The sequence below is a fragment of the Phaeobacter sp. 11ANDIMAR09 genome (assembly GCF_001294455.1).
Classification (GTDB): Bacteria; Pseudomonadota; Alphaproteobacteria; order Rhodobacterales; family Rhodobacteraceae; genus Pseudophaeobacter.
This window is the reverse complement of sequence record NZ_LIKT01000018.1, coordinates 55,108-100,221: the sequence shown is the minus strand read 5'-3', so window position 1 is coordinate 100,221 and position 45,114 is coordinate 55,108. Positions and strand designations below refer to the sequence as shown.

General features: G+C 60.8%; 60 protein-coding genes and 1 tRNA gene (1 of these 61 only partly in view). 33 read left to right on the top strand and 28 right to left on the bottom strand.

The window, feature by feature from the left end:
* Window positions 1-168: 168 nt before the first annotated feature.
* From AN476_RS15320 to AN476_RS15305, 4 genes are all read right to left on the bottom strand, one after another.
* The gene (locus AN476_RS15320; RefSeq protein ID WP_253279911.1) at window positions 169-801 is read right to left on the bottom strand and encodes an IS30 family transposase; all 633 of its coding nucleotides are present in this window, start codon (window positions 799-801) and stop codon (window positions 169-171) included.
* A gap of 259 nt (window positions 802-1,060) precedes the next feature.
* The gene (locus tag AN476_RS15315) at window positions 1,061-1,771 is read right to left on the bottom strand and encodes a glutathione S-transferase family protein (RefSeq protein ID WP_054462472.1); all 711 of its coding nucleotides are present in this window, start codon (window positions 1,769-1,771) and stop codon (window positions 1,061-1,063) included.
* A gap of 69 nt (window positions 1,772-1,840) precedes the next feature.
* Complete coding sequence (gene sigZ / locus AN476_RS15310) at window positions 1,841-2,383, bottom strand: RNA polymerase sigma factor SigZ (RefSeq protein ID WP_054462471.1); 543 nt, start codon at window positions 2,381-2,383, stop codon at window positions 1,841-1,843.
* Window positions 2,384-2,544: 161 nt separating this feature from the next.
* Window positions 2,545-3,477, bottom strand: a complete 933-nt coding sequence (locus tag AN476_RS15305; protein ID WP_054462478.1) for a DMT family transporter — start codon at window positions 3,475-3,477, stop codon at window positions 2,545-2,547.
* 78 nt (window positions 3,478-3,555) lie between these two features.
* Between AN476_RS15305 and AN476_RS15300 the strand changes: the two genes are divergently transcribed.
* Window positions 3,556-5,184 (top strand): AMP-binding protein, encoded by a 1,629-nt coding sequence (locus tag AN476_RS15300; RefSeq protein WP_054462470.1) that lies wholly within the window; start codon window positions 3,556-3,558, stop codon window positions 5,182-5,184.
* A 154-nt stretch (window positions 5,185-5,338) separates the two neighbouring features.
* The gene (locus AN476_RS15295; RefSeq protein WP_054462469.1) at window positions 5,339-6,349 is read left to right on the top strand and encodes a hypothetical protein; all 1,011 of its coding nucleotides are present in this window, start codon (window positions 5,339-5,341) and stop codon (window positions 6,347-6,349) included.
* Window positions 6,350-6,600: 251 nt separating this feature from the next.
* Here the strand turns inward: AN476_RS15295 and AN476_RS15290 are convergent, their stop codons facing one another.
* The 6 genes from AN476_RS15290 to AN476_RS15265 form a co-directional block, all read right to left on the bottom strand.
* Window positions 6,601-7,998 (bottom strand): SPOR domain-containing protein, encoded by a 1,398-nt coding sequence (locus tag AN476_RS15290; RefSeq protein WP_054462468.1) that lies wholly within the window; start codon window positions 7,996-7,998, stop codon window positions 6,601-6,603.
* A gap of 139 nt (window positions 7,999-8,137) precedes the next feature.
* Window positions 8,138-8,770, bottom strand: coding sequence for a uracil phosphoribosyltransferase (gene upp / locus AN476_RS15285; protein WP_054462467.1), 633 nt, complete (start codon window positions 8,768-8,770; stop codon window positions 8,138-8,140).
* Between the two features lie 91 nt (window positions 8,771-8,861).
* Complete coding sequence (locus AN476_RS15280; RefSeq protein ID WP_054462466.1) at window positions 8,862-10,073, bottom strand: phosphopentomutase; 1,212 nt, start codon at window positions 10,071-10,073, stop codon at window positions 8,862-8,864.
* The gene (locus tag AN476_RS15275; RefSeq protein ID WP_054462465.1) at window positions 10,073-11,377 is read right to left on the bottom strand and encodes a thymidine phosphorylase; all 1,305 of its coding nucleotides are present in this window, start codon (window positions 11,375-11,377) and stop codon (window positions 10,073-10,075) included. The genes AN476_RS15280 and AN476_RS15275 overlap by 1 nt, the downstream gene beginning before the upstream one ends.
* A gap of 5 nt (window positions 11,378-11,382) precedes the next feature.
* Complete coding sequence (locus AN476_RS15270) at window positions 11,383-11,775, bottom strand: cytidine deaminase (protein ID WP_054462464.1); 393 nt, start codon at window positions 11,773-11,775, stop codon at window positions 11,383-11,385.
* A gap of 114 nt (window positions 11,776-11,889) precedes the next feature.
* Entirely contained in the window at window positions 11,890-12,981 is a 1,092-nt protein-coding gene (locus tag AN476_RS15265) for a cupin domain-containing protein (protein WP_054462463.1), read from the bottom strand.
* A gap of 183 nt (window positions 12,982-13,164) precedes the next feature.
* On the opposite strand from AN476_RS15265, the gene AN476_RS15260 reads away from it, so the two are divergent.
* From AN476_RS15260 to AN476_RS15250, 3 genes are all read left to right on the top strand, one after another.
* Window positions 13,165-15,438: an NADP-dependent malic enzyme gene (locus AN476_RS15260; RefSeq protein WP_054462462.1), complete on the top strand. Its 2,274-nt coding sequence runs from the start codon at window positions 13,165-13,167 to the stop codon at window positions 15,436-15,438.
* 150 nt (window positions 15,439-15,588) lie between these two features.
* On the top strand, window positions 15,589-16,308 hold the full coding sequence (locus AN476_RS15255) for a sirohydrochlorin chelatase (protein WP_157063777.1): 720 nt from the start codon (window positions 15,589-15,591) through the stop codon (window positions 16,306-16,308).
* Window positions 16,309-16,481: 173 nt separating this feature from the next.
* Window positions 16,482-16,555: transfer RNA gene (locus AN476_RS15250), tRNA-Cys, on the top strand.
* A gap of 116 nt (window positions 16,556-16,671) precedes the next feature.
* Here AN476_RS15250 and AN476_RS15245 read toward each other — a convergent pair.
* From AN476_RS15245 to AN476_RS15165, 17 genes are all read right to left on the bottom strand, one after another.
* Window positions 16,672-17,667, bottom strand: a complete 996-nt coding sequence (locus AN476_RS15245) for a tyrosine-type recombinase/integrase (RefSeq protein ID WP_054462460.1) — start codon at window positions 17,665-17,667, stop codon at window positions 16,672-16,674.
* A complete protein-coding gene (locus tag AN476_RS15240) occupies window positions 17,645-17,830 on the bottom strand; it encodes a hypothetical protein (RefSeq protein WP_054462459.1) in 186 nt (61 codons plus the stop codon). The genes AN476_RS15245 and AN476_RS15240 overlap by 23 nt, the downstream gene beginning before the upstream one ends.
* Before the next feature lie 4 nt (window positions 17,831-17,834).
* Entirely contained in the window at window positions 17,835-18,959 is a 1,125-nt protein-coding gene (locus tag AN476_RS15235; protein WP_054462458.1) for a hypothetical protein, read from the bottom strand.
* On the bottom strand, window positions 18,952-19,299 hold the full coding sequence (locus tag AN476_RS15230; RefSeq protein ID WP_054462457.1) for a DUF4031 domain-containing protein: 348 nt from the start codon (window positions 19,297-19,299) through the stop codon (window positions 18,952-18,954). The genes AN476_RS15235 and AN476_RS15230 overlap by 8 nt, the downstream gene beginning before the upstream one ends.
* Window positions 19,299-19,667 (bottom strand): hypothetical protein, encoded by a 369-nt coding sequence (locus AN476_RS15225; RefSeq protein WP_054462456.1) that lies wholly within the window; start codon window positions 19,665-19,667, stop codon window positions 19,299-19,301. Before AN476_RS15225 ends, AN476_RS15230 begins: the two co-directional genes overlap by 1 nt.
* A complete protein-coding gene (locus AN476_RS15220; protein WP_054462455.1) occupies window positions 19,664-19,954 on the bottom strand; it encodes a hypothetical protein in 291 nt (96 codons plus the stop codon). Before AN476_RS15220 ends, AN476_RS15225 begins: the two co-directional genes overlap by 4 nt.
* Entirely contained in the window at window positions 19,951-20,214 is a 264-nt protein-coding gene (locus AN476_RS15215) for a hypothetical protein (RefSeq protein WP_054462454.1), read from the bottom strand. The genes AN476_RS15220 and AN476_RS15215 overlap by 4 nt, the downstream gene beginning before the upstream one ends.
* A 63-nt stretch (window positions 20,215-20,277) precedes the next feature.
* Entirely contained in the window at window positions 20,278-21,270 is a 993-nt protein-coding gene (locus AN476_RS15210) for a DUF2303 family protein (RefSeq protein ID WP_054462453.1), read from the bottom strand.
* A 30-nt stretch (window positions 21,271-21,300) separates the two neighbouring features.
* On the bottom strand, window positions 21,301-21,729 hold the full coding sequence (locus AN476_RS15205) for a hypothetical protein (protein WP_054462452.1): 429 nt from the start codon (window positions 21,727-21,729) through the stop codon (window positions 21,301-21,303).
* Between the two features lie 32 nt (window positions 21,730-21,761).
* Complete coding sequence (locus tag AN476_RS15200; protein WP_054462477.1) at window positions 21,762-22,307, bottom strand: NYN domain-containing protein; 546 nt, start codon at window positions 22,305-22,307, stop codon at window positions 21,762-21,764.
* A 25-nt stretch (window positions 22,308-22,332) separates the two neighbouring features.
* Window positions 22,333-22,620: a hypothetical protein gene (locus tag AN476_RS15195; protein WP_054462451.1), complete on the bottom strand. Its 288-nt coding sequence runs from the start codon at window positions 22,618-22,620 to the stop codon at window positions 22,333-22,335.
* 14 nt (window positions 22,621-22,634) lie between these two features.
* Complete coding sequence (locus AN476_RS15190; protein WP_054462450.1) at window positions 22,635-23,048, bottom strand: hypothetical protein; 414 nt, start codon at window positions 23,046-23,048, stop codon at window positions 22,635-22,637.
* A complete protein-coding gene (locus AN476_RS15185) occupies window positions 23,048-23,356 on the bottom strand; it encodes a hypothetical protein (protein WP_157063776.1) in 309 nt (102 codons plus the stop codon). The genes AN476_RS15190 and AN476_RS15185 overlap by 1 nt, the downstream gene beginning before the upstream one ends.
* Window positions 23,353-23,559 (bottom strand): hypothetical protein, encoded by a 207-nt coding sequence (locus tag AN476_RS15180; protein ID WP_054462448.1) that lies wholly within the window; start codon window positions 23,557-23,559, stop codon window positions 23,353-23,355. Before AN476_RS15180 ends, AN476_RS15185 begins: the two co-directional genes overlap by 4 nt.
* On the bottom strand, window positions 23,559-23,936 hold the full coding sequence (locus AN476_RS15175; RefSeq protein WP_054462447.1) for a hypothetical protein: 378 nt from the start codon (window positions 23,934-23,936) through the stop codon (window positions 23,559-23,561). Before AN476_RS15175 ends, AN476_RS15180 begins: the two co-directional genes overlap by 1 nt.
* Window positions 23,937-24,016: 80 nt before the next feature.
* Entirely contained in the window at window positions 24,017-24,397 is a 381-nt protein-coding gene (locus AN476_RS15170; protein WP_157063775.1) for a hypothetical protein, read from the bottom strand.
* Between the two features lie 300 nt (window positions 24,398-24,697).
* Window positions 24,698-25,069 carry a helix-turn-helix domain-containing protein gene (locus tag AN476_RS15165; RefSeq protein WP_054462445.1) on the bottom strand — a complete coding sequence of 124 codons (372 nt, stop codon included), beginning with the start codon at window positions 25,067-25,069 and terminating at the stop codon, window positions 24,698-24,700.
* A 97-nt stretch (window positions 25,070-25,166) separates the two neighbouring features.
* On the opposite strand from AN476_RS15165, the gene AN476_RS15160 reads away from it, so the two are divergent.
* Window positions 25,167-25,397 (top strand): helix-turn-helix transcriptional regulator, encoded by a 231-nt coding sequence (locus AN476_RS15160; RefSeq protein WP_253279910.1) that lies wholly within the window; start codon window positions 25,167-25,169, stop codon window positions 25,395-25,397.
* 247 nt (window positions 25,398-25,644) lie between these two features.
* Here the strand turns inward: AN476_RS15160 and AN476_RS15155 are convergent, their stop codons facing one another.
* The gene (locus AN476_RS15155; RefSeq protein WP_054462443.1) at window positions 25,645-25,914 is read right to left on the bottom strand and encodes a hypothetical protein; all 270 of its coding nucleotides are present in this window, start codon (window positions 25,912-25,914) and stop codon (window positions 25,645-25,647) included.
* A gap of 63 nt (window positions 25,915-25,977) precedes the next feature.
* On the opposite strand from AN476_RS15155, the gene AN476_RS15150 reads away from it, so the two are divergent.
* The 27 genes from AN476_RS15150 to AN476_RS15015 form a co-directional block, all read left to right on the top strand.
* Window positions 25,978-26,427 (top strand): hypothetical protein, encoded by a 450-nt coding sequence (locus AN476_RS15150; protein ID WP_054462442.1) that lies wholly within the window; start codon window positions 25,978-25,980, stop codon window positions 26,425-26,427.
* Window positions 26,428-26,779: 352 nt separating this feature from the next.
* On the top strand, window positions 26,780-27,289 hold the full coding sequence (locus tag AN476_RS15140; protein WP_054462440.1) for a DUF1937 family protein: 510 nt from the start codon (window positions 26,780-26,782) through the stop codon (window positions 27,287-27,289).
* Window positions 27,286-28,347: a site-specific DNA-methyltransferase gene (locus AN476_RS23495; protein WP_054462439.1), complete on the top strand. Its 1,062-nt coding sequence runs from the start codon at window positions 27,286-27,288 to the stop codon at window positions 28,345-28,347. The genes AN476_RS15140 and AN476_RS23495 overlap by 4 nt, the downstream gene beginning before the upstream one ends.
* Window positions 28,340-28,993: an NUMOD1 domain-containing DNA-binding protein gene (locus tag AN476_RS15130; RefSeq protein WP_157063774.1), complete on the top strand. Its 654-nt coding sequence runs from the start codon at window positions 28,340-28,342 to the stop codon at window positions 28,991-28,993. Before AN476_RS23495 ends, AN476_RS15130 begins: the two co-directional genes overlap by 8 nt.
* Window positions 28,993-29,403, top strand: a complete 411-nt coding sequence (locus AN476_RS15125) for a hypothetical protein (protein ID WP_054462437.1) — start codon at window positions 28,993-28,995, stop codon at window positions 29,401-29,403. Before AN476_RS15130 ends, AN476_RS15125 begins: the two co-directional genes overlap by 1 nt.
* Window positions 29,400-29,792 (top strand): hypothetical protein, encoded by a 393-nt coding sequence (locus AN476_RS15120; RefSeq protein WP_054462436.1) that lies wholly within the window; start codon window positions 29,400-29,402, stop codon window positions 29,790-29,792. Before AN476_RS15125 ends, AN476_RS15120 begins: the two co-directional genes overlap by 4 nt.
* Window positions 29,785-30,435 carry a hypothetical protein gene (locus AN476_RS15115; RefSeq protein WP_054462435.1) on the top strand — a complete coding sequence of 217 codons (651 nt, stop codon included), beginning with the start codon at window positions 29,785-29,787 and terminating at the stop codon, window positions 30,433-30,435. Before AN476_RS15120 ends, AN476_RS15115 begins: the two co-directional genes overlap by 8 nt.
* Before the next feature lie 238 nt (window positions 30,436-30,673).
* Window positions 30,674-31,264, top strand: a complete 591-nt coding sequence (locus AN476_RS15110) for a hypothetical protein (RefSeq protein WP_054462434.1) — start codon at window positions 30,674-30,676, stop codon at window positions 31,262-31,264.
* Window positions 31,258-31,929, top strand: coding sequence for a transcription termination/antitermination protein NusG (locus AN476_RS15105; RefSeq protein WP_054462433.1), 672 nt, complete (start codon window positions 31,258-31,260; stop codon window positions 31,927-31,929). Before AN476_RS15110 ends, AN476_RS15105 begins: the two co-directional genes overlap by 7 nt.
* Before the next feature lie 453 nt (window positions 31,930-32,382).
* On the top strand, window positions 32,383-33,009 hold the full coding sequence (locus AN476_RS15100) for a phage tail protein (RefSeq protein ID WP_253279909.1): 627 nt from the start codon (window positions 32,383-32,385) through the stop codon (window positions 33,007-33,009).
* Window positions 33,010-33,224: 215 nt separating this feature from the next.
* The gene (locus tag AN476_RS15095) at window positions 33,225-33,944 is read left to right on the top strand and encodes a hypothetical protein (RefSeq protein WP_054462432.1); all 720 of its coding nucleotides are present in this window, start codon (window positions 33,225-33,227) and stop codon (window positions 33,942-33,944) included.
* Window positions 33,944-35,914: a phage terminase large subunit family protein gene (locus AN476_RS15090; protein ID WP_054462431.1), complete on the top strand. Its 1,971-nt coding sequence runs from the start codon at window positions 33,944-33,946 to the stop codon at window positions 35,912-35,914. Before AN476_RS15095 ends, AN476_RS15090 begins: the two co-directional genes overlap by 1 nt.
* Window positions 35,911-37,491, top strand: coding sequence for a phage portal protein (locus AN476_RS15085; protein ID WP_054462430.1), 1,581 nt, complete (start codon window positions 35,911-35,913; stop codon window positions 37,489-37,491). Before AN476_RS15090 ends, AN476_RS15085 begins: the two co-directional genes overlap by 4 nt.
* Window positions 37,488-37,748, top strand: a complete 261-nt coding sequence (locus tag AN476_RS15080; protein ID WP_083464354.1) for a hypothetical protein — start codon at window positions 37,488-37,490, stop codon at window positions 37,746-37,748. The genes AN476_RS15085 and AN476_RS15080 overlap by 4 nt, the downstream gene beginning before the upstream one ends.
* Window positions 37,749-37,765: 17 nt before the next feature.
* Window positions 37,766-38,839, top strand: a complete 1,074-nt coding sequence (locus AN476_RS15075) for a head maturation protease, ClpP-related (protein WP_054462428.1) — start codon at window positions 37,766-37,768, stop codon at window positions 38,837-38,839.
* Window positions 38,840-38,842: 3 nt separating this feature from the next.
* The gene (locus tag AN476_RS15070; RefSeq protein ID WP_054462427.1) at window positions 38,843-39,223 is read left to right on the top strand and encodes a head decoration protein; all 381 of its coding nucleotides are present in this window, start codon (window positions 38,843-38,845) and stop codon (window positions 39,221-39,223) included.
* A gap of 13 nt (window positions 39,224-39,236) precedes the next feature.
* Complete coding sequence (locus AN476_RS15065) at window positions 39,237-40,235, top strand: major capsid protein (RefSeq protein ID WP_054462426.1); 999 nt, start codon at window positions 39,237-39,239, stop codon at window positions 40,233-40,235.
* Window positions 40,236-40,348: 113 nt separating this feature from the next.
* Complete coding sequence (locus AN476_RS15060) at window positions 40,349-40,735, top strand: hypothetical protein (RefSeq protein ID WP_054462425.1); 387 nt, start codon at window positions 40,349-40,351, stop codon at window positions 40,733-40,735.
* Window positions 40,735-41,106, top strand: a complete 372-nt coding sequence (locus AN476_RS15055; protein ID WP_054462424.1) for a hypothetical protein — start codon at window positions 40,735-40,737, stop codon at window positions 41,104-41,106. The genes AN476_RS15060 and AN476_RS15055 overlap by 1 nt, the downstream gene beginning before the upstream one ends.
* On the top strand, window positions 41,106-41,882 hold the full coding sequence (locus AN476_RS15050; protein WP_054462423.1) for a hypothetical protein: 777 nt from the start codon (window positions 41,106-41,108) through the stop codon (window positions 41,880-41,882). The genes AN476_RS15055 and AN476_RS15050 overlap by 1 nt, the downstream gene beginning before the upstream one ends.
* Entirely contained in the window at window positions 41,882-42,355 is a 474-nt protein-coding gene (locus tag AN476_RS15045) for a phage baseplate assembly protein V (protein ID WP_054462422.1), read from the top strand. The genes AN476_RS15050 and AN476_RS15045 overlap by 1 nt, the downstream gene beginning before the upstream one ends.
* A complete protein-coding gene (locus AN476_RS22475) occupies window positions 42,355-42,645 on the top strand; it encodes a PAAR domain-containing protein (protein ID WP_083464353.1) in 291 nt (96 codons plus the stop codon). Before AN476_RS15045 ends, AN476_RS22475 begins: the two co-directional genes overlap by 1 nt.
* Before the next feature lie 23 nt (window positions 42,646-42,668).
* Window positions 42,669-42,896 carry a hypothetical protein gene (locus tag AN476_RS15035; RefSeq protein WP_054462420.1) on the top strand — a complete coding sequence of 76 codons (228 nt, stop codon included), beginning with the start codon at window positions 42,669-42,671 and terminating at the stop codon, window positions 42,894-42,896.
* A gap of 6 nt (window positions 42,897-42,902) precedes the next feature.
* Window positions 42,903-43,292 (top strand): GPW/gp25 family protein, encoded by a 390-nt coding sequence (locus AN476_RS15030; RefSeq protein WP_054462419.1) that lies wholly within the window; start codon window positions 42,903-42,905, stop codon window positions 43,290-43,292.
* Window positions 43,289-44,245 (top strand): baseplate J/gp47 family protein, encoded by a 957-nt coding sequence (locus AN476_RS15025; protein WP_054462418.1) that lies wholly within the window; start codon window positions 43,289-43,291, stop codon window positions 44,243-44,245. Before AN476_RS15030 ends, AN476_RS15025 begins: the two co-directional genes overlap by 4 nt.
* Window positions 44,238-44,999: a phage tail protein I gene (locus AN476_RS15020; RefSeq protein WP_054462417.1), complete on the top strand. Its 762-nt coding sequence runs from the start codon at window positions 44,238-44,240 to the stop codon at window positions 44,997-44,999. The genes AN476_RS15025 and AN476_RS15020 overlap by 8 nt, the downstream gene beginning before the upstream one ends.
* Window positions 44,999-45,114: the 5' end (the start) of a phage tail protein gene (locus AN476_RS15015; RefSeq protein WP_054462416.1), read on the top strand. The gene runs 406 nt beyond the window's last position; the window shows 116 of its 522 coding nt (coding positions 1-116); it begins with the start codon at window positions 44,999-45,001; its stop codon lies beyond the right edge, outside the window. The genes AN476_RS15020 and AN476_RS15015 overlap by 1 nt, the downstream gene beginning before the upstream one ends.

Sequence of the window (45,114 nt, the reverse complement as noted above, 5' to 3'; positions counted from 1 at the left end):
TAGAGAACGGTACAGCTCCTTGGGCAGTTTACGGGATTGTTTGATAAGCGCTTGAATGACGCTGTGGCTATCTTTGTTGCTGACCTTTGCCAGCATCACAAAGCGAGTGTTGCGCTCGACCAGTGTGGCGATGAAGCTGTTGCTTGAACCTGCGATCAGATCACCTTCTCAGTGCCCTGGTACAGCGCGATCTTCTACCTCCACGGGCCGCTCACGGATCGAAACAGCATCGTTGAACGTCCCCAAACCACTCCGCTTTAACGTGGCATGACGTGACCGCCTGATGGACCGTGCGGCACGTAAATACGCCTGTAGTTCCTTCTTTAGAACGCCCCGCGTCTGAATGAAAAGGCTCCGGTAAATCGTCTCATGCGAGATGCGTTTGTCTTCCTCATCAGGGTGTTCGCGCATCAACCAACCTGCGATTTGTTGCGGGGACCACTTGCGATGCAGCTTGGTCGATATCATGCGGCAAAGATAGTCGTTGCCTGCCAACTTGCAGGGCTTTGGACGGTGCGCTCGATCCCAGGCCTTCGCGTCGGACCTAGCTGCACGGTAATGTTTGGAGCCGCCATTGCGGCGAACTTCACGGCTGATAGTTGAGGGTGCCCGGTGAAGGCTGCATGCAATGGACCTCAGCGACTGCTTAGCTACAAGGCCCCGTGATATCTCTTCCCGCTCACCGAGTGTCAGCGCCAACCGAGACCGCGCCCGGGCTATTGGCCTGATGCCACCAGTGCGCTCAAGTAATGGATAAATGGACGAAGATCCGCGATCAAACACACGTCCAATCGAGCTCATCGACTCTCCGCGCTGCCACCGATCCCAGATCTCTGCCTTCTGCTTTTCTGAGAAAAATTTCCGCTTCCGATAGGCCATGACTTACACTCCATCTTTCCAAAAAGACTAAAGTGTTGCGTCGACCCGTTGAAACCGCCGGACGAAGCTGCCGTTCGTTCCCAACTTGCCAATGCCCATTTTGCGGACGATCAGTCGTTACTGACGGCAATTGGTCGGTTGACCTACCCAACAGAATTGCCGGGTAGGTCGTCAAGTTTGATCACCCGCAACAGCCGGCACCTGAGGCCTTAGCGACTTCGATTGGTGCCTCATTGAAATTGGCACCCCGTCCCAGGAACGTCCTCTCTGCCAGATAGAAATTGGAGAACGCTTCGTTGAAATCTGCCGGGACAGATTTTTCGGCGATACCGGTCTTGGCCACCGCCGACTGCCATGCCTTCACTTTTGGATAATTGGCGAGGAAGTCATAGCCCGAATGCTGCTCGACAATCAGCGCGCGATGCAGCAACGGCAACCATGCGATATCCACGTTGCCCATCGTTTCGCCATTAAAGAACGGTCCCTCACCGAGTTTTTTTTCCGCCTTTTCGAAAGACTTGTTCAGTTTTTCACTTCGTTCAGCGAGCGTTTCCTTGTTGGCGCTTTGCATCGTCGAGCACTGAACAAGATAATGCTTCGTGGCTTGATAGCTCCAAGCGCGATCGATTGCCCGTTGTTCTGGCGTTACTTCCGCCACCAGTGGGGCGGTTACGTCGTCGATGTATTCCACGATCGCGTCAGATTCAAAAAGCGCTGTACCGCTCTCAGTGATAAGCAACGGCACCTGACCTGTTGGTGAGATATCCAAAAACCATTGCGGTTTGTCACTCAGGTTAATGTATTCGATGTCGTAGGGGATGCCCTTTGCCGAAAGCAGAGCTGTGACGCGCTGAACAAATGGGCAGATTTTGAAACTTACGATTTTGATCATTGAACTATCCTTCGTTTTTGTTGGTTCAACCTGTAAGACGGGTGCCCAAACAAAAAGACGGAAAAAAATTCAACATTTGTCGCAAGCATTTGATTTAGATTTATATTCAGATAGGTTGCCACGAGCATCCACTGTGAACTTGCAGCAGTTTTCAAAGACAGACCGCAAAGCCGCCCGCCCCGTTTTGACACGTGTTTTCAGTGTGGAATATGGGACCCCATGCGTCGCAGCATAGTCCTTTTGCGATTGTCCTTCGATATCAATCGCCCTCAGCAATTCCGCCGTTTCGCTTGGCAAAACATTGATAAATGGCTCGACGCATCGCTCAAGCTCATTGCGCATTTCAGGCGCGACCTCCGAGTACCAAAGATCATCAGGATGTATGTCCTTGGCGCGGCCATTCTTCCGATAGAAATCGATGATTGTTCGGTGCGTTGTTTGAAACAGCCAAGACTTTACTTTCGACGGGTCATCCAGAGAGGTTATTCCCAGGAATGTCTTGATGGATATTTCCTGAAGCAAGTCTTCGACATCTTCTGGATTTGAGACCTTAGAATGCAAAAACGACTTGACGCGAGCGCGATATTCAACCCAGACCTTTTCTACGTTCATATGGAGCTCTCCTAATCCATGTCTACTACGTCTTGAGTCGCGTAGACTCTTTGTCGCACTTCGATAGCCGAACTTCGTTCGCGATGCAGCATCAGTCATATTGGGCTCTAACAGGACATTCGCTGCGTCTTCTCAGCCGAAGGCCTCGCCAATGCAGACTCTCACGCCCCTTTGGATGAGCGCAGCGCCAAGGTGGAGCCTGCCAGAACGATCAGGGCAATCCCCATCATCTGCGCGAAGTTTAGCACCTGGCCATAGACCAGCCAGGCAATGGCCGGACCGACCAACAGCACCGAGTATTCAAACACTGCCACAAAGGAGGCCTCGCCCAGCTGATAGGCCTTGGTGATCAGAAACACACCCCCGACGGCGGCAAAGCCCTGCAAAAGGATCAAATGCGACATCTCCCACAGCGGCCAGACCCAGCCGCGGGTGACAAAACCGTCAGCCCCCTGCTCCACCGGCAGCGGCCAGATCTCGACACCAACCAGCAGTAGGCCTCCGATCAATCCCTGCGCCAACAGATAGATGAACAGCATCGAGACCGTGCTTTCCTCTTTGCACAGGGTGCCCGTCACGATGGAGCCCAAGGCATAAAAGAACCCGCCTGCGACTGGCAGCAGGATCATCCAGTCAAAGGCCGTGACATCCGGTTGCAACACAAAGAGCACGCCGACAAAGCCACCAATCACCGCCGCGATCCGCACCATGCCAATGCGCAGCCGCATAAACAGCACCGAGACCACAACAATGATGATCGGTGAGGTGAACAGCCCCGCCAGCGCTTGGGCAATGGGCATCAGCGCCACTGCCGAGAAGTAGAAGACCATCGAGGTGGCCACCAGCATCGCCCGCAGGGTTACTGCGCCAAAGCGACGCGGCATCATGCTACCAAAACCCATCTTCGACATCGCCCACAGGATCGGCAGCGCCACCAGGGTGCGCAGCACATAGAACTGCCCCAGCCCCAAGGTCTCGGCCATCAAGGGCACTGCGTTGTCGGTGACACCAATGATGGCCATGGCTGCCAGCATCGCCTGTGCTGCCGAAGTTTGATTGCCCACGTGGGACGGGAGGGATGCAATTTGTTTCATAACTCTTTCATTGCCCGCAACTTTCATCATTATCTGTTCTCAAACCGACATACCGACAGAATCATGGGAGGAAAGCTGATGGGATGGATGGCTGACGAGGCGGGCCTGGAGAAAACCGCAGCAAACTATGTGCCGCTGACACCGCTGTCGCATCTGCGCCGCGCCGCACATGTCTTTGGCGATGTTCCGGCGGTGATCTATGGCACCCACCGCAAGACCTATGCCGCCTATTATGACCGTTGCACCCGTCTGGCCTCGGCGCTGGCGGGCATGGGGGTGAAACCCGGCGATGTGGTCGCAACCCTCATTCCCAATCTGCCCGCCCAGGCAGAGGCGCATTTTGGCGTGCCGGCCTGTGGCGCGGTACTCAACACCATCAACACTCGGCTGGATACCGACACGGTTGCCTATATCTTTGATCATGGCGGCGCCAAGGTGGTGCTGGTGGATACCGAATTCCTGCCCCTGGCCGAAGCCGCCGTTGCACGGATGGACGGCAAAGCGCCGCTGCTGATCGAAGTACCGGACCCGCAGGCCGGGTTCGAGGCCACCGGACGCCATCCGACCTATGAGGACGTGCTGGGCAATGCCGAACATGATTTTGAATGGATTCTGCCGCAGGACGAATGGGAAAGCCTGGCGCTGAACTATACCTCCGGCACCACTGGCCGCCCCAAGGGCGTGGTCTATCACCATCGCGGTGCATACCTGATGACCATGGGCACGGTGATCTCCTGGCGCATGGTGATGAACCCGGTCTATCTGGCCATCGTGCCGCTGTTTCACTGCAACGGCTGGAACCACACCTGGATGATGCCGGTGCTGGGCGGCACTCTGGTCTGCTGCCGCAATGTGACACCAAAGGCGATCTATGACGCCATTGGCGACCATGGCGTCACCCATTTTGGCGGCGCCCCCATCGTGCTGAACCTGCTGGTCAACGCCAAGGAGGAAGAACGCCGCTCCTTTGACCACACGGTTGAGGTCTTCACCGCTGGCGCCCCTCCTGCCCCCGCAACGCTGCAAAAGATCGAAACGCTGGGTTTTCATGTCACCCAGGTTTACGGGCTGACCGAAACCTATGGCCATGTCACCGAATGCCTGTGGAAGGGCGACAAATGGAACGACCTGGATCATCAGGGCCGCGCCGCCATCAAGGCCCGCCAAGGCGTTGCCTTTCCGATGATGGACCATATTACCGTGCTCGATGACGAGATGAAGCAGATCCCCAAGAACGGCTCGGATCAGGGTGAGATCGTCATGCGCGGCAACTCGGTGATGAAGGGCTATCTGAAAAATCCGGAAGCCACCGCCGAGGCCTTTGAGGGCGGCTATTTCCATTCAGGCGATATCGCGGTGCAGCATCCAGATGGCTATATCCAGATCGCCGACCGGGCCAAGGATATCATCATCTCGGGCGGCGAAAATATCTCTTCGGTCGAGGTCGAGGGCGTGCTGATGGGCCATCCGGCGGTGAACCTGGCGGCCGTTGTGGCCAAGCCGGATGAGAAATGGGGCGAAGTGCCCTGTGCCTTTGTGGAATTGAAGGAGGGCGAAGAGGTCGATGAGGCAGGACTGATCGCCTTTGCCCGCGAGACCATCGCTGGGTTCAAGGCGCCCAAGCGGGTGATTTTCCAGGAGCTTCCCAAGACCTCCACTGGGAAAATCCAGAAGTTCGAGCTGCGCGAGATCGCCAAAAAGCTCTAACCCGCGACCTGCCCCTCTCTGGCGCCAGGATTTCGGCGCCAGAGAAAGGAAAAACACCAACAGCTGTGCCATTTAACAATCAAAGCCATTTGCCGCCCATGCCAGCCCCATGCTAGGCTTGCTGCAACGAAAATAGGCAAGACAGGCAGGCAGAATGACCGTTTTGAGGGAATTCGAACGACTTGAGGCCGCTGGCCTTTGGCGCGCGAGCCCGGACGCCCAGCGGCGGGACGTGATCATTTCGGTGGGCGATGCCACTCTCACCATCACCGATTTGCAGGACAGGGTTCTGGCCCATTGGTCTCTGGCCGCGGTAGAGCGCGCCAATCCCGGTATCTTTCCCGCCCTGTTCCACCCCGATGGGGACCCCGGCGAACAGCTGGAAATCCCCGAAGATGAAGAGACCATGCTGGCGGCAATTGAAAAGGTCCGCCATGCCATCGAGCGGGCCCGCCCTCACCCAGGCCGCCTGCGGGTGATGAGCATTCTTGGCAGCCTGTCGCTGGTTGCCCTGCTGATCCTGTTCGGATTGCCGGGCTTGATGCAGAGCCACGCTGTCAAAGTGGTGCCCGAGATCAAGACCAAAGCCATCGGTCAGGCCCTTCTGGGGCGGATTGAGCGGGTGTCTGGACAGGCCTGTGCCACGCCCGAGGCCATGCCGATCCTTGCCAAACTGGCGCGGCGCACCGATGTGCGGCAATTGGTGATCATGCGCTCTGGCGTTGCCAGCAGCCTGCATCTGCCCGGCGGCATTGTCCTGCTCAATCGCAGCCTGGTCGAAGACCATGAGGATCCGGCCGTCGCCGCTGGCGCGGTCCTAGCTGAACGCGCCCGCGCGGAGCTGCGTGACCCCCTGGCAGAGTTGTTGGACGCTGGGGGTGTTCTGGCCTCTTTCCGGTTGCTCACCACAGGTGAGCTGACCCGCGAGACTTTGGATCGCTATTCCGAAACCGTGCTCGCCGCACCGCGGCCCGCGCTGCCAGATGATATCTTGCTGGGTGAATTTGCCCGCGCCGCTATTCCCTCGACCCCCTATGCCTATGCCTTGGATGTGACCGGGGAGACCACAATCGGCCTGATCGAGGCAGACCCGATGGCAGGGCGCGTGCTGGAACCGGTGCTGAATGACCGCGATTGGGTCCAGTTGCAGGATATCTGCGGCTAGAGGAGGGCCCCGGCCCTGCCCTTAGGCCCCCCACGCCTGCCCAAACGCCAAGCGCCACGCCACATCGGTTCACCGCAAAACCTGCACTCTCAAAGCCTGAAATGCAGCTGTGCTATGAGCTTAACTCGTTGTATTTAAACGCCCCATTGTTCTGGCCAGATCTGCGGAGCGAGAAGGGTTGGCCTGCAATGCCAAAAGCCGCCTGACAGAGCGGCGGCCTTTGTCGAAAGCAACCATGCGTGAGCATTCTCTTAGCGGCTGATCCGCGCGCCGCGATGCCCTGCGGCCCGAACCTTGTTCAGAGCCTGCTCAGCCGCGCCCTGACTGCCAAAGGGACCGGCCAGAACCACCCTGTGCGGCACGCCACCACGCGAAACAGATCCCAGACGCACCGGAACACCGGTTGCTGCAAGCGCCCGCGCTGCCCGCTGTGCCTCTGCGCCATCGGCATAGGTCGCCGCACGAATGTAGCGCGCCTGCGAGGCCACCGGTGTCTCCAATCTGGCACCGGGCTCCGAGCGGCTGGACAGACGCAGCTCCAGCCCGCTTTGGGTCTCACCCTCGAACCGGTCATGGCGCGTGCTCTGCACGATCACTGTTTGGCGATCCAATGGCAGATCGCGCAGGCTGCGGGGCGCGCCACTGTTCCAGATTGCATCCATCTGCGCATCCCCCCGTGCGGTGCGAACACCGCGCATTGGGTTCATGCGATCATCGGCGCGATCCACTGCGACATAGCCCGCAGGAACCTGGGATTGGCTGGTCAGGATCGCCGGACGGAGATCCCGTTCGGCCCGGCGAAGGTTCAGACGATCATCGGTCCAGACCGGTTTGTAACCTGCCGGGGTGGCCAGATCCTGGCTGTGACGTTGCTGTTGATAGACATGGACGGGCAACACCCGCGTATTGGGGGTGAGCTGCAGCGAAGACTGCGGGCCAATGCCACTGCCGGAGCCGTAGCTCACAGGGGATTTTGTCTGGGGACCACAGCGCACACCGCTATGATTGCTATATTGCTGGCTGATCGCCGAAGCTCCGGCGCAGCCAGCCTGAGCCTGCCCGGTTTGCACCGGCACCGCCGCAGGGGGCTTGGGCGCAGGCTTCGCCGGAGCCGCCTGGATACGCACTGGCGCTGCCACAGGCTGGCGTGGCTTTGGCGTCGGCGTGACCCGGGCAGTGGTGGTTTGCGGCGTGCGCTGCACCCGTGAGGTGGTCACCACGGAAGGCGCAGCGGTCGCGGCTGCAGCGCGACGGGGTTTGGGCGCGGGCGTGGTGGCCTGGACAACTGGAGCACGGACAGCTGGGACCCGGCTCGCAGGCGTTGAACTTCCGTTCAACGTAATCTGCTCCGGTGCGGCGCTTTGCGTTGGGCGGGCGGTGGTTCCAGCAACGGCAGTGGGCTTGTACCCACAGAGCTGTTTGCGATTGCGGGCCACCCGCGGCACCCAGTTCACATTGCCATCAATGCCGGCGCGAATATAGACACAGCCACGACTGTCGACATATTGCTTGCCACCAAAGGAGGCCGGGGGAAACTCTGCTGGCGGACTGGCAGACCGCAGGCTTTGGGCCTGAAGCGCCGATGTCTGTACCGTAACAGCAGCGGAAGTCGCTATGATGGCGAGCGCGACAATTCTTGTTAGTTTCATACCTATGCCCCACAATATATGGGGGTAAGGATGCCTTAAATTGCCAAATGAGTAAAGCCGCCTGTGGCAACAATATGGCGGCAATCGGGCAAATAGTTGCGCGATTGCCGGTTTTGGTCAAGCGGCCAGAAAGGCAGGCCTATTTGGTGCCAAACATGCGGTCGCCCGCATCGCCGAGCCCCGGCATGATATAGCCTTTGTCGTTCAGCTCGCGATCCAGGGAGGCCGTCACGATAGGCACATCCGGATGGGCTTCCTTCATGCGGGCAACGCCTTCGGGGGCGGCCAGCAGGCAGAGGAAGCGAATATTGGTGGCGCCCGCTTCTTTCAGCAGATCAATTGCCGCCGCCGAGGAATTGCCGGTGGCCAGCATCGGATCCACCGCAATCACCATACGATCGCCGAGCTCTTTTGGGGCTTTGAAGTAGTACTGCACGGGCTGCAGGGTTTCTTCATCCCGGTAGAGACCCACAAAGCCCACACGAGCAGAAGGCACCAGATCCAGCACCCCGTCCAGCATGCCGTTACCGGCCCGCAGGATCGAAACCAGCGCCAGCTTCTTACCGGCCAGAATGGGCGAGTCCATGGTTTCCATCGGTGTCTCGATGGTTTTTTGCGTCACCGGCAATTCGCGGGTGATTTCATAGGCCAGCAGCTGGGTGATTTCGTGCAGCAGGCGTCGGAACTCGGAGGTCGAGGTGCCCTTATCGCGCATCAGCGTGAGCTTGTGTTGTACCAGTGGGTGATCAACAACGGTCAGATGTTCGCTCATTTGGGCTCTCTCCTACTATGAATTCCAACATGCTTGGCGGCGGGTTTATGCCCGCTGCCCCTGTCAGGGCAAGCGGGTTTTGATCTTTCGGTCAAAGAAAGCTGCGCCCCAGCCCCTGCGCCGGTACCCCAAGATGCGCCGCAACCGAGGCTGCGACATCCACAAACCCACGCTGGCCAAGGCAGCCCTGACCACGGCCTGCCACCAGAACAGGCACCTGCTCGCGGGTGTGATCGGTGCCTGGCCAGCTGGGGTCATTGCCGTGATCCGCCGTCAACAGCAGCATATCATCCGGTCGCAGGCGCGGCAGCAGCTTGCCCAGCTCAGTGTCAAACCACTCCAAGGCCCGGGCATAGCCCGAAATGTCGCGACGATGCCCATAGAGGCTGTCAAATTCGACAAAATTGGCAAAGGTCAGGCTGCCCTCTTCAGCGTTGTCGATGGCGCGCGACAGATGTTGCATCAACTGGGCATCCGGTCCCTTTTCCAGCGTATCAATGCCGGTCATGGTGAAGATATCGCCAATCTTGCCAATGGCATGCACCTTGCCTCCCGCATCCTGCACCCAATTGGTCAGCACCGGTGCGGGTGGGGCAATCGCAAAATCGCGCCGGTTTGCGGTGCGGGTAAACCCCGTCTCAGGCGAGCCCACAAAGGGACGGGCGATGACGCGGCCCACCTTCATCGCATGCAGGCGCGGCGCCACCGCACGACACAGGTCCAGCAAGCGCTCCAGGCCAAAGCTCTCTTCATGGGCGGCGATCTGGAACACACTATCCGCTGAGGTATAGCAGATTGGCGCTCCGCTCTGCATATGCGCGGCGCCATGTTCTGCAATGATCTGCGTACCAGAGGCATGACAATTGCCCAAGATCCCCGGCGCCCCCGCCGCAGCGGCCACCAAATCGCTCAGATCTGCTGGAAAGGCCGGATCGGCATCGGGAAAATAGCACCAATCCCAGGGCACCGGCAGCCCCGCCAACTCCCAATGGCCCGAGGGCGTATCCTTGCCCTGGCTGACCTCGGCGGCGCAGCCCCACAACCCGGTTGGTTCGGCGTCAAAGCCCGGCAGCGGCACGGAGGAGGCGAGACGCGTGGCCGCCCCCAGCCCCAAAGCCTCAAGATAGGGCAGATGCAGCGGCCCTGAGCGCCCCTCCTCCGCCTGCCCTGCCGCACAAGCTTGGGCGATATGGGCCAGGGTATTGGCGCCCAGATCCGGCAGATCCCCGTTGTAAAAGGCATTGGCATCCGGTGCGCCGCCAATGCCAACCGAATCCATCACCACCAGAAAGGCACGGGCCATCAGTTGATCCTTTCATGTATCAGGGGCAACGGCTCCGGCGCGCGCTCGGCAATTTCCAGCGCCTTGAGCACCGCGGCCTCGGCCTCCAGGGCGGCGCTTTCGCGGGCGGCATGGATGCGCACCAGGGTCTCCCCCGCCTCAACCCATTGCCCCAGGCGCAGAAGGTCCGACAGGCCAACGGCTGGATCGACCAGATCGTCTTCGACCATGCGCCCGCCCCCCAGCTGTACCACCGCGAGGCCCAGGGCCTCGCCATCCATGGCGGCGAGGTAGCCCGCACGCGGCGCCGTGACCTCGTGGATTACCGGGGCGACCGGCAGGTAGCGCTGCCAGTGTTCGGCAAAATCTTCCGGTCCACCCTGCGCAGCAACCATGCGGCCAAAGCGTTTTGCCACACGCCCGCTCAGCAATGCCTCACGTACAATTGCTATGCCCTCGTCCTCATCCCGGGCCAGACCAGCCTGAACCAGCAAAACACCTGACAGCGCTGCGGTGATCTCGACCAGCGGATCGCTTTGCCCCGAAGTCAGAGAGCGCATCACCTCGGCCACCTCCAGCCCATTGCCGAGCGCGCTGGCAATCGGCTGGTTCATATCGGTGATCAGCGCCGTGGTTTTGCAGCCCGCCGCATTGGCGGTCTCCACCAGCGAGCGCGCCAGAGCCCGGGCCTCATCACTGGTCTTCATAAAGGCGCCCGAGCCAATTTTCACATCCAACACCAGTGCTTCGGGGCTGGCGGCGAGCTTTTTCGACAGAATGGACGCGGTGATCAGATCCAGGCTCTCGACCGTCGCGGTGACGTCACGAATGGCATAGAGCCGCTTGTCCGCAGGGGCGATGCGGCCTGTCGCCCCCACGATGGCACATCCCACCTCGGCGGTGATCCGATGCAGCCGCTGTTCGGACACCTGAGTTGTGACACCGGGAATGGCCTCCATCTTGTCCAGAGTGCCACCGGTATGGCCCAAGCCCCGGCCAGAAATCATCGGCACGTAGATACCACATTCCGCCAGGGCCGGCGCCAGCAGCAGCGAGACGCAATCGCCGACCCCGCCGGTAGAATGCTTATCCATCACCGGTCCCGGCAGGTCCCAGTGCAGCACATCCCCGCTGTCGCGCATCGCCAGAGTCAACGCCCGACGCGCAGACTGATCCAGCCCCTGCAGGCAGACCGCCATGGCAAAGGCCCCAGCCTGAGCATCGCTGACCTCGCCACTGGAGAGGCCTGCCGCAAACCAGCGCAGCTCTGCCTCGCTGGGCTGTTCTCCGCGCCGCAGGGCGGCAATGATTGCGCGCGCATCCACGGCGTTCAGCTCCGCGCCATGTGGCCGACGTCAAAAGCACCGGGCAAAAGATCACCAATGGTGGTTTCTTGCTCCACACCTTCCAGCGTGCCCATGGTCACCTTCACCGCGCCTGCACCAAATTCCTTGAGTTTCTGACGGCACCCGCCACAGGGCGGCACCGGCGCGGGGCTGTCGGCCACCACATAGACCTCTGCCAGCTCCCGCTCACCCGCGGCAACCATAGCGGCAATAGCGCCGGCCTCGGCACAGGTGCCTTCGGGATAGGCAACATTTTCCACGTTGCAGCCGACATAGACATTGCCAGCAGCTGTACGCAGAGCCGCCCCCACCTGAAAATTGGAATAGGGCGCATGGGCGTTCTTGCGCACGGCACGGGCGGCTTCTTTCAGGGTCATCACTGGGTCTCGCTTGCTAGGGCCAACAGGTCGGGCACATTGATCGAAAGACGACAGGATAAGAGAAAGCACCAGCAAAGGTGAAGCCCCTATCCTGCGCCGTTTCAGGACGGGTCATGCAAGGGTCGTATTGAACACCCCTGGCAGGCTGACCTCCAGCAGTTCCAAATCCGCAGAGGCGCTGCTCAGTCGGGTTTTCATCCCCGGCGGAATCACAAAGGCGTCGCCCTCTTCCAGCGGAAACGGGTCGCGCCCCTCGCCCTCTAGCGTGACAGCGCCATTCATCACAAAGGTGAAATGGATATCAGTGTCATGGCTGGCCCAGACCGGGTCGCGCGCCTCCTTGGCCGGGCGCACCACCTGCACGCCCGCAACCCCCTTGGTGTTTTTGGCAATGGTGGTGTCACGGCAGTCAAATCCCGGCAGGCGGAACGGCGTCCAGTCCGCTCCTTTTGCCTGATTATAGACAAATCGCTGCCCCTGCCATTCGCGGTCTGGCCGCAGATGTGGGGTTGGCAGAGTCATTTCGTGGTCGATCTCGGTCACATGTTCGGCCGGCACGCCAATTTCGATCACCTGCACATTGTCGCTGGCCTCCAGCACCCGGTGGCGGATCTCGGGCGGTTGGATAAAGCAATCCCCGGCAGTGAGGCGCATCTTTTCGCCCTGATCCTCATAGACCACATCAACCCAGCCATGGATGCAAAAGATCAGCTGAAAGCCCACCCGGTGAAAATGCACCATATCTGGCACCGGTCCACCATCTGGAATGCGGATATGGCTGGCAATGATCGACCCGCCCAGCCGATCTGGCACCAGGTCGCGATAATGCATGCCCGCTCGCCCAATGATCCAAGGGGCCTGATCCTTGAGACGGCGCACCACAAAACTATGCACCGTCTCTGGCATCACCAAGGGAGGATGACGCTCCTCGATCTCGATTCTGGTGCCATTGGGGGCTGTCAGAACCCGTTGGCCATCGGCAAAGCCATCCGGATTATCACAGAGAATGCGCAGGGTGCCTGGCTGTTCGGCGGCCCCTTTCTCGATCCGCAGGCGCAGCCCATGACCGGAAAACACCCCAACGGAGGGATCATCTGCCGGGTAGATCATATCCATCTTCATTCCCAAAACCTTGGTAAAGAATGGAATATCGTCGCGCAGCTCCTGTGTTGGCAGGCGCATTTCCGCTATGGTTTCACTCATTTTTTCTCCCCTCGCCGTGACCCTGATCTTGAACCTCGCCAGAGCCGGATCTTTATTGGCGTCACAGTGGGATGAAGTTTGCCCTTGCGCAAGATGTCGCAGATCACGTTAGGTTAGCAAAAGCATATTCACCCGACGTCACAAATGGTTTAACGTTAAACTATCAGTTTTCTGGAGCCCCTCATGTCTGACACCCCCTCGCTGCGCGACGCGGCCCTGCGCTATCACGAATTCCCCCGCCCGGGGAAACTGGAGATCCGCGCCACCAAGCCAATGGCAAACGGCCGCGACCTGGCACGGGCCTATTCGCCAGGGGTGGCCGAGGCCTGTCTGGAGATCAAGGCAGATGCGGCCAATGCTGCCCGCTATACCGCACGCGGCAATCTGGTGGCTGTAGTCTCCAATGGCTCGGCCGTTCTGGGGCTGGGCAATATCGGCGCGCTGGCGTCAAAGCCGGTGATGGAGGGCAAGGCGGTTCTGTTCAAGAACTTTGCCGGGATTGACTGTTTTGACATCGAGGTGAATGAGAGCGACCCGGAAAAGCTGGCCGATATTGTCTGCGCACTGGAGCCCAGCTTTGGCGCTATCAACCTGGAAGACATCAAGGCCCCGGATTGTTTTATCGTCGAAAAGCTTTGCCGCGAGCGCATGGGCATCCCGGTCTTTCACGATGACCAGCACGGCACGGCGATCGTTGTCGGGGCCGCAGCCCGAAACGCGCTGCATGTGGCAGGCAAGAGCTTTGAGGACATCAAGATCGTCTCGACCGGCGGTGGGGCTGCCGGTATTGCCTGCCTCAACATGCTGGTCAAGCTGGGGGTGCAACGCAAAAACATCTGGCTCTGCGATATTCACGGGCTGGTCTATGAGGGCCGCACCGAAGACATGAATCCGGAAAAAGCCGCCTTTGCCCAAGCCTCTGACCTGCGCAGTCTGGACGAGGTGATCGGTGGTGCCGATATGTTCCTCGGCCTTTCCGGTCCCAATGTGCTAAAGCCCGAAATGGTCGCCAAGATGACCAAACAGCCGATCGTCTTTGCTCTGGCCAATCCCAACCCCGAGATCATGCCAGAGGCAGCACGCGCCGTGGCACCAGATGCCATTATCGCCACCGGACGCAGTGATTTCCCCAATCAAGTCAACAACGTGCTCTGCTTCCCCTTCATCTTCCGCGGCGCGCTGGATGTGGGGGCCTCTGAGATCAACGACGAGATGCAGATCGCCTGTGTCGAGGGCATCGCCGAGCTCGCCCGCGCGACCACCTCAGCCGAGGCCGCCGCGGCCTATAAGGGGGAGCAGCTGACCTTTGGCGCCGATTATCTGATCCCTAAGCCCTTTGATCCCCGACTGGTGGCGGTGGTCTCCTCTGCGGTTGCCGAGGCCGCAATGCAAAGCGGTGTTGCCGCCCGCCCCATCGAAGATATGGAAGCCTATAGACAGCGGCTGAACCAGACTGTGTTCAAATCTGCCCTGCTGATGCGCCCCGTCTTTGAAGCCGCCCGCGCCGCCGCCCGCCGCATTGTTTTTGCCGAGGGCGAGGACGAAAGGGTGCTGCGCGCCGCACAGGAGATACTGGAGGAAACCACAGAGACCCCTATCCTGATTGGCCGCCCCGAAGTCATTGAATCCCGGTGTGAAAAGCTGGGCCTGCGGATCCGCCCTGGCAGTGATTTTCAGATCGTCAATCCCGAGCATGATCCGCGCTACTATGACTATTGGACCAGCTATCACCAGCTGATGCAGCGCCAAGGTGTCACTCCTGACCTGGCCAAGGCGATCATGCGCACCAATACCACCGCCATTGGCGTCATCATGGTGCATCACAATGAGGCCGACAGCCTGATCTGTGGCACCTTTGGCGAATATCGCTGGCATCTGAACTATGTAAACCAGGTGCTTGGCGGCAATGGGCTGGAGCCCCATGGGGCCCTGTCGATGATGATCCTCGAAGATGGTCCGCTCTTTATTGCCGACACCCAGGTGCGGATCGAACCGACTCCGGAACAGATTGCACAGACCGTGATGGGCGCCGCCCGCCATGTCCGCCGTTTTGGCATCGAGCCGCGCATCGCGCTGTGCTCGCAGTCGCAGTTTGGCAATATCGCCTGCGATACCGGCGCCCGCCTGCGGGGCGCCATCCAAATCCTGGATGCGCAGAACTGCGATTTCACCTATGAGGGAGAGATGAATATCGACACCGCCCTGGACGCCGAACTGCGCGGTCGGATCTTCCCCCATTCGCGTCTGCAAGGCGCGGCCAATGTGCTGGTTTTTGCCCATGCCGATGCCGCTTCCGGCGTGCGCAACATCCTCAAGATGCGCTCTGACGGTCTGGAGGTTGGTCCGATCCTCATGGGCATGGGCAACCGCGCCCATATCGTCAGCCCGTCGATCACTGCACGCGGTCTGCTGAATATGGCGGCTATTGCCGGAACCCCTGTGGCACAATATGGCTAGGCCTATCGCCAAAGGCCCACTCCCAAAGGGCTCTCACCTTAGTCCCTTGATCAAGCCGGGGGCCACTGCGCTCCCGGCTTGCCTCCATACTCTGAGCACCCTCCCTCACGGCCCCAGCCGTTACCAACAGGCCATCCGCCCCTAGGAGCCATGAACCCCATGCCCTCTGCTGCCGCCACCGCTATCCTGACCGCCCATGGTCAGCCCTCCGCGCCGCAGGCACAGGAGGCGGCGCTGGCGCGCCTGGCCACCGAGGTCGCGGATCTGCTCCCCGCTTGGGAGATCCGTTCGGCCACCCTCTCCAGCCCCGGCCTGCTGGAGCAGGTCACGCAAGATGGTGCCCTGGTCTATCCGTTTTTTGTCGCCAATGGCTGGTTCACCACTCAGGTCCTGCCAAAGCGCTTACAAGGGTTTCGCTACACCCAGCTCGCCCCCTTTGGACAGGACCCCGCCCTGCCGCAGCTTGCAGCGGATGTTCTGAACCGAGAGCTGCAGCGCCAGCCTCCTATGTCGGGCGACAAACCCGCCCTCTTGCTCGCCGCTCATGGCTCGGCGCGCGGACCAAAGGCGGCAGAAGCCACCGAGCGTTTTGCCAGTGCCCTGCGCTCTTTGTTGCCAGATCATCAGCTCTTGACCAGCTATATTGAGCAAGCCCCCTTGATCTCCGATGTGGCCCGCGACCTGCCCGACACCAGCCTCTGCCTGCCGTTTTTTGCCCAGTCCGGCAATCATGTAACCTCTGACCTGCCAAATGCCCTGCAAGAGGCCAATTTCAAAGGCCGGACCCTCGCCTCTCTCGGCAGCGCCCCCGGCGTCGCCAGGTTGATCGCCGAGGCCTTGCAATCGGCCGCCGCAAATCGCAAGGCCTAGCCGCGGTCCAGAGCAAAGCCCCGGCCTGATGTCGGCAGAATTTCTGGCAAAGGTCCCCTAACGGCAGGGCCTAGAGCAAGAGAGCAAGAAATCCGTCTTGTTTGGGCTTGTACCCCAAGATGAATCAGGCTAATTCCAGCACACACCACAAAGACCTTGTATCCAAGGCGTTAGGCGAGTTGGCGGAGTGGTGACGCAGCGGATTGCAAATCCGTGTACACCGGTTCGATTCCGGTACTCGCCTCCATTTAATTTCAAGCACTTAGCGGATTTTTCGCTTTAGCTTGAAATCGCGTCTAAGCAAATGTCTAAACATTCTGTTTTTGTTCTGTTCGTTTTGCAGACCAAAAACGGGGTGTTTTGTCATGGCTTTTTTCGGCGGCTTTGGGCTTCGATTGCCCGCACGCGCTGACGGATTTGCTGGGTGTAGTGTGCGACCATCTTGGGGCTTTGCCCGGTGACTGCGGCCACCAGTTCGTCATTGCATCCCGCTTCGACCAGTTCGCATGCCGCGTTGTAGCGCCAGCTGTGAATGTCGAAATCCAGCGCCCCGATGTCTTCCCTGATCTTCCGAATGGCCTGCGAAGCGCCGCGATATGACCAGCGATTGGTCGCGCGGTGGTTCGTCAGCATGAACAGCGACCGGCGTGGTGCCGCGTCCAGCGCCTCCTGAAGCGCGGGCACGATGGGCACCCAAAGCCGTTTCCCGGTCTTGTTCTGTTTGACCGTGATTCCCCCGTCCTGAATGTCGCCCCACCGCATTTCCAGCACGTCACCGATGCGCTGGCCGGACCCAAGGCACAACTCCATCAGCAGGCGTTCGCGGGTGCCAAGGGGGGCGGCTTCGCGGAAGTCGTCTATCAGGCTTTGCGGCCATGGCAGGCGTGGGTCGGTGTCCACCTTCAGCAGCGACACACCCTTGGCAGGGTTGTCTGTTCGCCACCCAAGGTCGATGCAATGTTCCATCAGGATGCGGATGACCTTCACCGCGTAGTTCGCGAAGTACGGCTTTTCGGCGTTCTGGTCGCGCAGGCGGATCACATCCTTGCGCTGCAGGTTGGCCGGGTTCAGCGGCCCGAACCGTTCGTCAATGAAAGCGGTGTACTTGTCATAATCCAGCGCCGTGCGTGGCTTCAAATTCCGATAGCGCGGCGACTTGTGGTAGCTGCGAATGAGCGCGGAAAAGCTGCGGCGCAGGACTTTGGGTTGATCTTCACCCTTCAGGATGGCGGCATATTCGGCCCAAAATTCAGGGGTTCCGAAGTCCGCCTTGATTTTTTGCGAAGGCCAGCCGCGCCGCTGAAAATATAGCCCATTGCGTTGTCGGTATATGAATTTAGGAAGCTCCCGCTTTGTCATATCGCATATCCACTTTGTCAAATTCCGAAAGGTTTTCCGGTTCCGTTTCTAATTCTAACTCGATTCGTTTTCCCTCGATCACCACGCGCTTGACAACCCGCCCTTCGGCTTCGAAGGCTTTCAGGTAATTCAGGGCTTTCTTTTCGGCTGTCATGGCTGGCATGGTGTCACCCTTTTTTGCCCGGCACCTTCATCGGCATCTGGACCACAACCGTCTTCGGGTTCTTGGGTGTCGCGATGAAAGGTGCGTCCGGTGCGCTGCCGGTGAATTCGACATCACCGACTGCCCCGACCAGCTGGCGCAGGTAGTGCGCATTGAAACAGAAGGCTGCGCCGGTGCCCTTCAAGGGCATTTCCACGGCGTCTTCATTGTAGTCATTGCGAACGCGCATGGTGCCCGCGTCAGGGTCAAGTGTTGTGGGTCGCCAGCTGTTGTGCTTTGGCAGTCGGCTGACGTGGGCTTGGGTCACTGTCGCGCGGATGGTCGGTGCACCGCCGATTGCGTCCACCGCCTTCCCCATCACCACTTCCCATTTCGGATACCTTCCGTCGATGCACCGGCTTTTCAGGTGCCAGCTGTCGCCATCCACCACAATCGCATGGGTGTCTTTCCCGGCGTGCCCCTTGCCTGCGGCGACAACCCCGATGGTGACGGAAAGTGGCGCATCACCGTCGCGCTTCACCAGATGCTGCAGCGTGCAAACGGTTGGTGCCGGGATTATGACCTGCGGCCCGCCATAGGGCATGTCCATCAGGTGCCGTGCAAGCCGGTGACCATCCGTCGCGACCAATGCCATTTCGCCATCGACGGCGGTCAGAAACACCCCGTTCAGGTAGTATCGCGTTTCCTCTGTCGAAATCGCGAACCGCACCGCCTGAAGGGCCGCATGCAGCTTGCCTTCCGCGATTGTGAACCTGTGCACGGGCTTGCCGGTGTTCAGGGTCGGGAAATCGTTCAGGTCGATGCCCTTTGGCCCGCGCACCGCGACTTGGCTGGTGGTGATATACGCTGCCCCGTCATCAAGGCTGACCGTCGCAGCACCAGTGCTGTTGCCAAAAGCGGTGATGGCCGTAGGTGGGTCAATCGCCACTTGGAATTCGCCGGTGCGCGTTGCTTTCAGGAACACGGTCAGTTCTTGGTCAAGGTCGGTGGCCTTCAGGTGCGGTTTGTCATCGAAGTTCGCGACCGCGACGGCCAGAATTGGAATGTGGTGCGCCTCGCGCACGACATCGACCAGCTTCAGGGCATCGACAAGGCTGCGGGTGTCAAGGATTGCGGTGGCGTCAGTCATGGCGGATTTCCTTTGTTCGGGATCTGGTGCGCGAGGCGCAGGCGGCTTTCGCCGCTTCGACTGCGGCGCGTTCGTCAAGGTCTGCGAACCACTTGCTGCGGTATCGCTTCATCACATCGACCAGCTGGCGGCGTTCCACTTCGATGGCCCCGGCGGCGACCGCCTTGGCCCGCATCGCTTTGCAGATGTCGAAGTGTGGATGGCTGACGGGCTGGAACCACTTGCGGGCCACGCCAATCCGGTCGGCCATCGCCAGCAGTTCTTCCATGCTGTCGGCCAGCATGTGGCACATAACCATCCGACCGACGCGGTGACGGGGTGCATCGACGTAGACAGCCATCACATCAACTCCTCGGTTTCGTGCCGGGTCAACGCGCCCGGTTCTTCCCAAACGAATGCGCCATCCATCGTTGTCTCGAGGCGGTCGCGGGCGATTTCCAAAATTTCAGAAACGATGCGCCCGCGAATTTCCTTGGCAATCCGTCGTTCGCGTAGTGCGGGGTGTTCGATAGCTGGGGTGATGCCATCGTGGATCTGCGCCAGCCTTTCCAGTTCATCCCAAAGCGCATCGCTGCACGCCCCGTGGTGGCCAATCTGTTTTTCAGGTGCCCGCGACCATGCCGCGGCGTCACCGCGTGCCATCAAGGCCCGTTTCGCCAGCGCCAGCACGCGCTGCAGGTCATCGTGGATTTCAGACGGCTGAGTCACTGCGCCGCCTCCCGATGCGTGTTGACCGCGTGCACGGTTGTCTGAACCTGCAGGCGCAGGTGCTGCGGGTAAGCCGGTTTCGTGCGGTGTGGGCGCTGATAGGTCTTCGCCCGATGGTCATATTCGATGCGGTTGGGGTGGTCCGTCTGGTACGCCTTCAGGTCGTTCGATGCCTGCGGGATAGACATGCCGAACGCTGCCGCAATGTCGCTGCGGTTGATAGTGCCCTGTTCAAGCCGCGAGTCGATCCAGACAAGGCGCAGAAATTGCGAAAACGGGCGCTTCATTCTTCCGCCTCCCGTACCGGGTCCAGCAGGTTGCGGTGCACAGGCACGAATGGCCAGTCTTCGCCCCTGATGGCTGCACGGCTGCGCAGGGTTTCGGCTTGGTGGTGATAGCCAAGCCATGACCACGTGACATCGGTGGTGGTGCCCTGACCGGACAGGTGCAGCAGTTCGCCTGTCTGCGGGTTGCGCAGGCGCACCTTGTCCTTGGCCAGCAGGGCCTGGAACGCGCGTTCCTTGGGGTTTGCGAACTGCACCGGCATGTCTATCTTTCGGTTCTCTGGTGTCCATCGCTGGCCCCTGTTCCCAAGGGCCAGAAAGAGGCATCAGCTTTCAGGGGTGCCTTTGAAGGTCGGCAGTTCCGTCTTTTCGGTCGCCTCTTCGACGGCTTCCTTGAATGCCGCTTCGAACGCTTTTTCCGGGTTGTAGATGGACAGGATGAAGCGAACCGCTCCGCCCATCTTGCGATAGCGAAACCGCACCGGCATCCGGTAAGGGGCACCGCCCATGAACACCGGGATGGCGATGATGATAAGGTTCGGGATCTGAAGCGGCTTACCGTCAGCGCCTTTGTGTTCGTTCAGAAACTGGATTTCGCTTTCGCCGGTGTCACGATTGCTGGTCACTTTCAGGTTGCTGGTTTCATAGACCTGAAACTGGCGCGACATCTGCAGCAGTTGGGTCAGCTGACCATAGCGGCCTTCGATTTGCTGCGCCGTCTGGATAAGGCGGTTTTCCCACGGCTGGTTCTTGTCGCTTTCCTTCGCTGCCAGAATGGCGGCGGTCGGGTCCATAATGTCCTTGGCGTTCGCTTCGATGAATTCGCCCAAGTCATCCTTTTCCAGCGGCTTGCCAGAAACGCCTGTCCACGCCTTCCATTCTTCGGACAGCGGGAAGCTGTAGATCGCCCGGTGGTGGCAATGGCGTGCGGTGGGGTCACCGGTTGCGGTCGCCTGATCGGCGGGGCCTTCCGCATGGTAATCTGCAATGCAGGTGATGGTCGGTGCATTCAGGTCGGGCTTTGCGAAAAGCACCGATGTCGGCCCTTTGAAGCGATTGCCCCAATCAATCAGGCTTTGCAGATCATCCAGCCGGGCAGTGCCCTTGCGCCGGGCGGGCTTCAGGAATTCTGCCGCTTCGCGATGCTTGGCCGTCAGGTCTTCGACTTTGCGATGGCTGGGCATCGCGACCAGATGTGCGCTTGTCAGATCATAGTCTTCGGGACGGGTGATGTGTTCCGTGCCCCCGATTTTTTCCATGACATCGCGCATGGTGGCGGCGGGGTTTTCGGTGCTGAATTGTGCAAGTTCTTCGGTCACGTCTTTGTTCCTTGTGTGCTGCTGATGGCGTTATTCGATGTCGCGGATTTCGCCGGTGGTGGGGTCATAGTTGTAGTCATCGACATCGCGCACGGGCTGGTGCATCCGCTTCATCATCGGGCTGTACAGGGTCAGTTCCCCCGCATCGTTGATGTATGCGCCCGCGCTGGATGGCGGCTTTTTCGGGGCCTTGAAGGTGACGGTTGCGCCCATGCCGACATCGCCAGAATTCCCGACCGCGTAGGACAGCTGCAGGGTCATGGTCCCGTTGCAGCCCTTGGGGCCGTGTTCGGCGTTGTGTTCCAGCAAGTCCTGCATCAGCTTCTGATGCCCGGACATGACTTCTCCCATGAAGTCGCCGCCATCGAACAGCATCAGAATCTGTTCCAGCGTCCGCATCTTGTAGGGGTCGTGAGGGTCCGCAGCGGGCACTGCGGTCGGTTCTTTGCGCTTGGTCATCAAGGTCGCACTCCTTTCAGGGGTTGAGGTCGTTAGGCTGCAGCGCCGTCGCGGGCTTTGCGGGCGATGGCATCGCGCAGGGTATCCAGTTCCACGAAAGCGTCAGCTGCGCGGCGCAGGTCATCGGCAATCATCGGGGGTTGCGTGCGCATGCTGGACACCACGGTGACCCGCGTGCCGCGTTCCTGAAGGAACGTGACCAGCGGGGTGAAGTCGCGGTTGCCGGTGAACAGCACGGCATGGGCGATGGCCGGTGCCAGCTTCATCACTTCCACGGCCATTTCGATGTCGGTGTTGCCCTTGATGCGCTTGCGCCCGTCTTCGGCTTCAAAGACCTTGGCGGGCTTGGTCACCACGTTCCAGCCGTTGTACTGCATCCAGTCTACCAGCGGGCGGATGGCCACATGGTCATCGGTGTCGGCCAGCGGGGTGAAGTAGCTGGCCCGCAAGAGCCGCCCCTTGGTCTGGAAGGCTTCCAGCAGGCGCTTATAGTCCACGTCGAACTGCAACGCGCGGGCGGTGGAATAGAAATTGGGGCCGTCGATGAACAGGGCCAAGTTTTCGTCTTTGTAGAACACGGGCAATCCTTTCGTGGTCGGTGGGCTACGCGGCCACGGCTTCAGCTGCCGCGCGGCGCAGGGCAGTTGCCGCGTGCGGCGGGCAGTTCGGCTTCAGGGTGATGGTCACGGGGCCGTCGCGAAACTTGCGGACATACGCCCCGTGCAGGTCTTCCTTGTCCTTGGCGTCAAGGTTGCGCCATTTCATGATGCAGAAGTCACCGTGCATGATGCCGCGCGGGTCATCGCGCTGGCTCGTGCCAAGGCTAAAGCCGTTTTCTTTCAGCGCGGCCTGCGCTGCAGCTTCGGTCGGAAAATGAATTTGTTCGTTCATGATACCTCCTGAAATCAGCCGCATTCCGCTTCGAAGCGAAGGCGGGCGTTGTAGTCGCGGGTGATGCGGTCCAACGGTTCGACCCGCGCCGGGGTGGCGCGGTAGTCGATGCTGATGCGGATGATGGTGGCGCAGTCGATGTCGCGCTGTTCGCGCAGCGCCAGCCGGGCCAGCGTGTCGATGTCGGCCTGTAGATTGCCACCATTTATCAGAACGACTTCGGTGGCCACGTCGCCATTCGGGCGTTCGTATGTCACCAGCCATTGCTGATCGGGAAACAGCGGCTGCTGGCGCACGGGCTGGGCCGTGTCACCAGCGGTGCCTTTGCGAAACCGGCGGAAAAAAGAGCCGGGAGCGGCGAGCAGTCCGCCCCCGGCAGTGGTGCCGGTTTCATACGGCAAGGGTGTGGGGCGTGCGTGCATCGTCATCACGCGGCCCCAATCTGTTTGATGGGCGGGTGCACCGTGATGAACCCGTCATCTTCGGTGCCGTCCAGTTTGCAGGTCTGGCGGGCCAAACGTTTCCAGTTGGCCATCGCCTCTTCTTCGGTCGCGCCATCGGCGCTGATGCCGTGAAGGTCCAGTTCCCACCGGTGGGTGCGGTCGCCTGCGGGCGGGTCGAACCGTCCGAAGGTTTCCATCACCTCGTTCACAAAGGCGTCCATCTGGCCATCGGCGGACAGGCATTCTAAGTTCAGCAGGAAGGCCGGAAGGCGGCTGCGCAGGGCATCCATCACGACACCCTCCCCACGCATTTCCAGCCGCGCGTGGCGTGCAGCTGGAAGCGGCGTCCGTTCACCACCTTGAAGCGGGGCAACATCCGCCAGCCAAAGCCGCGCGGGCTGCGGCCTGCGGCGACTTCGGCCATCGCATCGGCCTGCGCTTTCGCTGCAGCAAGGCCCGCCGCCTTGGCGGGGTTCATGGCTTTCAGCATTTCCATCACGCGGCCTCCTGCATCTGTGCCAGAACATCGGATGCGGCGGCGCGTTCGGAGGCATCGGTCGAATGGCGCAGCAGGGTTTCGCAGGCGGCGGCCAGGTCGCGGGGGTGGATCGGGTCCGGGGCGCGGATGGCGCGGCGGGCATCGGTCAACCGGTTTTCGATGGCTTCCGACCGCAGGGCCAGTGCCAAGGCAAAGGGGCGGTTCGCGGCGGTCTGACGCCAGCGCAGCAGTTCACTGCAGATTTCGGGCAAGGCGGTGGCCAGCATCGCGCGGGTTTCCGCGTCGAACTCGCCGCATTGCTGGTGATAGTCGGGGTTGGCCAGTTCGGCCAGCAGGTCATCGCTGACAAGCGGCTGGACTTCAGTGTCACGCATCGGTGCCTCCATCGGTTTGATGGGGGCACGCTAGTAGGACAAAAACCCTATGTCAACAAATTTAGGACAAAATCCCTACTTCACGATTCGCGGGCCGCGCAGGTCGCTTCGGTTGTGTTGCCCGTCCAGCTGCCCATGCTTGGGTGATCTAGGAAACCATTCATTTGGCCGTCTGCGGCGTTGTCCACTTCGATGGTAAGCCGCAAGGTGTCAGCATCCCTTGCGATTTCCTTTTCGCGGTCTGACATGAAATGAAAATCGCGGGCTTCCATCTGTTCGCCCGGCAGCAACGCGCCGTCGATGGTCGCAGCGGGCCTTATGGATGCGCTGTAGATGGCCTGCGGCCTATCATCTGCCCAAATGGAATATGTCAGCCACACCCCGCCAAGGGGGATGTTCATTTCATTTCGAATTATTGCTGTGATGCTGCGGCCTTCGATGGCATCTGCGCTGAAATCCATTGGGGTCACGGCAATGTTGGCGCGGAGGCAGGTCAGGACATCTGTGTCAGCGTTGTCCGCCGCAGCCTTGCTGGATGAAGCCCCAAGCGCTGCAATCGCACACGCGGCAAGTGAAAATCTAAGCATTGTCAGTCCCTTCAAATGTCACAGGTTGGCCGATTCTTTGCCGCCCGTTCGTGAAAGGCACTCGGTTTGGGTGCAACCAAAACGGGAGCGCCAACATCTTGTGCATTGCCAAATCGGCTTAATGTTCTCTTAATGTTCCCATCTGTAGGGAGGGTGTATTGGAAAAAACGGAATTCATTCATCGCCTTCAGGAAGTTCTTCGCTGTCAATGCCGTGCGCATCGCGAAGCCCTTCTCCGTAAGTTATCAGAAGACGGCGTTCGCGCGGTGATAGTTGAGACAATAGGGACCGAATACGTTGCGCTTCTGTGTCAGCCGGAACCCGACCAGCCTCGTAGGCCCCGGACATGAAGTCTTCCAATGTGGTTCCAAGGGCGGCGCAAACTTTGATCGCGGTGTCTAGTCTTGGGTTCTTGACCCTGCCAGACAGCAGGGACCGCAAGGCGCTGTTATCCAGCCCAGCCTTCACCGCAAGGCCAGCCACTGTAAGGTTCGGATCGCTATCTATGACGCGCTGAAGGCGTTCTGCAAAAGTAGGTTCGGACATGGCTCTAATTCTACCCCGATAGGCTTTTTCGCCTATCGTTCAAAAAACCTTTGACCACATAGGACAAAATCCCTATCTTTGAACTATGGAACAGTTCATGGAAAAGGTGCGCGCCTACGCGGACGCGCTTGGGGTTCAACCTTCGACCGTTGTGCAGCGTGCTGCAAAGCTGGGGGGGGCTGCGTGGGCCAAGTGGGAAGCGGGCGACGGATCGCCCACCCTGCGCACGGCAGATAAAATCCTGAAATACATGCAAGAAAATCCGGCCCCCGTGCCCCCGGCGACTGCCGGTGGCGATGCTGGCGGACCGATGAAGAGGGCCAGCTGATGCGGGGATATGTGCTTTGCGTTTCATGGCTCCACCCTGCACCGCTTTCCCGCGCGTGCACAGGAAACGAGGTTTCCTGTGGTTGAGACTGTCAAAATCACCGGCACCGGCTTCGACTGGATGAACGAACAGGCCGCGCGGCGCGAATGCGAAGCGCGGGCGCGATTGGATGCGTCGGTGCGGGCTTACCAAGCCGCGCTTGATCGCCGCTATTCAGTTCGTCTTTCGGTCAGGGTTCGGGAATTGGTCAGATGGGCCGCGTCCGTAATCTTTCCACAAGCTCCCTCAGTTCTTCATGCTGACCCGTCAGATGCGGTTCTTCTGGCAGCGGCGTCGTCAGTTCAAGGTGTGGTTCAAGCGCCACCGCCAGAAGCGTTTGCACAAGCGATGGGTCGTTCTCGCGCAGCAGTTCAGCGGCATTTAGCAGCGCAAACTGAAGCGACTGAAGCCTCCCCTGTAGGTGCTGCATCTGCCATTCCAGCGCCGCAAGGCGTTCTTCCGTGTTCTTGCCCGTCATGCGGTGCCCCCCTGCAGGTCAGTGTTGGGGTCAGCGTAGCGGCAAATTCCGGGGGTGTCTCCCATGCCTGACTTCCGCAAAATCGTTCGCGCGAACATGAAGTCCCTTGTGGACTGGTTTGGCTGCTATGACGCGGTGGCCGAAACTTTCAACGCTCGGTGGGGCGGCGGTGCCAGTAAGGGCACGGTCAGCAAAAAGGTCAGCGGCAATCTGGACTGGACGGTGGCCGATGTCATCGCGCTGGAAGATGCGGCTGGCCGCTATCCTGTCACCCGCATGATGGCGCGGCGGCTGGAACATCGCCCGGTCTCTGAAGGTGGCAGCTTGCTGCAGGACGGGTCCAGCATCGCCAAGGAAAGCGGCGAAGCGATTTCGGCCATTCTGGCGGCGGAACAATCGAACTGCGCCGATGAATCTGCGCAGGCCATCAAGGAAGTCGATGACGCCATGTTTGCCCTGCGCCAAGCGCGGGCACGTCTGGAAAAGTCGATGGGGAACGGGGGTGCCGAGTGACCACGCTGCGCCGCCCCTCTGCCCGCCATCCTGCCGTCCTGAAGCATCGCGACCATGGGCGGCTTTGGCGTTTGGTCGAAGGGGCCGTGGTCGATGCGTTCCGCAATCATCCCGATTTCCTGACGGTCGCCGGTCACCGGTCTGCGGTGCAATCGGTGACCAAGCGCGTGGTGGGCCAGCTGGTCGGCCACGCCAAACAGGCGCAAGGCGCGGTCGGTCCTGCTACGGGCGGGGCTGGCTCTGGGGGTAGTGCCGAGATTTCCGGCGCTGCCAGTGGTGCGGGGCGGCACCTCCTCCCGCTGTCCCGCACCCGCTGGCCCGACTTGCACGCTGCCCTGTGCGGGGGTGCCTGATGGGCCTTAATTTCGATTTCCCGCGCCAGCCCGACTGGCCATGGCTGAAGGCCAGCTATCCCGGCAACATCCTGTTGCACGTGGACTGCCCGTTCATGGAGGTGGTGCGCGGCGTCGGTGGTCGTATGGCCTATCTGGCCACGCCCTACACCAAGGCCGTGCTGAACGATGACCTGCAATGGGATCGCGGCCTATCTTTTGACATCGAAGTCCGCACCGCACGCTGGTCGCGGGCTTTTGCCATTGAAGGTGTCACCGTCGCTTCGCCCATCGTGATGTCCTGCGCCATCTGCCATGCGGATGTCGAAGGTCGTCTGGACCCGCTGGATGATGCGTTTTGGGCGCGGTGGTGCCAGCCTATGCTGTCGGCCTGTGGGTCGGTTGTCATTCCAGCAATGGATGGTTGGGATGTGTCGCGCGGCGTTTGGCGTGAAGCCTGTTGGGCGCTGCTGCACAATGTGCCGGTGTATCTGGTGGCAGAAGGGTCGGAATTCGGGGGTGCCGTATGACCGGTGCCATCCTGAAAGACGTGACCATCGGCAACTGCCGCCTGATCCTGGGCGATGCCTTGGCGCTGATGCCGGGGCTCGGTCCGGTGGACCACATCATTTCCGACCCGCCTTATGAACAGTCGCTGCACGATGCCAAGAACAGCCTGAAGCGGCGCATCCAGAATGACGGCGGTGTGGATCTGCGCGGGCTGGATTTCGCAGGCATCGACGCCATCCGCAGCGACTTCACCGACATGGCGGCGGGCATGTGCCGGGGTTGGTTCGTGGCCTTCTGCACCGTCGAAGGTGTCGCCCGGTGGGCGGATGCCATCAATCCTTCGCGCATGAAATACAAGCGGGCGTGCATTTGGGTGAAGCCTGACAGCACCCCGCAGCTAAACGGTCAGGGTCCGGCGCAGGGTGCTGAATGTTTTGTCACCGCATGGGCGGGCGATGGCCACGCCAAGTGGAATGCGGGCGGCAAGCGCGGCATCTATCGTCACCTGACCAATCCGCCCGACCGGCACGGCGGTCATCCGACCGAAAAGCCGTGGCGGTTGATGTCCGAAATCATCACCGATTTCACCAATCCCGGCGATGTCATTCTTGACCCGTTCATGGGGTCGGGCACCACCTTGGTGGCCGCAGCCCGCAATGGACGGGGGGGTGGGTATAGAAATCAACCCCGCCTATTTCGACATCGCCTGCCAGCGGGTCGAAGACGCCTATCGTCAGCCGGATTTGTTCGTGCCAGCGCCCGCTGCCCCTGTGCAGGAAACGCTGATATGAATGCCCGCGCCAGCTTTTCATCGAACCGCGCCAAGTCCGCCCATGCGGCGGAACGGCTGTTGTCGGTCTTTCACCCGCTTTGGTCATCTGCGGATGACCATGCACTGCTGAAGGCCCGTGCCGCCGGTGACAACTTCACCGCCATCGCAGTCCGGCTGGATCGGTCGCGCATCGCGGTCGAACAGCGCTGGCACCGGCTTCGGGTTGTGCCGAACGTGCTGAAGCTGCTGGAAGCCTATGGGCTGTCGGCCCGCCCCTATCCTGCAGATGGGGGCCGTCATGGGTAAGCGCCTTTATTGCGACATCAACGTGCGCGGCACGGTCTATGCGGATGCGAATGCGGCGGCGGACGCCTTGGGTGTCACTGCTGGTCAGGTGCGCATGGCTGTCCGCCGTGGTCGCCTTGATACCTTGGGAACGCGGCCAGACTTTCGGCCTGTCACCATCCGTGGTGTGACCTATGACAACTTCAGCGATGCGGCGCGGGCGCTTGGTGTGAACCCGAACACGGTTCGCGCGGCCTATCGCAACGGCACCTTGCATCGCGTCGGCACCGGTCGGGTGGGGCCAGAACCGATGCGGGTTCAAATCGCGGGTCAGGTCTTTGACAATGTGCACGCCGCCGCCAAGCACTTCGGGTGCTGCCCCCATACCATTTGGGCCGCTTTGGCGGATGGTGACCCTGATCGGGTGGCCCGTCCGCAGCGCTACAACCCTTGGAAGTCAAAGCGCTTCCAGATTGGCACCCTGTCCTTCCCTTCGATGCGGGCTGCAAGTCGCGCCCTTGGGTTCAAGGATGAAGAATTCATCGCGAAGGCGGTCAAGCGCAAATCGAAGCGCGGGCAAGAGCGCATCATGGTCGCGGCCATGCACTACGCTGCGAAGCATGGCGGGTCGGTGCCGGTCTTCGGTGCTGTCGGGGGGTCGCGCTGATGGTGGCCTACAACTTCCAGACCGACTTCGCCCCTGACATCCTGTCTGGCCGCAAGCTGTCCACCATCCGCCCGAACGGCAAGCGCCGCCATGCGGTCGCTGGCGATGAACTGCAGCTGTATGTGGGCATGCGAACATCTTCCTGTCGCCTGCTGCTGCGGGTGCCGTGTCTTTATTCCAAGCCGGTCGAAATCCATCATTGGGGTGCGGTCATCGACGGCGTGGGCTGTATGGGCGCGAACATGGAAAAGCTGGCGGGCATCGAAGGCTTCGCCAGCGCTGGCAATATGCAGGCTTGGTTCGACAATCGCTATGGCCTGCCAGCGGTCGGTTTCACGCAAATCCGGTGGGATTTTGCCGCCGCCACATTTCACGCGGAAAGCGCCGATGCAGGGGGTTCAGCACCGTGACCCTTCCGGCACCACGCCTTGCAAATGCACCGGCGGCGCATTTTGACTTGGAACCCTTTCACGTTACGGCGCATCGCGAACTGGCGGAATTTCCGCTGGTCGCGCCGGGCGTTTGTCTGAACCCGATGTGTTCGCGCGTCTTCGCGCCATCGCGCAGCTGGCAGCGCTACTGCTGCGAAACCTGCCGCAAGATGGATGAAGCCGAAATGCGCCGCATCGGCCAGAAGGCCGCGCCTGCCCTGCTGGCGTGGCGCATGGGCAAATATGAAAAACAGGACGCCGGTCTGCGGGCATTGTCCCGCGCCAGTCGCAACTATGTCACCCGGCTGCAGTCGGAATGGTATCGCGACCGCATGGCCCGCGCGTCCGAAAGGAGGCAGCATGACTGAAGCGGCAAAGACCATCAGGCTGGTCGATAGCGACACCCTGTATGAATACCCCATCCCGTCCGGCGAACGGCTGGACAGCCATTTCTTCATCACGTGGCGGTTCGACTGGTGGCTTCATTCCGAATTCCGCCTGCTGGCAGACAAGGAAGTCCGCGCGATCGGTTTCGACCTTTTCAACATCGCGCAGAAGGAAGACCCCGTGGGCACGCTGCCGGTCGATGAACGCCTGCTGGCGCGTCTGGCCGGGGAATCGCTGGAAGAATGGCGGCGGCTGATGGAGCGCCCAATTGGCCCGCTCTACAACTGGAAGCAATGCCGCTGCGACAACGGCCACGTGCGACTGTATCACCCGGTGGTTCTGAAGATTGCGCAGGACGCTCTTGGGCTGCGCGAAGACCGGCTGGCCAAGCGCGAAGCCGAACGCGAACGCAAGCGGCTGGATGCGCTGCCGGACAAGATGCTGCGCAGCGGTGCGCCGAAGGGCATGACCGAAGACCCGGTGATGGTTCTGCAATTCGACCAGTTCTTGGTGGACCACTTTGACGCCATAGGCCAGCGCCGTCCTGCGATGATCCGCAAGGCGCTGGAAGCGTTTTCGCTGGCGCAGGAAGGCATCGACTGGAAGGCCGAAATCGGCTGCTGAATTCCTTCCGCGTTTCTTCCGCCGGAAGGAAACTGGAAGGAACGCGGAAAGAAACCGGAAGAAAATCGGAAGATTTGGGATGGAATTTGCACGTTCTGCGCCTCGTTCGTTCCGATTTCTTCCGGGCTGAAAGGAAAGAAGAAGAAAATATAAAAAACGAAATTGCCAAAAGCGCCCCAATACCGACCGAAGCGCCATTTGAGACCGGGGCAGATGCAATGAAGAAGGGCAAGAACCGATGGACAGTGCTGAACAGGCGATGGGTGAAAAAAGGGTCAAGGGGGTGCTTATTGACCCATTGATGCGACGGGGGCTGGCAAAGCCGACCAGTCTGACAAAGGCGCAGTTTGGCGACATGGTGGAAGACCTATGCGCCCGGCTGGCCTACATGACCGATGCGAACCTGATGGCCTTGGAAGAACAGGTGGCCGCGAATGCAGGCGGCAAAGACAAGGACCGGTTCCCAATCGGCCAGCGCATTCTGGAATGGGCGGCGCAAATCCAGCCGCCGGGCGATGATGCTTCGCCGCTTATCCGCGCGGTCTTTGCTAACCAGTTGGGGCTGGATGCCTTGGCTGGTGGATGGGCACCGGAACTACTAGTGGAACTGCGGGGGTCGCGGCGCTGGCCGGGGTCGTGGTCAGTAAAGATCATCAAGGACAAGGCGGACGGTGCGGTTCGGCAGATGCGGGATCTGGATGCCAAGCTGGCGCGGGGTGACGTGTTGGCCCCTGCTGAAGACCAGTGGCGGTCGCGCCTTCTGGCCGCCATCGCCAAGTGCCAACGTATTGCTGACCTTGGCCAAGGGATCGGGGGCGCGGCATGCTGATGGGTAAAATCGAAGCGCAGGAAATGCAGTGGTTCGCGTGCCGGGTGAAGCGCAAACAGGTGGGCGGCATTCGCACCGTCACGGTCGGTGGCGAGTTCGAGTCCTACCGCGACCGCGCGGGCCGCGTGCGGAAGCGGCGGGTGGATGGTACGGGCGACCGGGTGTTTCTTCCCGAACACCTTCTGCGGCGTGCGGGGTTCGAAGTCTTCCTGCCGGTGAAGAAGGTGCTGCGGCGTAAGAACCGCTTCAGCCCGGAAAAGGTTCTGGTGTCGCAGCCGCTGCTGGTGGACTGGATGTTCGTGGGATGGCCGGTCGGGGAAAGCCGATGGCCAGACCTGATGGAACTGGATGTGGTTACCGGCGTCATGGGCACCGGCGGGCGTCCGGTGGAAATCCCGCCCGCCCGTGTGATGCGCCTGATGCGGCAATGGGGTGGCGGTCAGCTGTCGCCGGAATGCCATCGCTACCTGAAGGCGGGCTGCGAATTCGCGGCGGGTGATACCGTTCGCGTGGTCACGGGTCCGCTGGCTGGGGTGAATGTTCGGGTCATTGATGTCACGGGTCCGACCGTCAAGGCGGCGCTGGATATTCTTGGCGGCGAAGTTGTCACCGAAATTCGCAGCGACATGCTGGAAGCCCTTCGGTCATCCGATGTTAAGCTATAATCGGATTTGTTAAGGGGGATTGACGCAAGGGTGGTGGTGGAGTTAACAGTGATTCCACCACTAATACCAAGTCCCTGACGGAAGTGCTTTGGCGCGATGCAGTTAGACCGAGTAGGTGGGGCAAGTGCCTTAGATGGCGTTGCGCGTCGTGATTTAGGCGAATGAACGCCACCAGATCGCGCACGATGTTACTCTGTTCGATGGCCCGGCTGGAAAGCGCGGGCCTTTTTCATGTCTGACGGTTGTGTGAGATTTGAACAGCAGCAATGGAGGCAGCGATGAAGCGCATCTGAACTTTCCTTTGTCCCTTGGTTTGAAGGCCGGTCGCGGAAATCCTGCGGCTGGCCTTTTTTGTGCGTGCAGTGGTTCGATAGGTCCAAACGAACCAGAGGGGGTTCGGTGGCGGGCGCACCTGCTGCCGATTTAGCCTGCGGGGTTAAAGCTAGATGCGTGATGCGCCACGACTATGCACCGCGCCTGCGCGTACCTATTTCGGAGGGGTTCAAGATGTTCAGCGTGGGCGAAGTCGATGTGAAGGGCCTGCAGCGGTTCGAAAACATGCTGGGCGCTTTGGGGGCGGAAGCGCCAAAGGCGGTGAACCGGGCCATCAACCGCACCGGCGACATGGCGCGGACGCAGGTTGTCCGCACGCTGGCAAAGCAGACCGGCCTGCCGCAGAAGACCATCCGCAAGTCCGTGAAGGTCAAGCGGTCATCATGGGATGACCTGACTTACACGCTGAAGTCGGCGGGCGGTGATGTGGCGCTGAAGTATTTCCAGAAGCGCGAGACCAAGAAGGGCGTGGTCGCCAATCTTGGTGCAGCCCGTGGCCGTGTTCTGTTTCCCCGCACTTTCTTTCGGGGCGGTGCTTTCCCCCGCCGCGTGGATCTAAGCGCCTTCGGTGGGCACGTGATGGACCGGATGAGCGAACAGCGCTTCCATCTGAAGAAGGTGAAGTCTGGCGTGTTCATCCCAGAAGAGATGGTGGAAGGCGCGACCGCCGACGCCTTTGAACGCAGCGTGCAGCAGAACCTGCCGCGCCGTCTGGATCACGAAATCAGCCGCCTTTTGGGGCTGTGACCCGGCGATATGAGTACAAGCATAGGTGGCCAAAACAGGTCAAAATCGGCCCCTGAAAAAAGGGACCGTACCTCCATTCTGAAAGCACGCGGTGGTGGAACCGCCCGAGGGTTCGGTAGTCAGACGGGTTTGGGAAAGCCTTAACACAAGGGGGTTCGATTAACGCCGGGGGCTTAACAATTGGCCCGACCGGCAACGGACTGAACGGGTCAGGCATGGAAGCTGCACATCAGGAAATGTCGCAGGCCGATTTTGCGCGTGCCATGGGGGTCAGCCGCGCGGCGGTCAGCCAATGGAAGTCGAAGGACATCCTGCGCGACGATGCGTTCACCAAGCCGGGCAAGTCCGGCAAGATCATTTATGCGGTCGCGATTGAACAGGTCCGGCGCAACCGTGACATCGGCCAATCGCTTGGCAACGGTATCGCGACCCGGACCACGGTGGAAGATGCGGCGCAGGTGCAGCCTGCCGCTGCGCCTGACCCCGCGCCGGTTCAGCAGCCAAGCCTGCCGATGGCCGAAGCCGCCCCGGCTGAACAGGCTGTTCCCGAAGCGCCTGCCGCGTCATCGACCCCGGCTGCACCAAAGCCCGATACGGTCGAAGACCAGCTGAAGCGGGCCAAGCTGGAAGAACAGCTGCGCCGCAACCGAATTCAGGCTGCGGATGAAGCGCTGCGGCAAGGCATGCTGATGTCAGCCGACGATGCCCGCGAACAGATGACCCGCATCGCGGGCATGATGCTGCAGATTTTCGAAGGCGCTTTGCCTGACTTTGCCGCTGCGATGGCAGCGCAGTTCAACGTCCCGCAGCGTGATGTCCTGCACCTGCTGCGGGCAGAGTTCAAAAAGGTCCGCAAGACCGCTGCGATGAAAGAACGCGCCCGCGCGGATGAAGTGGAAAAGGACGTGGCCACCTCGGTTGAACTGGATGCCTGATGCTGGATGTTGCAGTCACAAGCGCTGAATGGATGGCGCACGATGTTCTGGCGGATGTCATCGACCCGCCGCCGCCTGTCGATTACCTGACATGGGCAGAGGAAAACATCGTGTTTTCGTCGCGGGAAAGTCCGCTGCCCGGCCCGTACAACCGGGAACGCTTCAGCTACTTTGACGAAATCCTGCGGGCCTTGTCGCCCGATGACCCGTGCCGGGTTGTCACCTTGTCGAAGTCGGCGCAGCTGGGCGGCACGGTGCTGGCCAATATCTTCACCGGCGGTTCCATGGACATGGACCCCGGCGATTTCCTTTATGTCCACCCGACCGACGAAAACGCGCGGCGGTGGTCGAAGATGAAGCTGGCCCCGATGTTGAAAGGCACCACGGCGCTGCGCAAGATTTTCCCGATGAAGGCCCGCGACGGGCAGGATTCGGTTTTCTACAAAGAGCGCCGCGACGGTCGCGGGGCCATCCAGATTTCAGGCGCGAATTCGCCCGCTTCGCTTTCGCAGGTGTCCATGTCCCGGCAGGTTCAGGATGACCTTGCCAAGTGGGATATGAACAGCGCGGGCGACCCGGAAACCCAAGCGGACAGCCGCAGTCAGGGTTACGAATTCGCCAAGATTTTCAAGATTTCGACACCCATGGTGGTTCCGGGGTGCCGCATCACCAAGAACTTCGAGTCCGGCAGTCAGGAATTTCTGCACGTGCCATGCCCGCATGACGAATGCGGCCACATGCAGGTGCTGGAATGGGAAAACATGCTGGCCAGTCTGGATGAAGACCATCCAGAACGGGCGCATTTCACCTGCGAAGGCTGCGGGGCTTCGATTGAAGAACACCATCGCCCCAAGATGCTGCGGGGGGCCAAGTGGATCGCCGCGAACCCGAAGATGAAGCGGGTGCACCGGTCATTCTACATCTGGTCGGCCTATTCGCTGCTGCAGTCGTTTGAGCGCATCGCGCGGTCATGGCTGTCGGCCAAGGGCGACCCGCCAAAGGAGCAGACCTTCTGGAATGACGTGGTGGGCAAAGCCTATCGTGTCTTGGGTGAAGCGCCGCCTTGGGAAGACATCCGCGACCGGGCGTCGGAATCGGATTATGCCCACGGCACCATCCCTGCGGGCTTCCCTCTGCTGACCTGCGGTGTGGACTGTCAGGGCGACCGGGTGGAATGGCAGGTGGTCGCGTGGGGCCAGAACAAGCGCCGCGCGGTGGTCGAATATGGCGTGTTCAACGGCCACATTTCCGATGAAGGGTGCCAGTCGAAACTGAACGGCCTGCTGCGGCAGGACTTTCGGAACGCCTATGGCCGGAAGGTTGAAATCGACCTGCTGGCCATCGACGGCAACGCCTACACCGAAGACGTGTGGGATTGGGCGCGTCGGCACCCGGCATCCCGCGTCATCATGGTGCGGGGTGTGCATCCTGAAAGCGCCCCGCTGCTGGCGCAGGTGAAGAAGGAACGGAACCGGCGCGGCAAGATCGTTCGCTATTCGAAGCGCTTCTTCAACTTCGCCTCGTCGGTTCTGAAGATGGGGCTTTATCGGAACCTGAAGAAAACAGATCCGGAAGAACGCGGGTTCATCGCCCTGCCGAAAGGTCTGGAAGATGAATTCTTTCGCCAGCTGACAGCGGAAAGCCGGAAGGCACAGAAAGCGAAATCGGGCTTCACCCGGTATCTGTGGGTGAAAGACCCGAACCAAGCGAACGAAGGTCTGGACACCCACCTTCAGGCGGAAGCTGCGGCCATTCGCCTTGGGGTGCGCAATCTGCCGGACACCGAATGGGACCGCCTGATGACGGAACGCGAACGCCCGCCGGAAGATGTGCAGGGCGACTTCGAAGACCTGCTGATGGCGGCGCAGCCGCAGGCCGAACAGGTGGCGGACGAAAAGCCCGCCGAAGACGAAACTGAAGCGCAGGCCAAAGAGCGTGCGCGGTCGAAGTGGAGAAACAGGACGCGATGAGCGGTCTAATCAAGCCAGACGGAACGCCATTGGTGGCGGCTGAACGGTCTTCGCGCCCGACCGCCCGCTATATGCGTGACACCAAAAGTGGTGTCATCGCCAGCCGTGTCGCGCCCCTGACCAGCCATCGCGATGATGTGCGGCGGTCATGGTCGCGGGCTGCAGGTCTGGCCATGGACCTGATCCAGAACAGCGGTCGCTTGAAGGGTGCTACCGACCAAGTTCTGGCCGACACGGTGGGCGTGGGTCTGACGCTGACGCCTGACCCCGACCTGTCAGGCATGGGCTATGACGAAAAGGAAAAGGCTGACTGGATTCGGTTGGTCAAGAAACGCTGGCGGGCCTACTGGCACAACGCCCGCGAATGCGACATGCGTGGCAAGCTGACTGGTCCGCAGATGGTGGACATCGGGCTGCGCTGGCACATCGCCTATGGCGAGGCGACCGGCGTCTTCGATTTTTTCACCGCAGGCGACCGCAGCCGGTATGGCATCACCAGCGGCACCAAGCTGTGCCTCGTTCCGCCGCCCCGGCTGGTGCAGGACACCAGCCCGCTGGACGGTCTGTTCCAAGGCGTGCACCACGATGGCAAGGGCCGTCCGGTGTCCTACCGGTTCGAAACCGTCACCGGCGGTTTGAAGGCGAAGCGCGACTATGCGGCATTCGATGTCGATGGTCGCCCGCTGGTCATGCACGTCTTTGACCCGATGGACGCCACCGATGTTCGCGGCATTTCGCTGCTGGCACCGGCCTTCCGGAAGCATATTCAGGCGGAAATGCTGGATGATGCGACCCTGCAGATGGCCATTCTGCAGACGGTCTTTGCCATCACGCTGACATCCGAAGCGCCAAGCCAAGATGCCTATGAAGCGCTGGAAGTGCTGAAGGAAAGCAAAGGTGGCACGGGGTATGCGCAGGAGTATCTGGACTTCCTTGGGGCGCAGCTGGACCGGGCAGCGGAAAGCCGGATTTCGGTTGGCGCTGACCCGCAGGTGTCGCACCTTGGCCCCGGCGAAAAGCTGGGCATGGAAACCGCGAAGGTGCCCGGTCAGGACTTCTTGCCGTTTTCGAACAGCCTTGCCCGCGACATGGCCCGCACCATCGGCATCACCTATGGCGGGTTGACGATGGACCACACCGCCGCGACCTATTCCAGCGTGCGCATGGAAAATGCGTCCATCTGGGCGGTGGTGATGCGGCGGCGCGAACGCATCGCTGCCCCGATGTGCCAGATGGTCTATGGCAACTGGCTGGATGAAGAAGTGGGCGAAGGCCGTATTCCGTTCAAGGGCGGATATGAAGCCTTCCGCGCGAACCGTGACCGGGTGTCTGCGGCGAATTGGCAAGGCCCCGCAAAACCCACGGCGGACGATTACAAGTCGGCAAGGGCATCAACCGAACGGCTGTCGAACGGCACCAGTTCCATCGCCAATGAAACCGGCGACCTTGGGGTGGACCCGGATGCGCTGTTCGAACAGCGCCAGCGGGAACACCAGCGCTATGTCGATGCCGGGATGGAATCGCCCTATGCGGCGCGTGATGCGCAGCCTGTCATCGAAACGGAGCCTGCCCCATGAGTACGATGAAGGTTGGCCAAGATGTCGTGCAGATGGATGACCCCTGCGCGATGGCCGATGCGTTGCGCAAGGTTCGCATTCGACTGAGTGCAGGCCAGCTGCGGGAAACCGTGCGCATGGACGGCGAAGAGGTGACATTCCAGCGGGCGCGGCTGGATGACCTGAAACAGCTGATTGCGGAATACGAAAACGCCTGTCGCCGGAAGACCGGCGGCGCGGCCCGCACCAGACATGCGAAGCGGTTCCGCTTCACCTGACCGACAAGGAGACAGACATGACCATCTTGGTGGATGGCGAACTCGTTCTTTACGGGTTCGTCGGGGATGACTTTTGGGGTGATGGCTTCACCGCATCGCAGGTCATCGACGCGCTGGCAATGCTGGGGCGTGATGCGGACATCACCGTGCGCATCAATTCGGGCGGTGGCTACACCGATGACGGCATTGCCATCTACAACGCCCTGAAGGCACATCGCGGGGATGTCGCTGTGGTGGTCGATGCCATCGCCGCATCGTCGGCTTCGGTCATAGCCATGGCGGGCGACACCATCACGATGCGGTCTGGTGCCCTGATGATGATCCATGACCCGGCGAAGTTTACGTGGGGCAACGCGGGCGACCATGAAAAGTCCACCGAACAGCTGAACAAACTGGCTGACCTGATGGCCGACATCTACGCCGAACAGACCGGCGAAGATGCCGAAACCATCCGCGAAGACATGAAGACCGAACTGTGGCTGACCGGCGCGGAAGCGGTGGAACGCGGGTTCGCAACCGATACCGAAGGGGGCCGCGCCAAGGCTGTCGCCGCCTTCGATTACCGGGTTTATTCCCAAGCCCCCAAGAAACTCGTGGCCATGGCGAAGAAGGAAAAGTGGTCCTTCGAAGCTGCGACCCGAAACGCGGCGTCCGCCGCGCACCCCCCGGCCCATGAAAAGGAGACACCGACCATGGCACCCAAACCCGAAGCGGCGGACAAGGCACCCGCCAATCCGGCCACCGGTCAGCCGACCGGCGGCGCTGATGTTTCCAGCGCTGCGGATGTGAAGGCCCGCATCAAAGCCATCACCGAAGACGATGCGGCGACGGGGCATGAAGCCCTTGCGAAGCATCTGGCCTTCGACACCGACATGCCCGCCAATGACGCCATTGCGGCACTGAAGGCGGCAGCAACCGACGGCGCTAGCCAAGCGAAGACCGACGATGCCCCGAACCCCGCCAAGTATCAGGCCAGCCGCAGTGCCGCCGCTGACCTTGCGCAGCCCGCGCCGGGCGCTTCGGCCAAGCCGAAGGCCACCATTAACACCGGGGGCATCTATGCCGCCCGCCGTACCGGAAAGGAGGCATAAGCCATGGAAAATGCAACCATGCAGACCCGCAATCTGGCGTTCCTGCTGTCTGAAGCTGCAGGTCGCCGTTCGCGCAGCATCGTCACCATCGCCAATGGCGCAGGCAAGCTGGCCGCTGGCACTGTTCTGGGCAAGGTAACCGCCACCGGCGAATACGTTCCCGCTTCGGATGCTGAAGTGGTCGGAAAAGAAGGTGCCGAAACCGCCGTGGCCATTCTGGCCTATGGCGTCGATGCGACCGACCAAGCGGTGGAAGTCACCGCCATTGACCGCGATGCCGAAGCCAAGCTGCCGATGCTGTCTTTTGACGCTTCCGTGGCTGACCAACCCAAAACCGATGCGAAGGTGGCGCAGTTGAACGCTGTCGGCATCCGCGTGCGCTAAGGAGACCGCGACCATGTGGGAAACTGAATTTTCTGTGCTGGCCTTGACGGCAGCAATCAACAATCAGCCTTTCGTGCCGGGTCAGCTTGGCGCGACCGGCATCTTCGATGAAGATGGCGTGGCCGTAACCACCATCAAAATCGAAGAAAACAACGGCACGCTGGCGCTGATCGAACCGACCCCGCGCGGTGGCCCCGGTCAGACCATCGGTGACGATGACCGCCGCGTCATTCCGTTTGAAATCGACCACTACGAAATCAATGATGCCGTGCTGGCCGATGAAACCCAAGGAGTGCGGATTTTCGGCAGTGATGACCAGTTGGAAACAGTCCAGAACCGGGTTGATTCCAAGCTGTCCACCCACGCGCGGGCGCATGACGCCACGCTGGAACACCAGCGCGTCGGGGCCATCAAGGGTGTGATCCTGTCTGGCAAAGGCAAGGTGCTGCACAACCTTTATGACCGCTTCGGCCTTGCTGTGCCTGCGCCGATTGCGCTTGGTATCAACGCGCAGGTGGACGGCATCGCCACCAAGATCAAGGGCGATGTGGTCTATGCCATCGAAGACGAACTGGACGCGCCCTATGATCACATCCACGCGATGTGTGGTCGCGATTTCCACGATTATCTATGGGACCAGAAGGAAGTGCGCGAAACCTTCCTTGCCGACAACATGGGCTATCAGCTGCGCGACGGTGCGCCGGACGTGTTCACGGTCGGCAAGGTCACCTTCGAGCGCTACCGCACCGGAAAGAAAGCGACCGCCGCAAATGGTGGCGCAGCCTTCATTGCAGCGGATCAAGCGCGGGTGTTCCCGGTCGGTGTCGCGGATCTGTTCATCACGCGCTTCGCCCCGGCGGACCTCGAAGAAACGGTGAACACCATCGGCCTGCCGCGCTACGCGCACCAGTATCCGATGCCGAATGGCAAGGGTCGCCATCTGGACAGTCAGATGAATGCGATTTCGCTCTGCACCCGGCCCGGCGTGCTGAAAAAGCTGACCATCGTCTGACCTCTTTCGAACAGGACAGTGAAGCAAGGCCCGGCGGTAAACTGCCGGGCCTTTGGCTGCATCCCCAAGCGCCCGTGCGGCGCTTCGGAATTCAGCCTGTGAAGGAGACAATCATGGCGCAGACGAAGAAGAAGTGGGTGGCCTTCAAAAGCAATGCCACCGTGCCCGGCGATGTGATGGGTGAAGACAAGGACCAGAAGATGCAGGTCGGTGAACCCGTCCAGCTGCCCGCAGCCTATGCGGACCACGTGGTGCAGGATGGCTTTGCCGCGTTCTGTGATGCGCCGAAGAAGGCCGCGCCGAAGAAATCCAGCGGACAGTCCGCTGAAGAAAAGGCTGCTGCGGATGCTGCGACCAAGCTGGAGGCGGCGCAGGCCCGTGTCGATGACCTGAACGCCAAGCTGGGCGAAATGTCGGAGGGCGATGACGGTTGGGAAGCCCTGACCAAAGAACTGGATGAAGCGGTCACAGAACTGGCCGCGCTGCAGGCCGCATCCTGATGGACAGCAGTCTGCGCGAAGACCTGATGGCCGAAGTGGATGATGTGTGGTCGGAAGCCGTCCGCCATCTTCCGCTGGCCGATGGCCGCAAAGACCCTGAACGCGATGCGGTGGAATTCACAGCCGTGCTGCGGACGGGCGACCGCGATGCGGAGCGGATGAACTTTGGTCGCGGGAACAATGCCCGCGCCGGTGTGACGGCGGATGGTGGCCATCTGCGCATCGACCGTGCGGTGCATGCCGCGCTGGTGGTCCGCAAGGGCGACAAGGTGGTGGCACTGGATCGTGATGGCCGGCCGGTGTTCGAAGTGCTGTCGGTCGATGACCGGTCGCACCTTCGACTGATTTGCGAACTTGGGGATGCGAACTGATGTCGCTGACGATGATGGCGCTGCGGATTGCGGCGGTTCAGGCGCTGAAGGCTGGCGGCACGCTGGTCGGCGATAACGTGCTGGACAGCCAGATTTCCGCCATCGACCAGACGGCGGACGGCCAGCTGCGCAGCGACCAACAGCGTCCGTTCATTGCAGTCTACACCGACGCGGCCAAATCTCAGGAATTGGGGCAGACCGGCCTTCGGTCCAATGGCCGGGTGGACATCATGTTCAACTGCGGCGTGTCGCTGACCATGGCGCAGACTGACAAGGAAACCGGCGAAGCCAGCATTGTTGAAGGGTTCCCGGCGACGGATGCCCATTTTGAAGCGGTTCTGGATGTTCTGGACGTACAGATTGGCCGCGTTCTGAGCGATCCGGACAGCCCGTGGGCGCAGGTCTTCGGTGATTTTGTGCAGTCCTATGTCGCCAAGGAGCATGTGCGGTCCAGCAGCGCGGCGGAAAACGTGCGCCTTGCCGCCGGACAAACCAAGCTGACGGTCGAAGTTTTCGCGGACCCCCGCCTTGGCCAGCCCTTGCCTGATGGCGGGCCTTGGCCGCGTTTTATGGCGCTGATGGAAGAGCACGACGTCCCGCAGCTGGCGTTGTTCCAGCAGCTGTTGGGCGAAGCGGCCTCCGGCCCCTATGCTGAATTTGAGCGCCTGACCGGAATGACCACGCGCGATGCGCAGTCATTGCAGCTTTACACCTTTGGCGGTGTCGCGCGCGATGTCGTCGTGACGGATGCGGTCAATGAAGCGGTGCCGTCCTGATGGCAGGGCTTCCGGAAATCATTGATGACCTGCGCCGCCGGGTTGGAGAGTTGGAACGCCGCACGCGCTCGCAATCCCGCACCGGCGTGGTGGCGGAAGTGGATGCCGCCAAGGGCGTTGCGCGGGTGAGGCTTCTGGACGGTGACCAGCCATTTCTGACGGGCTGGATACCGTGGGAAGAGCCTGCAGCGGGTGCGAACAAGACGCACAACCCGCCGTCCGTTGGGCAGCAGGTCAAGGTCTATTCGGAGTCGGGCGACCTGTATGATGCCAGTATTCAGGGGAGCCTGAATTCTGATGCGAATGGCCGGCCTTCCGGGGCTGGGGATGAATATGTGCTGGCGTCGGTTGGAGCGGCTAGCGTGACAATCAGCGGCGGAGGGGCAACCATGGTTTTGAAAGTTGGGGCAAGCACAATAACCATGACCGATGGCGGCATCGTTCTGAGCACGCCGCGCCTCGATCTGAACTGATGCCTGCAGTTACCCGATTGGGCGACATGTGCACTGGTCACGGCGCATTCCCGCCTAGAAACAGCACTGGCGGCAGCCCGGATGTCTTTGTCAACGGCATTCCGGTGCACCGTCAGGGGGATGGTTGGGCTGTTCATTGCGACCCATTGCCAAGCTGCCATGGCGGTTCATTGGCTGCCGGGTCCAGCACAGTCTTTGTCAATGGCAAGCAGATTGGCCGGGTCGGTGACCCGGTGGATTGCGGGTCAAGTGTTGCCAGCGGGTCTGGCAATGTTTTCGCGGGCGGTTAACGCCCTAAACCAAGGAGAAAGCGATGAGTGATGAGAAAACCGCTTTGGCGGACTATGAGGTGACGCAGGCCCGCGAAATTGGCGGGGTGTTTCGCAGCAAGGGCGAGGTTCTGCCGATGACCGTGCAGCAGGCGAAATACTATCTGCCGCCCTATGGCAGCGGACTGAAGCCAGTTGCCGGAAAAGGTGCAGCGAAGCCCAAGGCTGATGACGCCAAGCCCCCAGCTGCGGCTGACAAGGCGAGCGCCTGACCCGGTATGGACCTGAATCACGATACCGGGGGCGCGGTCGAAGGGTGGGCGCATGTGGTGCAAAGCATCCAGACCATCCTTTCCACCCGGATAAACGCCCGCGTCTTCCGGCGTGAATTCGGGTCCGAAGTCCCGGCGCTGGTCGATGAGCCGATGAATGAAGCCAATGTTCTGGCGCTGTATGTGGCCGTTGCCGAGGCGCTGGAGCGTTGGGAACCCCGTTTCGAACTGACCGATGTTGCCGTGGAAGGCGCGGAAACGGGGGCCATCACCATGACCCTGATCGGAAACCACCGACCGAACGCCCACAAGGGTGACCTGACCACCGTTGCCGATGACATTCAGACCATCCGTGTCATGCGTGACCGGGTGGAAAATTGGAGCCTTGCCGCATGAGCCGCTTTGCCGCGCTGGACCTGACCACACTACCGGACCCGACCGCGATTGGCGTGCTGGACTTCGACGCCATTCTGGAAGCGCGACTGGTCGAACTGGAAGCGCAGCTGGCGGAAGTCTTCGATGCGCCGAAGGTGGCCGAAGTCATGGCGCTGGCCCGCAACATCGCGGCCAGCCCGATGCGCTATCTGAATGAAGCGGCGGCGGCGCGGGAACTGTATCTGGAAAATCGCATCAATGAAGCGGTGCGGTCGGTATTCCTGTCCACGGCGCGTGGCGATGACCTTGACCAGATCGGGGCCAATCGCGGTGTGCTGCGCAAGGTATTGGATGACAGCGACCCGGACAACCCGGTCATGGAAAGCGATGAAGCGTTTCGCGCCCGCATCCAGCTGGTCATCGAGGCGTGGTCGCCGCATGGCACTGAAGGGTCGTATGTCTATTGGGCGCTGGATGCTGATGACCGAGTGGTGGATGTGGCGGTCTATGGGCCGAACCACGGGCTGGACCCAGCCATTCCGCCTGCAGAGCCGAAAATGGTTATTCTATCCAGCGAAGGCGATGGCACGGCGGATGCCGCGCTGCTGGATGCGGTTTTTCAGCACTGCACAACTGACAAGCGCCGTCCGGTTGCCGACAAGCTGACCGTGGTATCCGCGCAGCCTGTGCCCTACGCCATCGAAGCGGTTCTGCATGTGACCACGCCGGAAACGGCATCAGCAGTTCAGGCGGCGGCGCAGGCGGCGGCGGAAGCCTTTGTGAATGGCCGCATCCGCATTGGCCGAAAACTCTATCGCACGTCCATCGCGGCGGCGCTGAGCGTGCAGGGGGTGGTCGATGTCGAACTGGTGTCGCCCGCCGCAGACTTGGAGATTGGGCCGTTCGATGCCCCTCACTGCACCGGCATCACGCTGACGCTGCAGTCCATCACCGGGGGGTGGCGCGATGTATGACGTGAAGAACACGCAGCTACCGCCCACTGCCACGCCACTGGCCAAAGCGTTGGACATTTTGGAAGAACGGCTGTTCAGCCTGCCGGTCCAAATGATTTCCAAAGACCCGGCCACAGTTGGTGTGGGTTTGCTGGATCATCTGGCGTGGGAACATTCGGTTGATGTGTGGGATTTGGACTGGCCGGAAGATGTGAAGCGCAGCGTCGTCGCGGTCAGTGCAGAAGTGCACCGGTTCAAGGGTACGCCCCACGCCATCCGCACCGCGCTTGCGGCCTTCGATGTCGATACCGAACTGCTGGAATGGTTCGAACCTGAAGGGGTGGCTGACGCTATGGACGCGGGCAGCTTCCGCGTCACGGCATATGCCAGCCGGTCGCTCTATGGGCCGAATGAAAACACCATCGACAACCGGATGGTGCACGCGATGAATTCTGTGGTGCAGCGGGTGGCCCCTGTGTCGCGGAAGCTGGTTTTTCGCCTAGGTGAGCGGTTCCGCACTGAAGGCTATCTGCGCACCGGCGCGCGCCCCGCACATCTGCATCAGGCCGACATCGACCCCGGCCCGCGCCCCGCGCAGGCCGAAGGCGGGCCGATGCTACGTACGGGGCAGCGCATTCGGCGGGTGTGCAGCGAAACCCATGAACCGCAGCCGCGACCGGCCCCAGCGCCCGTTGCGGCATATGTGCGGTTGGCGGCACGTGCTCTGGCCGTCAGTCAGGAATTCCATGATGTTCAAAGGAGGGCAGCGGGCTAATGCCGACAACACTTCTGACCGATACTGCGGAGGCGAAAATTACCGCCGCCGCCGGTTCGGGAACAGCGGTCGCCATCACGCATATCGCGCTTGGTGACGGTAATGGGGGCAACTA

Bases quoted from the DNA above. Each gene is read 5' to 3' on its own strand.
- AN476_RS15320 (WP_253279911.1), bottom strand. From the start codon at position 801: ATGAGCTCGATTGGACGTGTGTTTGATCGCGGATCTTCGTCCATTTAT.
- AN476_RS15315 (WP_054462472.1), bottom strand. From the start codon at position 1,771: ATGATCAAAATCGTAAGTTTCAAAATCTGCCCATTTGTTCAGCGCGTC.
- sigZ (WP_054462471.1), bottom strand. From the start codon at position 2,383: ATGAACGTAGAAAAGGTCTGGGTTGAATATCGCGCTCGCGTCAAGTCG.
- AN476_RS15305 (WP_054462478.1), bottom strand. From the start codon at position 3,477: ATGAAACAAATTGCATCCCTCCCGTCCCACGTGGGCAATCAAACTTCG.
- AN476_RS15300 (WP_054462470.1), top strand. From the start codon at position 3,556: ATGGGATGGATGGCTGACGAGGCGGGCCTGGAGAAAACCGCAGCAAAC.
- AN476_RS15295 (WP_054462469.1), top strand. From the start codon at position 5,339: ATGACCGTTTTGAGGGAATTCGAACGACTTGAGGCCGCTGGCCTTTGG.
- AN476_RS15290 (WP_054462468.1), bottom strand. From the start codon at position 7,998: ATGAAACTAACAAGAATTGTCGCGCTCGCCATCATAGCGACTTCCGCT.
- upp (WP_054462467.1), bottom strand. From the start codon at position 8,770: ATGAGCGAACATCTGACCGTTGTTGATCACCCACTGGTACAACACAAG.
- AN476_RS15280 (WP_054462466.1), bottom strand. From the start codon at position 10,073: ATGGCCCGTGCCTTTCTGGTGGTGATGGATTCGGTTGGCATTGGCGGC.
- AN476_RS15270 (WP_054462464.1), bottom strand. From the start codon at position 11,775: ATGACCCTGAAAGAAGCCGCCCGTGCCGTGCGCAAGAACGCCCATGCG.
- AN476_RS15265 (WP_054462463.1), bottom strand. From the start codon at position 12,981: ATGAGTGAAACCATAGCGGAAATGCGCCTGCCAACACAGGAGCTGCGC.
- AN476_RS15260 (WP_054462462.1), top strand. From the start codon at position 13,165: ATGTCTGACACCCCCTCGCTGCGCGACGCGGCCCTGCGCTATCACGAA.
- AN476_RS15255 (WP_157063777.1), top strand. From the start codon at position 15,589: ATGAACCCCATGCCCTCTGCTGCCGCCACCGCTATCCTGACCGCCCAT.
- AN476_RS15245 (WP_054462460.1), bottom strand. From the start codon at position 17,667: ATGACAAAGCGGGAGCTTCCTAAATTCATATACCGACAACGCAATGGG.
- AN476_RS15240 (WP_054462459.1), bottom strand. From the start codon at position 17,830: ATGCCAGCCATGACAGCCGAAAAGAAAGCCCTGAATTACCTGAAAGCC.
- AN476_RS15235 (WP_054462458.1), bottom strand. From the start codon at position 18,959: ATGACTGACGCCACCGCAATCCTTGACACCCGCAGCCTTGTCGATGCC.
- AN476_RS15230 (WP_054462457.1), bottom strand. From the start codon at position 19,299: ATGGCTGTCTACGTCGATGCACCCCGTCACCGCGTCGGTCGGATGGTT.
- AN476_RS15220 (WP_054462455.1), bottom strand. From the start codon at position 19,954: ATGAAGCGCCCGTTTTCGCAATTTCTGCGCCTTGTCTGGATCGACTCG.
- AN476_RS15215 (WP_054462454.1), bottom strand. From the start codon at position 20,214: ATGCCGGTGCAGTTCGCAAACCCCAAGGAACGCGCGTTCCAGGCCCTG.
- AN476_RS15205 (WP_054462452.1), bottom strand. From the start codon at position 21,729: ATGACCAAGCGCAAAGAACCGACCGCAGTGCCCGCTGCGGACCCTCAC.
- AN476_RS15195 (WP_054462451.1), bottom strand. From the start codon at position 22,620: ATGAACGAACAAATTCATTTTCCGACCGAAGCTGCAGCGCAGGCCGCG.
- AN476_RS15190 (WP_054462450.1), bottom strand. From the start codon at position 23,048: ATGACGATGCACGCACGCCCCACACCCTTGCCGTATGAAACCGGCACC.
- AN476_RS15180 (WP_054462448.1), bottom strand. From the start codon at position 23,559: ATGGAAATGCTGAAAGCCATGAACCCCGCCAAGGCGGCGGGCCTTGCT.
- AN476_RS15175 (WP_054462447.1), bottom strand. From the start codon at position 23,936: ATGCGTGACACTGAAGTCCAGCCGCTTGTCAGCGATGACCTGCTGGCC.
- AN476_RS15170 (WP_157063775.1), bottom strand. From the start codon at position 24,397: ATGGATTTCAGCGCAGATGCCATCGAAGGCCGCAGCATCACAGCAATA.
- AN476_RS15165 (WP_054462445.1), bottom strand. From the start codon at position 25,069: ATGTCCGAACCTACTTTTGCAGAACGCCTTCAGCGCGTCATAGATAGC.
- AN476_RS15160 (WP_253279910.1), top strand. From the start codon at position 25,167: ATGGAAAAGGTGCGCGCCTACGCGGACGCGCTTGGGGTTCAACCTTCG.
- AN476_RS15155 (WP_054462443.1), bottom strand. From the start codon at position 25,914: ATGACGGGCAAGAACACGGAAGAACGCCTTGCGGCGCTGGAATGGCAG.
- AN476_RS15150 (WP_054462442.1), top strand. From the start codon at position 25,978: ATGCCTGACTTCCGCAAAATCGTTCGCGCGAACATGAAGTCCCTTGTG.
- AN476_RS15140 (WP_054462440.1), top strand. From the start codon at position 26,780: ATGGGCCTTAATTTCGATTTCCCGCGCCAGCCCGACTGGCCATGGCTG.
- AN476_RS23495 (WP_054462439.1), top strand. From the start codon at position 27,286: ATGACCGGTGCCATCCTGAAAGACGTGACCATCGGCAACTGCCGCCTG.
- AN476_RS15130 (WP_157063774.1), top strand. From the start codon at position 28,340: ATGGGTAAGCGCCTTTATTGCGACATCAACGTGCGCGGCACGGTCTAT.
- AN476_RS15125 (WP_054462437.1), top strand. From the start codon at position 28,993: ATGGTGGCCTACAACTTCCAGACCGACTTCGCCCCTGACATCCTGTCT.
- AN476_RS15115 (WP_054462435.1), top strand. From the start codon at position 29,785: ATGACTGAAGCGGCAAAGACCATCAGGCTGGTCGATAGCGACACCCTG.
- AN476_RS15110 (WP_054462434.1), top strand. From the start codon at position 30,674: ATGGACAGTGCTGAACAGGCGATGGGTGAAAAAAGGGTCAAGGGGGTG.
- AN476_RS15105 (WP_054462433.1), top strand. From the start codon at position 31,258: ATGCTGATGGGTAAAATCGAAGCGCAGGAAATGCAGTGGTTCGCGTGC.
- AN476_RS15100 (WP_253279909.1), top strand. From the start codon at position 32,383: ATGCGCCACGACTATGCACCGCGCCTGCGCGTACCTATTTCGGAGGGG.
- AN476_RS15095 (WP_054462432.1), top strand. From the start codon at position 33,225: ATGGAAGCTGCACATCAGGAAATGTCGCAGGCCGATTTTGCGCGTGCC.
- AN476_RS15090 (WP_054462431.1), top strand. From the start codon at position 33,944: ATGCTGGATGTTGCAGTCACAAGCGCTGAATGGATGGCGCACGATGTT.
- AN476_RS15085 (WP_054462430.1), top strand. From the start codon at position 35,911: ATGAGCGGTCTAATCAAGCCAGACGGAACGCCATTGGTGGCGGCTGAA.
- AN476_RS15080 (WP_083464354.1), top strand. From the start codon at position 37,488: ATGAGTACGATGAAGGTTGGCCAAGATGTCGTGCAGATGGATGACCCC.
- AN476_RS15075 (WP_054462428.1), top strand. From the start codon at position 37,766: ATGACCATCTTGGTGGATGGCGAACTCGTTCTTTACGGGTTCGTCGGG.
- AN476_RS15070 (WP_054462427.1), top strand. From the start codon at position 38,843: ATGGAAAATGCAACCATGCAGACCCGCAATCTGGCGTTCCTGCTGTCT.
- AN476_RS15065 (WP_054462426.1), top strand. From the start codon at position 39,237: ATGTGGGAAACTGAATTTTCTGTGCTGGCCTTGACGGCAGCAATCAAC.
- AN476_RS15060 (WP_054462425.1), top strand. From the start codon at position 40,349: ATGGCGCAGACGAAGAAGAAGTGGGTGGCCTTCAAAAGCAATGCCACC.
- AN476_RS15055 (WP_054462424.1), top strand. From the start codon at position 40,735: ATGGACAGCAGTCTGCGCGAAGACCTGATGGCCGAAGTGGATGATGTG.
- AN476_RS15050 (WP_054462423.1), top strand. From the start codon at position 41,106: ATGTCGCTGACGATGATGGCGCTGCGGATTGCGGCGGTTCAGGCGCTG.
- AN476_RS15045 (WP_054462422.1), top strand. From the start codon at position 41,882: ATGGCAGGGCTTCCGGAAATCATTGATGACCTGCGCCGCCGGGTTGGA.
- AN476_RS22475 (WP_083464353.1), top strand. From the start codon at position 42,355: ATGCCTGCAGTTACCCGATTGGGCGACATGTGCACTGGTCACGGCGCA.
- AN476_RS15035 (WP_054462420.1), top strand. From the start codon at position 42,669: ATGAGTGATGAGAAAACCGCTTTGGCGGACTATGAGGTGACGCAGGCC.
- AN476_RS15030 (WP_054462419.1), top strand. From the start codon at position 42,903: ATGGACCTGAATCACGATACCGGGGGCGCGGTCGAAGGGTGGGCGCAT.
- AN476_RS15025 (WP_054462418.1), top strand. From the start codon at position 43,289: ATGAGCCGCTTTGCCGCGCTGGACCTGACCACACTACCGGACCCGACC.
- AN476_RS15020 (WP_054462417.1), top strand. From the start codon at position 44,238: ATGTATGACGTGAAGAACACGCAGCTACCGCCCACTGCCACGCCACTG.